Here is a 57,671-nt window from a genome sequence, read left to right on the forward strand (position 1 = left end):
AGGTCACCATCCGCATGGCCTACGGCTTCCACCACGTCACCAACCTCATCAGCCTCGTCATGCTCCGATGCGGCGGACTCAACATCCAACTACCAACACCAACAAACTAACCCACGAAAACAGCAGAAGCCTCAATAATTTCCGCTCACATCCGAATAAGCGCTTATTATTTGTGTGGGGCTTGCCCACTTATATCCGTTTAGCTCATATGCCTCCGCTGGGTGATTTATAGGTTGTAGAACCAGTAGACATATGACACATATGTATGAGACATACAGAATAATTTTTTTGCGTAGATGTAGATGACGTAGGGGAGACATTGTTAGACTTTCTGGTCAGTATGAGATTTAAGTAGTACGGACATCCGCATTACGTGGCGGAATTTGGGGGAGAAACTTGGTGTCCTCATTGACACATTTCTAGAATAACAGAATGAGCGAAATGGAAACGCCATTCTTGTTCGGATTGCGCTCGATAACGTGCGCTGCTACGCCCATGGCGAGCCGCTCGCCAACCGGCGCAGGTGAGGAGGGACATGACTGAGGTCAGTGACGTCATTCGTGTGCGTGCCGTGGTTACGGGTCTGGTGCAGGGCGTGGGATTTCGGTATTACACGGTCGAACAGGCGCGGAAGATCGGTGTGAGCGGCTGGGTGCGCAATCGGCTTGACGGGTCGGTCGAGGTCGAAGCGCAGGGCGAGCCGGCCGAGATCGCGCAGATGATCTCGTGGCTGAAGGTCGGACCGGATTGGGCGCGCGTCGCGCACGTGGCCGTGAACGAGATTCCGGTCGAAGCCGAGCGCGGCGCGTTCCGAGTTCGCAGCGATTGCTAAGCAGCGATAACTCACTTATCGGTTTTTGACCGGAGCCGTATATTACCGGACCTAAGCTGACGTGTTCTTTATTCTCGGCTCCCCCCCTGTCAGGGGGTGTCACGCAGTGACTGATGGATTCGACGCTCCCTCAGTCGGCTTTGCCGACAGCTCCCTCAACCGAGGGAACCAAGAATAAAAACATGCCAGTTCAGATCCGACAGAGCATTAGTACTTTACCGGACTTAAGCTGACGCGTGCTTACTCTCGGCTCCCTCGGCCGAGGGAGCTGTCCGCGAAGCGGACTGAGGGAGCGTCAAACCCATCGCATTAAACCCGATAAAGTACTAGTCGGACGGTCAATCAGCTCGCGAGAAACGCGGGGATGGCTTCGGCGGCGGCATAGCCGGCGCGGTACATGCGCTCCAGACCCTCGAACGACTTGCTCAGCGTCGACAGGCCGTACAGGCTTTCGGGCGCAAGGATGAGCACGCGGCCGTCCTGCTCGTACTCCTTCGCCAACGCCACCTCGTCGTTGTACGTCTTGTAGCGTTCCATCAGCCGCTCGGCCGCAGCCGGGTACGAGTGGCGCAGGATACGCGCCGGCGCGATGTCCTTCTTCTGCTCGCGCAGCACGTCCTTCAGTCGGGTCAGGATCAGCACCACGCGGTCGTAGCCGTCGTCGAGCGCCTTCTGGACCGGGACCGGATCGGCGATGCCGCCGTCGAAATACGGCACCCCGTCGATCACATACGGTTCGCATGCCACCGGCACCGCGCTCGACGCCTTCATGATGTCGAAATCGTCGTAATGCACGTCCGATTTATCGAAATACTTGGCCGAACCGTCGCGCGCGTCGCATGCGATCACCGTGAATCCGGTCGGATTCGCCTCGAACGCCGCGTAATCGACCGGATACTCGCCGTCGTGGTTGCTCAGCGTGCCGTACACGTAGTCGAGATTCGCGAAATTGTGGTTCTTCACGAACGAGTCGAAGCTCGCATACTCCTTGCGGAACGCGTACTCCGTGTAGAACTTGTGGTTGCGGCCGTGCTGGCCGGAGATGAACGAGACCATGTTCGCGCTGCCCGCCGAAACCCCGTAGCAGTGGTCGAACGCGATGCCGTCCTCAAGGCAGCGGTCCATCACGCCCGCGCCGAAGATCGCGCGGAATCCGCCGCCCACGTCGATCAGCGCCGTCTTGTGCCGCGTCTGATGCGTCTGCGTGTTGTCAGCCATGCCAATTCCCCTTCATGCTGTGCCGATATCGCGTCCGAGCTTACGTACCCAGCCGGGACAAACCGGCATATCGGTCCTCGGAATTATGCGGTTTCTACGAAAATGCGGCATATGCGGGGCGATTCGGTGATATCCGCCATGATCCGCCCCGCTACAAGTGACGTTCGCGGGGCGGATCACCGAAGTCATCCGTTATTTGCCCCGCTATCGACATATTTGGCGGGGTGGTCCTCGGAAATATCCGTGAGTTGCCCCACAACCGGTGCCGTCAGCGGGGCTGGCTCCGGGATCGTCATCGATTTGCCCCGCAGCCGCTATGCCCAGCGGGGCGTTTCCCAGAGAATCCCGTGACTCGCCCCGTCGACGGTGTCCGTAACGGGTCGGGTCCGGAAATCATCCGCGACATGCCCCGCTATTGAGACGCTTGGCGGGGTGATTCGCAGGAATATCAGTGAGTTGCCCCGGAATCGATGTCGTCAGTGGGGCGGGTTCCGGAGAATATCGGTGATCCGCCCCGCAAACACCACTCGTAGCGGGGCGGATCACCGAAACCGTGGCGGAATCGCCCCGCTTACGCGTCTAGCGGCCAAGCAGTTCGCGCGACAATGTCGCGATACGCTCGCCCGGGGCGGAATTGGCGAGTTCCACACCGCCGGCCGCATCATCCGGCGCGAGCTTGCCGAGCGATTCGAGCACGACACCCAAATGCCGCACCGTGCCCTCGTTGCCGTCGATGATCGCAGTCGAGGCCGGCAGCAGCTCGCGGAAATAATCACGGTAGAACACGAAATGCGTGCAGCCGAGCACCATCGAGTCGATCGCGGAGAGATCATACTGGTCGAAATAGCCGTGCAGCGTGCGCATCACCAGATCATGATCGCCGAGCTGCCCGTGCTCGACGATCTCCACCAGGCCCGGGCACGGTTCGGGGAAGATCGTGTTCTCGGACTTGAACCGGTCCATCAGCGCGGCGAACTTGTGCTCGCGCAACGTCAGCGGCGTCGCGGCCACGATCACCCGCTGCGGCGTGTGCATCACCGTCGCGCCATCGGTCGAGTCACCGGCCGAATCGCCATGCGCCGCAACGCTTGTCGCCGCGCGGTCGCCGCGGTCGCACGCCACCTTCAACGCCGGCTCCATGCCGATGATCGGCATATCATACCGTTCGCGCAGATCGTTCACCGCCGCCGACGTCGCCGTATTGCACGCGATCACCACGGCCTTGACACCCTGCCGCACGAATCGTTCCACAATCGCGAAGCTCAGTGCGCGCACCTGCTCCGGCGTTTTCGTGCCGTACGGCGCGTTCGCGGAATCGCCGAAATACAGCACGCGCTCATGCGGCATGTCGTGCATGATCTGCCGTGCCACCGAAATGCCGCCCAGTCCGGAATCGAATACGCCGATCGGTGCCGTCGAAGCCATGCCGCTGCCTCCTGCAAAAGATATGTGGACGTTCACTAGAGTACTCCGCGCATCCCACGCTAGAGTAAAGCCATGAGCATTCCGCAGGTTGTATACAAGGCCCATGCCACGGGCAACGATTTCGTCGTCTACGCCGATCCGAACGGCGAATACGAACCCACGCCGGACGAGGTGCGCTTCCTGTGCGACCGGCATTTCGGCATCGGCGGCGACGGTCTGATCCGTCTCGCACATCCGGCCGACGTGTCCGATCTGACCGCCGAACAGGTCGCCGAAGCTGCGGCCGGCGGTGCCGAGTGGTTCATGGACTACCGCAACGCGGACGGCAGTCTGGCCGAGATGTGCGGCAACGGCACGCGCGCGACCGCGTTGTTCGCGCAGCGGCAGGGCTATGCGGAGGCGGCCGGGGGAGCACCGTTCAGGCTCGGCACCCGCGCCGGCGTGAAGACGCTCACGGCGCTGGGTGAGGTGGCCGGATTCGGCAAGGACGTGTTCCAGGTGGACATGGGCGCGTGGAAGCGTGGCGAGACGGACGCGTTCACGGTGACGATCCCCGGTACGGCTGGTTCGGCGCGCGGCACGTTCGTGGACATGGGCAACCCGCATGTGGTGGCGGTGATCGAGGATTCGTTCGCGACGCTGCCCACGGTCGAGGAGCTTGATCTGGTGACCAAGCCGGAAGTCAGTCCGGTGCTCGAGTCCGATCAGAACGTCGAGTTCGTGCGTATCGATGATATGGACGAGACGAACGATGTCGGCGAGGCGACGATGCGCGTCAACGAGCGCGGCTGCGGGGAGACGCTCTCGTGCGGCACCGGACTGTGCGCGACCGCCGTGACGCTGCGTGCCAAGACCGGCATCGACCATTGGACGATCACCGTGCGCGGCGGCACGCTGCGCGTCGACGTGACCGACGAGGACGTGAAACTCACCGGCGCGGCGACGCTGGTCGGCCGCATCGAACTGCTGTAAGACGTGGTTTGGGATGCGGAGACGGCTTGGGAATGGGATCGCGCTTCGCGCGATGCTGGTTGCTGGCGGCGCGTTGCGCCGCAGTACCCCAACCCGTCAGCTTCGCTGACACCCTCCCCTAAGAGGGGAGGGAAAGGCCGGCCGCTTCCCGAAAGAGAGAGCGGCAAGACCTGCTGTCGCGTCCTTCCTGTGAGTTGTCTCCCTTAAGGGGGCTGGCAATGACGCGTTGGATTATTCGCCTTGAGTTGTCCCTCCCCTTTTTCAGGGGAGGGTGCTGTCCGGCGGCAGTCAATTATCGGAGGGCAAGGTTGTCCCTCCCCTTTTAGGGGAGGGTGTCAGCGAAGCTGACGGGTGGGGTACTTGCGGCGGGAGCCGCCGACAATACGGCATCGCGCAACGCGCGATCCCATACACCGTGCGCCACCTGGCCGCTCATGCAATCAGCGTTTGCCGGCGTAGATCTCGTGGTCGATCACATCCGCGAAGACGCGGTTGACGGCCGGGCGCACCACCTTCAACGACGGCGTCAGGCACTTGTTGTCCTGCGTGAACTGCTGGTCGAGCACCACGAACTTGCGCACCGATTCGGCGCGCGACACGGTCGCGTTCGCCTTGTCCACATAGCGCTGGATCTCGTCGTGCACGTCCGGCAGCTGGGCCGCGTCCGCGATCGGCAGATCGGCCGCGAACCCGTGCGCCGGCAGCCACGCGGCCAGCCCGTCCGGGTCGAGCGTCACGAGCGCGCCGATGAACGGCCGCTGGTCGCCCACCACCACCGCATGCTCGACGATCGGGCACTTGACGATCTCCTGCTCCATCGGGATCGGCGACACGTTCTTGCCGCCGGCGGTAATAATAATGTCCTTCTTGCGTCCGGTGATCGTCACGCGGCCCTCGTCGTCGATCGACGCCAAGTCGCCCGTACGCAGCCAGCCGTCCTCGGTGAACGTCTCCGCGGTCTTCTCCGGCAGGTTGTGGTAGCCGCGGAACACGTTCTCGCCGCGCACCTGCAGCTCGCCGTCGTCCGCGATGCGCACCGACGAACCGGGCGCGGGCTGGCCGACCGTGCCGATCACGTTGTCGGACACGCGCGTCACGGTGAACGGGGCGGCCGTTTCGGTCATGCCGTAGCCCTGGATCATCGGCAGACCGATGCCGTTGTAGAAGTGCGCGAGATCGGGGTCGAGCGGGGCGCCGCCGCACGCCACGTAGCGAATGCGAGGGCCGAGCGCGCCGCGGATCGTACGGTAGACAAGCGCCTCGTACGTCGCCCGCTCGGCGATCGCCTTCGCCGAATGTGGCACGCCGGCCTGCTCGTCGCGCGACCATGCACGCGCCGCGGCCACGGCCTTCGCGAACAGGCGACCCTTGAAGCCCATGCCGGCCTTCTGCGAGGCCGCGTTGTACACCTTCTCGAACACGCGCGGCACGCCGAGCAGATACGTCGGCTGGAACGAACGCAGATCGGGCAGCAGCGAACGCGTGTCCGGCAGGTAGCCGACCACGCCGTCGTCGGAGCCGATCGAGCAGTACTGGATGTAGCGTGCGAAGCAGTGCGCGAGTGGCAGGAACAGCAGCAGGCGCGGATGGTTGTCGCAGATCACCTTGGACAGGCATTCGTAGCCCGCGCGCACGATCGACAGGAAGTTGCGGTGCGTGAGTTCCGCGCCCTTCGGGGCGCCGGTCGAACCGGACGTGTAGACGATCGTCGCGAGGTCGTCGGCGCGCACCGAGGCGATGCGTTCGTCCAGCTCCTCATCGGAGACGGTGACGCCGAAGCCCTGCAATGCGCCGAGCGCGTTGCCGTCCATCATCAAAATCTGCTTCAAGGCCGGGCAGTGGTCCTTGACCGAGTCGAGACGGTCGAAGCGCTCGCGGTCGTCGGCGATGGCGAGCTTGACGGCGGAATCGTTGAGGATGCGTTCGGCCTGCGCGGCGGAGTCGGTGTCGTAGATCGGCACGTTCACCGCGCCGATCGCGGCGAGTGCGAAGTCGAGCACTCCCCACTCGTAGCGGGTGGCGGAGAACAGGGTGACCGCGTCGCCCTTGCCGATGCCGAACGCGATGAGGCCCTTGGCGGCGGCGAGGACGAGCTTGTGGAATTCGCCGGTGGTGATGTCGTCCCAGCGGCCCGGACCGAGCTTGCGCGAGGCGATGATCGTGTCTTCGCCGGTGCGCGCGATGCGGTCGGTGAGCAGTGAGTACAGGGTTTCGTCGTCGCGTACGACGATCGAGCCGGGGGTGGTGTATTCGGTGCGCATGATGTGCCGTGGTCCGTTTCCGCGACGGTTGGTCGCTTGATGATTGCGTGTGCGGTTGCCGGCGGCTGCCGGCTACGTAGTACTTTGTCGGACTTAAATTGACGCGTTTTTATTCTCGGCCCCCTCGGCTGAGGGGCTGTCGGCGAAGCCGACTGGGGGAGCGTCAAAGCCATCACATTAAGTCCGACAAAGTAGTAGGTTGATATTGACGATATGTTGACGTTTTCTTTGGTTCCGTCATATAACTTACGGCGGCGTAGGTTGCGGTGCGTTGTGCGGCGTCACGAATTTGCTCGGCGCGGTTTGTATGTGGATACAAAATGGGTGCGTGGATAAGGCGGAATGACGGAGGGCTCCGGGACGAGGTGTGGCCGGCCGTGCGATGATCGCCGATGACTGTTGCGATCGGCGGTGGTGATCGGCGGTGGTCGTACGGTGCTCGGACTCTGTGCCGATGGCGGCGGGGCGCGTGGTGACTTGCGCTTGCGTGTGATGGTATGTGCGATTGCGTCCTTATTTGTGACACGCGTGATTTGTGTTGTTCGCAAAATGTATTACTATTACGCTCTGATATTGATTGTGAGCGCTAACAAAAACATCGTTGTACGGCAATGACGACATAGCCCGAACAATCAACGGAAGAGAGACGCTCGCGGCATCCCCGCGGGCACAATAAGCAATAATGATGAGGTATTTGCCATGAGCAATTCCACTGATGCCGCCGTCGATCTCGGCGGCGACGAGCGCAACCAGCGCGGCTCCGGCCGCTACATCGTCGGCCTCGCGCTGAGCGCCGGCCTCGCCGGTCTGCTGTACGGCTACGACACCGTCTCCATCTCCGGTGCGATCGACTTCCTGCAGACCAAGTACTCCCTGAGCCCCGCGTTGCAGGGCATGGTCATCTCGTCCATCATGATCGGCGGCGTGATCGGAGCCGGCTTCTCCGGCTTCCTGTCCGACCGCTACGGCCGCCGCAAGCTGCTCATGTTCGGCGCCGCGTTCTTCTTCGTCGCCGCGCTGTGGTCCGCGTTCACGTTCAGCCCGGCCACGCTGATCCTCGCCCGCATCATCGGCGGCGTCGGCATCGGTCTGGCCGCCGCGCTCGCCGTCACCTACATCACCGAATCCGCGCCGACCAACATCCGCGGCGCACTGACCAGCGCGTACCAGCTACTGACGATTTCCGGCATCTTCCTGACCAACGTCATCAACTACTTCATCGCGTCCTCCGGCTCGCACGACTGGGGCGTGAACATCGGCTGGCGCTGGATGCTCGGTATCGGCGCGATCCCGGCCGCGATCTTCTTCGCCGCGCTGTGGTTCAGCCCCGAGTCACCGCGATTCCTCGTGCAGGCCGGCAAGGTCGAAGAGGGATTCAAGGTGCTCGAGCGCATCAACGGCACCGAGAAGGCGCGCCACGACGTCGAGGAGATCCAGAACCAGATCGCCGAGGAGAAGAAGGCCAACGCCCAGTTCTCCGACCTGTTCAAGCCGGGCCTGCGTAAGGCGCTGCTCATCGGCATCTTCCTCGCAATCTTCAACCAGGCCATCGGCATGAACGCCATCAGCTACTACGGCCCGGTCATGTTCAAGGACATGGGCTTCGGCGGCAACACCGAATTCCTCGCGTCCTCCTGCGTGGGCGGCATCGAGCTCGTGTTCACCGTCGTCGGCATGTACCTGATCGACACCGCCGGTCGCAAGAAGCTCATGGCCGTCGGCTCGGGCCTCATGGTCCTGTTCGCGCTCGGCATCAGCTTCGCGTACGCCAACAACTACCAGCTGCTCATGCTCATCTTCGTGATGTGCTTCACTTCCGCGTTCGCGTTCTCGATGGGCCCGATCCCGTGGATCATGATCCCGGAGCTGTTCCCGACCTACCTGCGCGGCCGCGCCACCGGCATCTGCACCGTGTTCCTGTGGGCCACGAACTGGGCGATCGGCCAGTTCACGCCGGTGCTGATCAGCTCGATCGGCGGCATGGGCACGTTCCTCGTGTTCGCCGGCACCAATCTGCTGTGCTTCCTCGGCGTGGTCACGTTCGTGCCCGAGACCAAGGACAAGACGCTCGAGGAGATCGCCGAGCTGTGGAAGCCGAAGTCCGAGCAGTCCAACGCGCAGCTTGAGGTGGTGCGCGCCACTGCCGACCTGCGCCAGGCCGAGGCCGACATCAGGGCCGCCGAGGCCGAGCTGGCCCGCGCCCGTCGTGCCAAGGAGCGCGCGATCGCCACGAAGGCCGCGGCCGAGGCGCTCGTCGCCGCGCAGAAGCAACGCTGAGATGATGGCTTTGGCTGCCTGACTGACGGCCGATCGCCGGCCGCTCGCTGTGTGTGATTGATTGTCGCCGTTTGCGAACGTGTGCTTGCGCATACGATTGCAGACGGCGGTTTCGTATATGTGTGGCACGGCCAGAAGACTTGGCGCTGGCCTGATGTGAGATACGCCGCGAAATTGCCTCTGGTGAAAACGGGCGACGGTTGTTAGGGTTGACCACGGACTTGATTGTGCGATGACGCGCACCGTGCGATGGGTGCGGTGCGGCGTGCTGTTGTGTGGAAGGCGGGAGATGATCGACAAGCGGTTGTTCCGGATGGCTCCGGGACTTGGGAAGCTCGTGGCCGGCAAAGTGGCGTGCATGTGGGTGTCGCTGCTGGCCAATATCGGATTCGTGCTGGCGTTGGTGTCGCTGCTCGGATCGCTGCTCCAGCAGTTCGGCCCGAAGTTCTGCTACGGCGGGATGGCGAAATGGGATGCGCCCTGCGTTTCGAACCCGTATGGGCTGACCGATGTGATGTTGTCGCCGCGATCGATCGCGATGTATGCGGCCGTATTCATCATCTGCGCGATCGTGCGCTACGCGATGACGCGCATCGCCGCGGGACTGGGCACCGAGGCGGCCGAACGCGTCAAACTGGGGCTGCGCGAGCAGCTGTATCGCAAGATGCTGCGACTGGGGCCATCGTATGCAACCCGCGTCAAAACCTCCGACATCGTGCAGTCGGCCGGTGAGGGCGTCGAACAGATCCAAAGCTTCTTCGAGCTGTTCTTGCCTCAGCTGTTCTATGCGATCCTCGCGCCCGTCACCCTGTTCGCCGTGCTCGCGCCCGTCAACATGCCCACGGCCGCGACGCTGCTCGTATGCGCTCCGCTCATCGTGCTTATCGTCGGGCTCGTGGCCATGAGCGCCGCCCGCATGTTCAAGAAATACTGGGGCAGCTACACCGACATGGGTGCCACGTTCCTCGACGACATGCAGGGGCTCGAAACGTTGAAGATCTTCGACGCCGACGAACGAGCCGCCCGTGAGATGGACGAGAAGGCCGAACGCTTCCGCGTCATGACCATGCGCGTTTTGCAGATCCAGCTGCGATCGTTGTCGTCGATGGATCTGGTCGCCTACGGCGGCACCGCGGCCGGCATCGGCGTCGCGCTGTGGCAGTACGCGCAGGGATTCGTGTTCGCCGGCGGCCGCGAGACGTCGCTGTCGCTGGCCGGCGTGCTGCTCGTCGTATTGCTGTCGGCCGATTTCTTCATCCCGCTGCGCCAGCTCGGCTCGTACTTCCACGTCGCGATGAACGGCATGACCTCCACCAAGCGCATCTTCCGACTGCTTGACGCGCCCGAACCCAAGCACGGCGATGTGACGCTTGCGAACGATCGCCGTTTCGCCCCGGTCGTCGCGTTCGACCACGCCGGCTTCTCCTACCACGGCGACGACGACCAGAGCGCCGAACGCGACGAGAAGGCACTCACCGACATCACGTTCATGGCCAATCCCGGCCACGTGACCGCGATCGTCGGCGTGTCCGGCTCCGGCAAGTCCACGGCCGCCGCGCTCTTGGCCGGCACGCTGACCGGATACACCGGCTCGATCGCCCTGCTCGACATGCGCGGCCGGCATGAGATCCGCGACATCGCGGCCGAATCGCTGACCGATACCGTCACGCTGGTCGGTGCGCGCAGCCACCTGTTCGCCGGCACGCTGCGCGACAATCTCGCGATGGCCTACCGCGGCCCGGCGGGGGAGAGCGCGGAACGCGCGATGTGGGATGCGTTGCGCCGCGCCCGCATCGACGATTTCGTGCGCGAACAGCAGAACGGATTGGACATGACGATCGAACCGGATGCGGCGAACCTGTCCGGCGGCCAGCGCCAGCGCATCGCGATCGCGCGCGCTCTGTTGCACGACAGCCCGGTCTATGTGTTCGACGAGGCGACCAGCAGCGTGGACGTCGAAAGCGAATCGTTGATCCTCGAGTCGATCCACGATCTTGCGAAGGTTGGCAAGACGGTCATCATGATCACGCATCGCATGGCGAACGCCGAGCATGCCGATGTGATCGTGGTGTTCAGCCACGGCGAGGTCGTGCAGAGCGGCATGCACCGCGGCCTGATTGGCATCGACGGTGAATACGCGCGTTTGCATCATGCGCAGCAGCAGATCGAACAGGTCAGCCGGCGCGATGGAGCCATGACTTCCAGCATTGCTCCCCCTGAAGGGAGTGTTGCCACGCAGGCCGAGTGGGATGAACGCACCCAGATGGTTGCTCCCCCTGAAGGGGGAGCTGGCCGGCGTAGCCGGACTGAGGGGGTGAAGGAGGTTCGCGCTGAAGGCGTTGGTACCCCCTCAGTCGGCTTCGCCGACAGCTCCCCCTCGAAGGGGGAGCAAACCGGTTTCGGCAACGACACCCCGGCCGAAGCGGACAGCTCCACCTCGAAGGGGGAGCAGGGGGCTGACGATTCTGCGGAGGACTCGCACATCGCTGCCTCTCAAGGCAAACTGAGCGGCGTCATCGCCCGTTTGCTGCGGATCGCCCGGCCGCTGACGCCGATCATGACCCTGGCCAGCGTGGCCGGAGCGATCGGCCATCTGGCGGCCACCTTCCTGCCGGTGTTCGGCATGCTCGCCGTGTTCTCCCTGCTCGCACGCGGCGGATGGCCGACGCTCGATATGGGCGTCGCCCCGGCCGTCACAGCGATGGTCATCTGCGCCATCCTGCGCGGCGTGATGCGCTACATCGAACAGTATTCCAACCACAACGTCGCCTTCCGGCTGCTCGCCCTGTTCCGTTCCAAGGCGTTCGCCGCGCTGCGTCGCCTCGCCCCGGCCAAGCTCGCCGGCAAGGGTAAGGGCGACCTGATCGCGCTGATCACCACCGACGTGGAACTGCTCGAGATTTTCTTCGCGCACACCATCTCGCCGGTCGTCATCGCCGTGGCCACCACCGTGATCTATACGATCGTGCTGCTCGCGCTTAGCCCGGCCATGGCGCTGCTGCTCGTCGTCTCGCATCTGATCATCGGCGTGGTCGTGCCGAAGTTCTTCGCCACGAACGTGCAAAGCCTCGGACCGGTCATCCGCCATCAGGCGTCCGACCTCGACAACGTGGTGCTCGACGACATGCGCGGCCTGCGCGAGATCATCGGCTTCGGCCGTGGCGAGGAACGCGCCGCGAACATCGTGGCGCGCACCAAGGCGCTGTGGAAGGAGCATGCGCGACTGAGCCGCGTCAACGGCGGGTTCGCCGGTATCGGCATGGTATTGGTGATGGCGTTGACCGTCGCTGCGGCCGCGCTCGCGGTCTGGCTCGGTCTCGGCACCCCGAAGGATGCTCCGGCGCTGACCATTGCGTTCGTGCTGTTCGCCAGTTCGTTCGGCCCGACGCTTGCGTTGAGCGCACTACCTGCCAACCTGACGCAAACGTTCGCGGCCGCGCGTCGCCTGTTCGCGCTGATGGACGAAACGCCGGCCGTGAGTGAGACCGGCACTGCAACCCCCGCATACGATGGCATGGCGCTTGAGCGCGTCGCCTTCGCCTATCCGACCGGGGATGAACACTCCGGGCGTGGCAGCCTCTTGACCCCCTCAGTCAGCTCCGCTGACAGCTCCCCCTATCAGGGGGAGCAGGAAAAAGAGGAGTCTCTCCGAGAAAAGCGTAAGCAGGAGGATGCGGGAAGCGGCGAAAGCTCTTCTGCTTCACCGCAGCAGGAAGTAACGTCGGCTGGAACTGGACCATCTGGTCGTGGTGGTCTTTCGACCCCCTCAGTCAGCTCTTCTGACAGCTCCCCCTATCAGGGGGAGTGGGGGAAGCCGGTGCTCGACGATGTTTCGCTGGCCATCCCGCACTCCGGCATCCTCGGCATCCAAGGGCCGTCCGGCCGCGGCAAGTCCACGTTGCTCAAACTGCTCATGCGCTACTGGGACCCGCAATCCGGCACTGTCACGTTCTCCGGCGAATCCCTGCCACAGATCGACGCGGCTTACCGTCGCCGCGTGCAGACCATGATGAGTCAGGAGACCGCGCTGTTCGACGGCACGATCCGCGACAACCTGCTCATCGCCCTGCCCGACGGCGTCCACGACGCCGGCAACAGCCGCGATGACAACGATGGCGACGGCAAGACCGCTACCGGCAAGACTGCCGCCGGCATGTCGATCGACGACCGTCTGCGCGACGCCTGCCGCGAGGCGTCCGTCCTCGACCTGATCGACTCGCTGCCCGCCGGACTGGACACGACCGTCGGCGAACTCGGCGACCGGCTGTCGGAAGGCGAACGCCAGCGTATCGGCCTGGCCCGCATCTTCCTGCGCGACGCCGACCTCGTGCTGTTCGATGAGCCGACCAGCCGTCTCGACGCGCTCAACGAGGCTGTGATCCTCCAGTCGATCAACGCGCTCGCCGCCGAGCGCGACGCCGCGATCGTGCTTGTCTCCCACCGCGAGTCCGCCATGCGCATCGCGGACGACGTCGTACGCTTCTGACCCTTCGGGCGGGGCGAATCCACGGTGCCGTCATCGGATTGCCTTGTTTCGGGGCTCTCAGATGGGGCGAATCCGAGGTGTTCTCATCGATTCGCCCCGCGCAAGGGCGCCTAGGCAGGGCGATTGCAAGATGTTTTCACCGATGTGCCCCGCTCAGGGGTTACTTGACAGGGTCGATGCGCGGAAAGCGGCCGGGGTCATGCCCGTCCGGCGTTTGAAAGCCGCGGTGAATGCGTTCGCAATGGGATATCCCACGGCGCGAGCCACCTCCCGAATCGGCATGGTCGTGGACGACAGTAGTCGTTTCGCCTCGTCCATTCGGCGTGACGCGAGATACTCGTGCGGCGTAACCCCGGTCAGTGCCTTGAATTTGCGCAGGTACTGACGTTCGCTCATCATCGCGCGCCGGCTCAGCATGGCAAGGGTGAGGGGATCGGCGAAATGACCGTCGATGAACCCGATGGTTTCGCGGATCGCCGGCAGATCGTCGTCGCCATGGTCCGTGGAACGAAGTGCCAGTTCGGTCAGCAGATCGGTGAGTATTCTGGCGCCAATGATGTCCGCCTGGGGACGATCCTGCGTATACGTGTCCAGCAGCAGGTCGATGGAGTTCTCCATGAACGCGGTGTTGCCGATGGGAAACACCGCGCCTGCAATGGCGGTGATGCGATCGTAGTAGATGCGGGCCGAAACGCCGTCGAAGTGGACCATGCTGGTTCTGGTAAGACTGTCCGTGCTTCCCTCGTGATGACGGTACGTGTCGAACAGGAAAACATCACCCGGATGCGCGTCATACCGTATCGTCTCCATCGTCTCCGTATCGTCCCAGATCGTCGCGTGGAGCGTCCCCTCCGTCACGACTCCCAACAGGAAGCTGTCGAACCGCTGCCGTTCGAGCCTGAATCCCGGCGCATAGGTGAATCGTCCCACGCGCAGCGGGTAGAGCAGTCCACGTTGCGCCTCGCCCGACGGCACGGTGATGAGCAACGTCGATTCCGCGGAGATGACGCCCTTCTCGACCGGATGGATGATGGTGGGAACCGTGTGCCGGTTGCGCTGTGCCGTGTGTTGCATGAGCGATGCCTTCCGAATGACGAGGTGTTCGCGCGATGGTGCGAGGCGTCTGGCCTTGCCTTCAGGTTACACCATTCATTGTCGGTTTTTATGTGGTTTTTGGCGATTTTTTACAATGCTGGTTTTGGTGAAAACATACCGTAAAACGTTGGAATATCAGTCTTTTGCGACTCTTTTCCGTTCTGTGGTGCAACTGTGTATCGTTTGGGGTGTTGGTACGGCGGTGTACCACAAGGTACGCACTCGAACAAGCCGCAAAGAACGGTCTTTGCGGACAACACAATAAGGAGACGCATCATGCGCAATACGAAGAAGTTCATTGCCTCGGCGGCCGCGATCGCCACGCTCATCGGACTCGCCGCGTGCGGCAACGGCGGCGAGTCGTCCGCCACGGTCGACACCGACACCGCGAACGCCAAGGGCGAGGTCGTGTTCTGGGGATGGGGCAACGGCATCAAGGAGACCATCGCCGCATTCGAGAAGGCGAACCCCGGCATCACGGTCAAGTACTCCAGCACCGGCACCGGTGCCGATACCGCCACCGCCCTGCAGAACGCCATCGCCGCCGGCAAGGGCGCTCCGGATGTGGTGATGCTCGAGGACGCCACCGTGCCGCAGTTCGTGGTCGACGGCAGCGTCGTGGAGCTGTCCCAGTTCGGCGCGGACAAGCTCAAGGACGATTTCGCCGCCGGTCCGTGGGCCAAGATGCTGCAGGAAGGCAAGCCGTACGCCCTGCCCATCGATTCCAGCCCCGAGGTCTTCTTCTACAACAAGGCCGTCTTCGACAAGGCCGGCGTGGACGGCGAGGCCATCAAGACCTGGGACGACTACTACGAGGCCGCCAAGAAGGTCCGTGCGCTCGGCGGCGACTACTACATCGCCAACAGCATCGACTACCAGCCGTTCCTCGCCCAGGTGTGGCAGGCCGGCTCCCAGCCGTTCAAGGTCGATGGCGAGAACATCACCATCGACATGAACGACGAAGGCATCCAGAAGTACATCGCCCTCCAGCAGAAGCTCATCGACGAGGATCTGATCAACCCCAAGATCACCAATTGGACCGATGACTGGTACCGTTCGCTCGGCGACGGCACCACCGCATCGCTGACCATCGGCGCCTGGATGCCCACGGATCTCGAGACCGGCGCGGCTGCGGGCAAGGGCAACTGGCGCGTCGCGCAGCTGCCGCAGTGGAACGAGGGCGATGAGGCGTCCTCCGAGGATGGTGGTTCGGCGCTGGCCATCACCTCGCAGTCCAAGAACACCGCGGCGGCTTACAAGTTCGCCGAGTTCCTGACCCACGGCGATGGCGCGAAGGTCATGGCCGACCACGGCACGTTCCCCGCGACGACGAAGCTGCTTGAAGACAAGGACTTCCAGTCCAAGAAGAACGAGTACTTCGGCGGCCAGCAGGTCAACAAGGTGCTCGTCGAAGCCGCAGAACGCAAGGTGAGCGCATTCCAGTACCTGCCGTACAACCCGTACGCCCAGTCCAAGTACGGCGATGACGTCGTCCCGGCGTTCCAGGGCAAGAAGACCCTGAAGGACGCGATCGCGGCATACGCCAAGACCCTGGCCGACTACGGCACCGATCAGGGCTACACGGTCACGGTCAAGTAATCCCGCGAGGATCTCGCCCAATCGCATAGCACAATAACGGCAAGGCGGGGATGCTCCCGGTGTCCCCGCCTCGTCATGTCCGGAACCATCATCCCGTTCATTCCTTGAAGGAAAGCAGTGATCATGTCTGATCAAACCATACACGCGCCGGCCGGGACCGCCCATTCGCCCGAGGCCCGCGTGAACAAGCACAAGGCCGACTGGCGTGGCTGGAAGTTCATGTGGCCGTTCGCCGTGGTCTTCGTATTCGTCTTCATCGTTCCGATCCTGTACGCGATCTATATCAGCTTCTTCCAGAAGAAGATGATCGGCGGCACGAAGTTCGTGGGCGTCGCCAACTACGTGCGGCTGTTCCATGACCCGAACTTCTGGTCGTCGGTCGGCCGCGTGGCCATGTTCACGGTCGTGCAGGTGCCGATTATGCTGTTCCTCGCCGCCGCGATGGCCCTCGCGCTCGACTCGATGAAGTTGCACGGCACGAGGTTCTTCCGCATCTCCACGTTCCTGCCGTACGCGGTGCCCGCCGTGGTCTCCACGATGATCTGGAGCTTCATGTACGGCGCGAAATACGGTCTGGTCGCCAGCATCAACGACCTGCTCGGCACGAACTTCGACGTGCTGGTGCCCTCGGTGCTGCTCGCCAGTATCGGCAACATCGTGACCTGGGAGTTCACCGGCTACAATATGCTGATCTTCTACAGCTCCCTGTCCACGATCCCGCACAGCCTGTACGAGGCCGCCAGCATCGACGGCGCAAGCGAATGGGATATCGTCAGGAAGATCAAGCTGCCCGAGCTCAAGGGCAGCCTTGCGATCACGGTGATCTTCTCGATCATCGGCTCGTTCCAGCTGTTCAACGAACCGTCGATCATGCAGGACATGGTCCCCGGCAACGCGATCACCACGTACTACACGCCGAACATGTACGCCTATAACCTGAGCTTCACCGGCAGCCAAAGCAACTACGCGGCCGCACTGGCGATCACGATGGCCGTGATCACGATGGTCATCGCGTACATCGTGCAGCTCAAGAGCATGAAGGAGCAGATGAAATGAGCAGCGCAACCACCGCATCCCTGTCGTACGAGGCACGAGAGAAAGCTGCGAAACGCGCCGAACGCGCGCGTCAGAGGCGCATCGCACGCGACGAGGCCGCCGAACGCAAACGCGCGGCGAAGTCCGGGTTCGCGAACGTCAACAATCCGCGCCGCTCGACGCTGCTGACCATCGTGAGCGCGATCTTCGCGGTATACTGCCTGTTCCCGTTCGTCTACCTGATCATCAACGCGACGAAGACGCAGGCCGACTTCACCTCCACGTTCGGCCTCGGCTTCGGCAAGACCTTCGCGCTGTGGGACAACATCGTGACCGTATTCACCTATCAGGACGGCATCTTCGGCCGCTGGCTCCTGAACACGCTGCTGTACGTGGTGGCCGGCGCCGGCGGCGCGACGCTGCTGGCGATCATGGGCGGCTACGCGCTCGCCAAATTCCGCTTCCCCGGCCGCAAGCTGGTGTTCGCCATCATCATCGGCGCGATTTCGGTGCCCGGCATCGCGCTGGCGGTGCCGCAGTTCCTGCTGTTCGCCAAGCTGAACCTCACCAACACGCCGTGGGCCATGATCGTCCCGTCGCTGATCAGCCCGTTCGGCCTGTACCTGATGTGGATCTTCTCCGAGCAGGCCGTGCCGCAGGAACTGCTGGAGGCCGCGCGCGTGGACGGCGCGTCGGAGCTGCGCACGTTCTGGCAGATCAGCCTGCCGCTGCTGGCGCCGGGCATCGTCACCACCGCGCTGTTCACGATCGTGGCGACATGGAACAACTACTTCCTGCCGTTGATCATGATCAAGGACGGGAATTGGTATCCGCTGACGGTCGGCCTGAACCAGTGGAAGGATCAGGCCAACACGGCCGGCGGCACCGCGATCAACAACTTGGTGATCACCGGTTCGCTGATCACGATCATCCCGCTGGTGATCGCGTTCCTGTGCCTGCAGAAGTACTGGCAGTCCGGTTTGGCGGCTGGCGCGGTCAAGGAATAAATAGTCAGCGCATGCCGTACGGCGCATCGCAAGGCCCGGTCCGGCTTATGTCAAGTCGAACCGGGCCGTATGATACCGAGCGACGACAGCTATGCAAGATCAACGTCAGATAATCGTAAGACAATCGTAGAAGGCAGCATCATGACTACTCGCAGACCGTTCCGCTGGCCGGCGCTGCTCACGCCGGACGGCCGTGGCATCGCCTACGGCGGCGACTACAACCCCGACCAATGGCCGGAAGACGTGTGGGACGATGACATCCGGCTCATGCGCGAGGCCGGCGTCAACACCGTCGCGCTGGGCATCTTCAGCTGGGCGCGCATCCAGCCGAGAGAGGACACATGGGATTTCGACTGGCTTGACCGCATCATCGGCAAGCTCGGGGCGGCCGGCATCGCCGTCGACCTCGCCTCGGCCACCGCGTCCGCGCCGATGTGGCTGTACGAAGCGCATCCGGAGGTCCTGCCGCGCGACAAGTACGGGCACGTCGTCCATCCCGGCTCGCGCCAGTCGTGGCGGCCGACCAGCCCGGTATTCCGTGACTACGCGCTCGAACTGTGCCGCCGGCTTGCACGCCGCTACGGCGACAACCCGACCGTGACCGCATGGCATATGGGCAACGAGTACGGCTGGAACAACCGGTACGACTACTCCGACGACGCGCTCGCCGCGTTCCGCCGCTGGTGTCAGGCCCGCTACGGCACGATCGACGCGCTCAACAAGGCGTGGGGGACCGCGTTCTGGTCACAGCACGTCAACTCGTTCGACGAGGTGCTGCTGCCGCGTCACATGGGCGGCGACGCGATGGTCAATCCCGCGCAGCAGCTCGACTATGAACGGTTCGGCAACGACATGCTGCTCGACTTCTATAAGGCCGAGCGCGACGCGATCGCCGCGATCTGCCCCGGCAAGCCGTTCACCACGAACTTCATGGTCTCCACCGACCAGTGCTGCATGGACTACGCGACATGGGCGGGCGAGGTCGACTTCGTGTCCAACGACCATTACTTCCACGAAGGCGAATCGCATCTCGACGAACTTGTCTGCTCGGACGCGCTCGTGAGCGCGCTCGCGCTCGGCAAACCGTGGTATCTCATGGAACATTCCACGTCGGCCGTGCAATGGAAGCCGGTCAACGCGCGCAAGCGCCACGGCGAGCTGGTGCGCGACGCGCTGGCGCATGTGGCGATGGGAGCGGACGCGATCAACTTCTTCCAGTGGCGGCAGTCCGAGGCCGGAGCTGAGGCGTTCCATTCGGCGATGGTGCCGCACGCGGGGGAGGATTCGAGGATCTTCCGCGAGGTGTGCGAACTGGGCACGACGCTGCATACGTTGGCCGACGCCGGACTGCAGGGCAGCGAGCTGGAACGCTCGAACACGGCGATCCTGTTCCATGCCGAATCCGAGTGGGCCACGCGTTCCGAGACGTTGCCGAGCATGAAACTTAATCACTGGCATGACGTGCGCGACTGGTACCGCGGACTGCTCGACGCGGGGGAGCGGGCCGACGTGGTGCCGCTCGCCTACGACTGGAGCGGCTACCGCACGATCGTGCTGCCGAGCGTGCTGGTGCTGTCCGACGAGGACACGAGGCGCATCGCTCGGTTCGTACATGGCGGCGGCCGCGTGGTCGTGGGCTATGCGACCGGACTGCTCGACGAACGGTTCCATACCTGGCTCGGCGGATACCCGGGAGCCGGCGACGGACTGCTGCGCGACCTGCTCGGCATACGCTCGCAGGAGTTCAACATCCTCGGCGCCAGTGTGGCCGGCGAGCCGGATGCGATCGCGTTGTCGAATGCCGCCGTGACCCGGTTGTGGCAGAACGACGTGACGTCGGTCGCGGCCGATACGCAGGTGCTGGCGACGTATGCGGGACGGGCGGCCGCGGAATGGGAGCTGGACGGCGTGCCGGCGGTCACCCGGCATCCGTACGGCGACGGCGAGGCATACTACGTCGGCTGTGACTTGGACCGCGCCGACATCGCACGACTGGCTCCGCAGTTGGGATTCGGCGCATCGTCGCATGACGGCGACCCGCGCATCATCCATACCGTGCGGCGCGACGACGGCATCCGGTTCGACTGCTATCTCAACCGTGCGAATGAACCGGTCCCGTGCGCGTACGATCCGTCCGGTTCCCCGGTCGTCGCGTACCGTTGCGAATCCAACGGGTCCGGCGCGGTGACGATCGACCGCAACGGGGTGCTCATCGTCTCCACGGTGCTATCGTCGCCTTGCGGACAATCGCGCCGTGGATGAGATGACGATGCATCGACTAAGGAGCCGGCATGACCAACAATGCTGAGAAACGGCGGGTGACGCTGCGTGACGTGGCGCAGGCGGCCGGCGTCTCGCTGAAGACCGCGTCGAACGTGATCAACGGGTCCGGGCGCATGTCCGAGGCCACGCGCCGGCGCGTCGAATCCGTCATCGAACGGCTCGGCTATCAGGTCAACGTGGCGGCGCGCAACATGAGCCGCGGGCGCACGGGATTCATCACGCTCGCCGTGCCTTCGCTCACCCCGCCGTACTTGGCCGAACTCGCCAACCGAACGATCGACGCGGCCCGCCAGCGCGGCTGCTCGGTCTACGTCACCACGTATGCGGAAGGGTCGGCGAAAGGCGCGCGCGACCTGTTGCGCCACTTCAACTCCACCGTGTCGGACGGCATGATCCTGTCCATGTCCGAGATCGAGGACATCGCGCCGGACGATCTGCGCGTCGATTTCCCGCTCGTCGTCGTCGGAGCGCGCACGACATGGGGCATCGTCGACCATGTCACGCCCGACGACGTGCACGCCGCGGCGCGGGCGGCGGCATACCTGTACGACCGCGGCTCCACACGGCTGGCCGTGGTCGGCATGCGCGGCGAATACGATGAGGCCGCATTGCGTGATGCGCGGGAGGGCAACTACCAGCTGCGTATGCGCGGCGTCATCGAGGAAAGCCGACGTCGTGGCATCGCGATCGATCCGCGGCTGATCGGACGGACCGAACAGGATTGGTCGATCGGTGCGGGCGCGCGGGCCACGCAGCGGCTGATCGACGCCGGCGTGCCGTTCGATGGCGTGGTCGCGCTCAACGACCAGTTGGCGATCGGCGCGATTGCTGCGTTGCGCGCGTCCGGAGTCGCGATTCCTGACGATGTGCAGGTGATCGGATTCGACAACATCGAAGAGGCGGCATACCTGCAGATCCCGCTCACCAGCATGGATTCGCGGCTCGACTGGACCGCCCCCACCGCGGTCGAGCGCATCCTCGGCCGCATCGACGGGCGTATCGCCGAGCCCGAACTGCTCACCACCGAATCTAGGGTGATCGCCCGCGCCTCCACGCGCTGAGTCCTGCACAATGTCACCGTACGATGGTGCAATGGTAGGCTGATAGATCAGGAGGTGCCATGAGCGCGGTTGAAACGGTGAACGAGGACTCCCTCGCCGAAGCGAAACGGATCATCGAGGCGGGCGGCCTGGTCGTCATCCCCACGGATACGGTCTACGGAGTCGCATGCGACCCGCGCAACAAGGCCGCCATCGCGCGCATCTACGAGGTCAAGCAGCGTCCGCGGTTCAAGGCCCTGCAGGTCCTGCTTGCCAGCATCGAACAGATCGACGGCCTCGGCCTCGACCTGCCCTCGCCGCTCAACCGACTCGCCGCACGCTTCCTGCCCGGCGCGTTCTCGCCGATCGCCGTCGCCCGCGACGACTGCGATCTGGCCACCATCAGCCCCACGCCGAACGGCACGCGCACGCAGGGCATCCGCATCCCCAACTCGGCCGTCACCTTGCGCATCCTTAACGCCACCGGCCCGCTCGCCGCATCCAGCGCGAACCGGTCCGGCGAGGAAAGCGCCCAGACCGTCGAGGAGGCGCACGCCGCGTTCGGCGACAGCGTCGACCTGTACCTCGACGGCGGCCCCACGCAAGGCCACGTCGCCAGCACAGTGGTCGCCGCGAACCCGCTGTCGCGCGACGGCATCGACATCCTGCGCGAAGGCATCATCCCGCAGACGGTCATCCGCAAGGCCATCCACATGAACGGCGGGGGACTGGGCGAGTGAGAGTCTACTTCTTCATCGCGGCGCTCGCCGGCGGCCTCACGTATCTCATCACCCCGCTCATCCGCCACCTCGCCATCCAGATCGGCGCGGTCGGCAAGGTCCGTGCGCGCGACGTGCACACCATCCCCACCCCGCGCATGGGCGGCCTCGGCATGCTGCTCGGCTTCCTCGGCGCGATGCTCATCGCCAGCCGCATGCCGTTCCTGAGCAGCCTGTTCGAATCCAGCCATCAGGCGTGGGTCGTCATGCTCGGCGCGATCTCGATCTGTCTGATCGGCATGGCCGACGACCTGTGGGACCTCGACTGGATGCTCAAGATGTCCGGTCAGCTGCTGACGGCCGTATTCGTCGCGTGGGGCGGTCTGCAGATCATCTCGCTGCCGCTCGGCTCGCTCGTGACCGCATCCCCGAGCATTTCGATCACGATCACCGCGTTTCTGATCGTCGCGTCGATCAACGCGGTCAACTTCGTCGACGGACTGGACGGACTCGCCTCCGGCATCGTCGCGATCGGCGGCATCGCGTTCGCCGTCTACTCGTACATCATCGCACGCTCCTCGCCGTCGTACGCGTCGATGGCGACGCTGATCGACGTGGCGATGATCGGCATCTGCGTCGGCTTCATCCTGCACAACTGGCATCCGGCGAAACTGTTCATGGGCGACTCCGGCTCCATGCTGCTCGGCTATCTGATCACCTGCGCGTCGATCATCATGACCGGCCGACTCGACCCGGCCTCGATCCACGCGAGCATCTACCTGCCGGTGTTCATGCCGATCCTGCTGCCGATCCTCGTGCTGTTCCTGCCGGTGCTCGACATGTGCATGGCGATCGTTCGACGGCTCGCGAAAGGCCAGTCGCCGATGCATCCCGACCGCATGCACCTGCATCACCGGATGCTTCGGATCGGTCACTCCGTGCAGGGTGCGGTACTCACGTTGTGGGGTTGGGCGGCGCTCATCGCGTTCGGGTCGCTGATGATCCTGTTCTTCCGCGCGCGCTACGTGGCGATCGGCATGGCCGTGGCGACCGTGGTGCTCACGATCGTCACGATGTACCCGTATTTGAAGCACCGCATCCCCGAGATCCGCGAGGAGAACGAGGAGATCGAACGGCGTGCCAAGCACATCCGCGAGAACTGACGGCCTCTGCGGCGCGTCACATACCACGGGCGCGTGTCACTCGTCAACACACGTTCATATAGTGGGTCTATGGCTTTAATTCCTAACACGAATGACAACAACTACGCCCCGCTCCCTCCGATCTTCGCCCAGCTGGGCCTCGCCTACGACGACGTCCTGCTGCTGCCGAACGAGACGGACGTGATCCCGTCCGAAGTGGACACCACCACCCACCTGACCCGTGAAATCACCATGAAGGTCCCGGCGATCTCCGCCGCCATGGACACCGTCACCGAATCCGAAATGGCCATCGCCATGGCCCGCAACGGCGGCATCGGCGTGCTCCACCGCAACCTGTCCATCGACGACCAGGCCGCCCAGGTCGACGTCGTCAAGCGCTCCGAGTCCGGCATGATCACCGACCCGCTGACCGCCAACCCGGACGTCACCCTCGCCGACCTCGACAAGCTGTGCGGCAAGTTCCACATCTCCGGCCTGCCGGTCGTCGACAAGGACAACAAGCTCGTCGGCATCATCACCAACCGCGACATGCGTTTCATCGCCTCCGAGGACTACGACCACCTCAAGGTGCGCGACGTGATGACCAAGGAGAACCTCATCACCGGCCCGTCCAACATCTCCAAGGAGGACGCGCACGACCTGCTCGCCAAGCACAAGGTCGAGAAGCTCCCGCTCGTCGACAGCGAGGGCCACCTGACCGGCCTGATCACCGTCAAGGACTTCGTCAAGACCGAGCAGTACCCGGACGCCACCAAGGACGCCCAGGGCCGTCTGCGCGTGGCCGCCGGCGTCGGCTTCCTCGGCGACGCGTGGCAGCGCGCCTCCGCCCTCATGGAGGCCGGCGTCGACGTGCTCGTCGTCGACACCGCGAACGGCGAGGCCCGCCTCGCGCTCGACATGATCCGCCGCATCAAGTCCGATCCGGCCTTCCGCGACGTGCAGGTCATCGGCGGCAACATCGCCACCCGCTCCGGCGCCCAGGCCATGATCGACGCGGGCGTCGACGCCGTCAAGGTCGGTGTCGGCCCCGGCTCCATCTGCACCACCCGCGTGGTCGCCGGCGTCGGCGTCCCGCAGCTCACCGCCGTGTACGAAGCCGCCCAGGCCTGCAAGGCCGCCGGCGTGCCGTGCATCGCCGACGGTGGCATCCACTACTCCGGCGACATCGCCAAGGCCCTCGTGGCCGGCGCGTCCTCGGTCATGCTCGGCGGCGCGCTCGCCGGCTGCGAGGAGGCCCCGGGCGAGAAGGTGCTCCTGCACGGCAAGCAGTACAAGCTGTACCGCGGCATGGGCTCGCTGGGTGCGATGGCCCCGCGCGGCAAGAAGTCCTACTCCAAGGACCGCTACTTCCAGGCCGATGTCACCTCCAACGACAAGGTCGTGCCGGAAGGCGTCGAGGGCGAAGTGCCGTACCGCGGACCGCTTAACGCCGTCCTCTACCAGATGATCGGCGGCCTGCACCAGTCGATGTTCTACATCGGCGCGCACAACATCAAGGAGATGAGCGAGAAGGGTCGCTTCATCCGTATCACCGACGCCGGCCTGCGCGAATCGCACCCGCACGACATCGTGATGACCGCCGAAGCCCCGAACTACTCCGGTTTCCACAACTGATCGGTCGGTTTCAGCTATCTCGGCTCCCTCTGATGAGGGAGCTGTCATCGTAGGTGACTGAGGGAGAGAACACGGGGCATGCCCGTGACAGTCTTCAGTCGTGCCACGCGTGTCAGCTCCGTCATCCGAGGGAGCTTTTTCGTATGTGCTGATTGATCGATAGCGGCTCTCCTGTCCGCGTACGGCAGGGGAGCCGTTTTTGTAGCGGCGGCGCGGTAGCCTGTACTGTTCGATACAGGACGAGACGCACAGCTAACGAAAGGTGGCACACGATGGTGGACAGCCATGATGCGGAAACGTACAGCGCGAAGGATTCGCGCCTGATCTGGATCGATTGCGAGATGACCGGACTCGACATCTTCGGCGGCGACGAGCTGGTCGAAGTCTCCGTCGTGCCGACCGACTTCGACCTCAACGTGCTCGACGAGGGCGTGGACTACGTCATCAAGCCTTCCGAGGCCGCCGTCGCGCACATGAACGACTTCGTGCGCAACATGCACACACGCTCCGGCCTCATCAACGAGTGGGAGCACGGCCTGTCGTTGGCCGAGGCCGAGCGGAAGGTCACCGAATACGTGCTGCGCTTCACCCCGGACGGCGTGCGCCCGCTGCTCGCCGGCAACACGATCGGAAGCGACAAGAAGTTCCTCGACCACTATATGCCGAACCTTATGAGCCACCTGCACTACCGCAGCGTCGACGTGAGCACTTTGAAGGAGCTCGCCCGCCGCTGGTACCCGGCCGTGTACGAGAACCGCCCGCCGAAGAACGGCGGCCACCGCGCGCTCGCCGACATCATCGAGTCGCTTGACGAGCTGCGCTACTACCGCGAGGCGTTCATGGCTCCGGCCCCCGGCCCGGACGAGGCGACCGCCAAGCGCATCGCCGCCGACGTCGTCGCCACCAGCATCCTCAACAAATGAATATCTCGGCTCCCTCGGCTGAGGGAGCTGTCGCGCGAAGCGTGACTGAGGGAGCGTACACCCATCGGCCCATAGAGTTTTTTAAAGGCTATAACGTGTACGCTCCCCCAGTCAGCTTCGCTGACAGCCCCCTCAGCCGAGGGGGCCAAGAAAAGAAAGCAAAAGGAAAACCGCATGACCGCAGCAGACTGGACCACGCTCACCGGTCCCGCAGACATCCGACTCGTCGTCGCCGACATGGACGGCACGTTGCTCGATGAACACAGCGAGATCCCATCCGGATTCTGGCCGATGCTCGAACGGCTGCAGTCGCGCGGCGTCGAATTCGTGCCCGCATCCGGCCGCCAGTACGCCACGCTGCGATCCATGTTCGCCGACCGCGTGCCGCGCGAACTGTCGTACATCGCGGAGAACGGCAACGTCGTCGTCGCGGACGGCGAACTGATCGAAGTCCACGGTGTGGACGTCGCCGTCTCGCGTACCGTCATCGACATGGTCGATACGGCCGTCGCGAACGGTACGCACGACGTCGGCCTCGTGCTGTGCGGACTGAACACGGCGTACGTGCAGCGCACCGATCCCGCGTTCGTGGACGAATGCCGCAAGTACTACCATGCGCTCGAGATCGTGCCCGATCTGCACGCCGTGCTGCCGAGCGTCGAGCGCGGCGACGAGACGATGCTGAAGCTCGCGATCTTCGACTTCGGCGATGCCGAGTCGATGGCCGCCGATCTGCTGGGCGACGTCGCGCGCGACTGGCAGGTGGTCGTCTCGGGCGCGCACTGGGTCGACATCATGAATCCGCAGACCGACAAGCGGCGCGGGGTCGAGGCGCTGCAGCGGCACCTCGGCGTGAGTCCGGCGCAGACCGCGGTGTTCGGCGACTATCTCAACGATCTTGAGATGCTCGCCGCCGGCGAGTACTCGTTCGCGATGGGCAATGCGCACCCCGATCTCAAGGCCGCCGCGCACTACATCGCGCCCACGAACGTCGACCACGGCGTGCTGCAGGTCGTCGACCGTCTGGTTGGCTGACGGTGTTGTCTCGGCTCCCCTTGTCAGGGGAGCTGTCAGCGCAGCTGACTGAGGGGTAGTCAAACGACAGATCGTTGAAATACGGGAGCAGTCCGATATGCAACAGTCCGAGGCGCTGGCGATTCTGCAAGCCGGTGCAAACGTATTCCTTACCGGTGCGCCGGGTGCGGGCAAGACGTATGTGTTGAACGAGTTCATCGCCGCCGCGCGCAAGGCCGGCGCGTCCGTGGCCGTCACCGCGTCGACCGGCATCGCGTCCACGCATATCGACGGCCAGACCATCCACTCGTGGAGCGGCGTCGGCGTGTCGACCTCGCTCACCGCGAACCTGCTCAAGCTCATCAAGACGCGACGCCGACGCAAGATCGAATCCACCGACATCCTCGTCATCGACGAAGTCTCGATGATGCACGCGTGGCTGTTCGACATGGTCGACCAGGTCTGCCGTGCGATCCGTCGCGATCCGCGCCCGTTCGGCGGCATCCAGGTCGTCCTGTCCGGCGACTTCTTCCAGCTGCCGCCGGTGAGCGTGTCCGGCCGCAATAACGATCTGATCGCGCCCACGCCCGAGTTCGTTGCCTCCCGCGAACGCTACGCGAAGGCCGGACTGAATCCGGAAGGATTCGTCACCGAATCGCTCGTATGGGCCGAACTTGACTCGGTCGTCTGCTATCTGACCGAACAGCACCGTCAGGACGACGGGCAGCTGCTCGGCGTGCTCACCGACATCCGCGACGGCTGCGTCGACCAGGACGACCGCGACGCGCTCGTCACGCGGCTCGGCGTCGTGCCGGATGCCGGGGAGGTGGCCGTGCACCTGTTCCCGGTCAACCGGCAGGCAGACGGGCTGAACGATCTGCGGCTCGCGCAGATCGGCTCGGCGGAGCACACGTTCTTCGCGGAGTCGGCTGGGCCGGTGAATCTGGTGGACCGGTTGAAGAAGAACATGCTCGCGCCGGAGAAACTGGTGCTCAAGACCGGAGCGGCGGTGATGGCGCTGCGCAACGATGCCGACCGGCAGTTCGTCAACGGGTCGCTCGGCACGGTGCGCGGGTTCGCGTCCGAGGCGAAGGGCGGCTGGCCGATCGTCGAGTTCGAGAACGGCAACGTGGTGACGATGAAGCCGGCCGCGTGGGAGATGATGGACGGCGAGACGGTGCTCGCGTCGATCAATCAGGTGCCGTTGCGCTGCGCGTGGGCGATCACGATTCACAAGTCGCAGGGCATGACGTTGGAGCGTGCGGTGATGGATTTGCGGCGAACGTTCGCACCGGGCATGGGATACGTGGCGCTCTCGCGCGTCGAATCGATGGACGGGCTGTTTCTGGAGGGCATCAACGAGCGGATGTTCTACGTGTCGCCCGACGCGGTGCGGCTCGACGGCGTGCTGCGCGAGCGTTCCGATGCGGCCGCCGATCTGCTTGCGCAGGACGGTGCCGAGGCGTTCGACCCGAGCATCCGTGCCCGTGCCTCCGGCGGTTCGTCCGATGACGAGTTCGAGCAGGGCGAACTGTTCTAGCGGCTTGTCTTGCTCGCGGGTGGAAACGTACTGGCGAAAACATCACGCTGAGGAGCCGACTTGCGTGATGTTGTGGCTAGCAGTGGTCCGTTACTGGCTGAAATATCACGCGAACGGGGCTGTTGGCGTGATATTTTGGCTAGCAAACGGATGATACTATCCCGGATATCACGCTAAGAAGTTGGTTTGCGTGATGTTTTGGCTAGTATCCGAGAACTGGCAGCAGAAATACCACGCCAGAGGAGCGGATCGCGCTGCCGGTGGTGAGATCGGCTGTCCAAAAACATGGAGTTTCGGTGAGACGGGCGGGGCTGGGACGGTTGCTAATGTATGCGGTTCTGGTACAGTGTCGTGGGTTTGCTCGGAAAGGAGCAGGAACAGTGGCAATCGAAGACAAGAAGGAGCTTGCCGTGGCCGGTGAAGGCGCACAGAAGAAGAACATCAAGGCTATCGTCATTGCCGCGATCGTCGCGGTCGTGGTCATCGTCGCGGCCGTCGTGGTCGGCGTGACCGTGTTCGGAGGTCCGGACGTGGCGACGCTCAAGGCCGATTGCGCGGCCGCGTCCGACGACCTGCGCATCGCCCAGAACGAATACAACGGACTCGTCAACGGCGACGCCGCCACCGCGTCCGCCTACACCAAGGACGACGTGAGCGACGCCAAGACCCTCGACGCGCTCACCAAGGAACTCGCCGTCGAAACCCCGGAACTCGCCTCCTGCAACGTCGACGCGGATTCCGAATACGAGACCGCGATCGAGAACATCAAGAAGAACACCACCTGGTACCAGGACCACACCAAGACCCTGCAGAAGGCCGTCGACGCCGTCACTGCCAGCCTCAAGCAGTGAGCCAATCTGGCTCCCGCGCCCATCCCTGACGGGGGTGTTTCGGCACACGCCGAAACACCCCCGTTTGCAATTCGTCGCCAATTCACCTGAAAACACTATCGAAGCCTCGGCTCCCTCGGTTGAGGGAGCTGTCAGCGAAGCTGACTGAGGGAGCGTCGCGGCACGCCAGTGCCGCTAACCAACACAGTATCGTGCGAAGTGCGATTCCACTACCAAGGCCATGCCGGCCTAATTGCCGGCGACGCGTCCCATCGCCACCTTGTCAATCTCCGCGCACACCGCGTCGAACATGCGGTCCACCTGATTGTTCGCGAACCGGATCACCAGCAGTCCCGGTACCGCGGTCTCCATCTCCCGCGTGCGCTCGAGATCGGCAGCCTGTTGCTCCGGCGTGTAATGCCCGCCGCCGTCCAGTTCGACCACGAGCCGCGCCTTTGCGCAGTAGAAGTCGGCGATGCGCTCGCCGATGGGTTTCTGGCGTTGCCAGCGCAGCGTGTGGGTTGTGAGGAAGCAATACCAGAGCTTGCGTTCCTGCAGGGTCATGGTTCGGCGTAGTCGTCTGGCGAGTGGCGTGTTGGCTTGGTTGTAGTCCCTCATGGGTCGATCGTAGCGGATGATGCGTGTGGTAATGGAATCGCGCGTTGCGCGATGCCGTCGGTTGGCGGCCTAGCGGCGCGACGCTCCCTCAGTCAGCCTGCGGCTGTCAGCTCCCTCAGCCGAGGGAGCCAAGGCTCCGCCAGCATCATATGCTGTGATTTGCCGGGGGAAACGAGGGTCTGCTGGTGGTGCGTGGGCCGGGATGTGAGATGGGCGACACGCTGGGGTTGGGACGGGTGGTATGGTGGTAAGCATGATGAATCTCTTGTGTTGTTGTTGCCGCTAAGCGCGCCGCCCGTATCGGGCATTGGCGAGCGGTTGACAACGCATAACTTGAGATAGGGTCATTCTTTTCGATCATCCACCTGTGTTTGTGCATGGCGGTTTCGTATCATCATCGGTTGCGGATCGTCTCATATCATCATCGATCTGCAATCACAGGCGATATCAGCTCAACTGATCACTCATTTCATCGAAAATCAACGATCCCGTTTCTCGTATCTGCAAAGTCGGCCGGTGAGCCAGAACCTCTCCACCATCCGTACCGCGAAAACCAGAACATCCCCGCAGAAGAAACGAGAAACGATCATGACCGTCCACAACTCCATCGCCGAAACCATCGGCAACACCCCGCTCGTCAAGCTCAACCACGTCGCCGACGACGTCAAGGCCACCATCGCCGTCAAAGTCGAATATCTGAACCCCGGCGGCTCCTCCAAGGACCGCATCGCCGAACGCATCATCGACGCGGCCGAACGCTCCGGGCAACTCAAGCCCGGCGGCGTGATCGTCGAACCGACATCCGGCAACACCGGCGTCGGCCTCGCGCTCGTCGCACAGCAGCGCGGCTACCGCACCATCTTCACCCTGCCCGACAAAGTCAGCGAATCCAAGCGCGCCGTACTGCGCGCGTACGGCGCGGAAGTCGTCGTCACCCCCACCGACGCCGGCCCCGACGACCCGCGCTCCTACTACCAGGTCGCCGAACGGCTCGCCAACACCATCCCCGGCGCGTTCCGCCCCAACCAGTACGACAACCCGAACGGCCCGGCCAGCCACTACGCCACCACCGGTCCGGAAATCTGGCAGGCCACCGATCACAAGGTCACGCATTTCGTGGCCGGCATCGGCACCGGCGGCACGATCTCCGGCACCGGCCGCTACCTCAAGGACGCGTCGAACGGCGCGGTCACGGTCGTCGGCGCGGACCCGGAAGGCTCGATCTACTCCGCGCCCAGCATGGACGACGTGCACCAGTACGACATCGAAGGCGTCGGCGAGGACTTCTACCCGAAGGCGTTCGACCGGACCATCACCGACGCCATCGTCAAGGTCAACGACCACGACGCGTTCCTCATGACGCGCCGGCTCGCGGGGGAGGAGGGGCTGCTCGTCGGCGGATCATCCGGCATGGCCGTGGCCGCAGCCGTGCGATACGCGCGCGAGCAGCAGCTCGACGAGAACCAGCTCGTCGTCGTGCTCATGCCCGACTCCGGCCGCAGCTATCTCGAGAAGATCTTCAACGACGATTGGATGCGCGACCACGGCTACGGCGACATCGTCGAGGCGACCCGTCGGCCGGCACTCGCCGCGCAATACCTGTGAGCGGACGCGCGCAGACCGTTCCGCGACGCAACCATAACGCGCTATCGGCAACGCCGATAGCCACGCCACCACAAAAAACGAACCACGCCACTACTCTCACAAGAGGAACATTTCGAAAGGAACCGACCATGACCATCTCCACCAACGCCGAAGCGCTCGCCGCATCCCAGCTCGCCACCCGTGCCATCCACGCCGGCCAGGAGCCCGACCCGACCACCGGCGCGGTCGTCACGCCGATCTACGCCACCTCCACGTTCAAGCAGGACGGCGTCGGCGGACTGCGCAACGGCTACGACTACAGCCGTTCCGTCAACCCGACCCGCAACAGCTTCGACGCGCAGCTCGCCTCCGTCGAAGGAGCGAAGTACGCGCTCTCGTTCTCCTCCGGCCTCGCCGCGATCGACGTGCTGCTGCGTTCGACCATCAAGCCCGGCGACAACATCCTGCTCGGCAACGACGTGTACGGCGGCACCTACCGACTGCTGTCGAAGGTGTTCGTGCCGTGGGGCGTGGAACTCGACGTGGTCGACATCACCGACCTGGACGCGGTGGCCGCGGCGTTCAAGACCAAGCCGTACGCGTACATCTGGGTGGAGACGCCGTCGAACCCGCTGCTCAACATCACCGACATCAAGGCCGTGGCGGCGCTTGCGCACGAGCATGGCGTCAAGGTCGCGGTCGACAACACGTTCGCCTCGCCGGCGCTGCAGCATCCGCTCGAGGAAGGCGCGGACGTGGTCGTGTATTCGACCACCAAGTACATCGGCGGCCACTCCGACGTGGTCGGCGGCGCGGTGGTCCTGAACGACGAGGAGACGCGCGACAAGGTGGCGTTCCTGCAGAACGCGGCCGGCGCGGTGCCGTCGCCGTTCGACTCCTGGCTGGACATCCGTGGACTCAAGACCCTCGATCTGCGCGTCAAGCAGCACAGCCGTAACGCGCTCAAGATCGCGCAGTGGCTTGAAGGCCATTCCGAGGTGGAACGCGTGTGGTACCCGGGCCTCGAATCGCACCCGGGCCATGAGATCGCGGCCCGTCAGATGCACGGCGGATTCGGCGGCATGATCTCCGTGCAGATCAAGGCCGGCTTCGAGGCGGCCAAGCGCTTCGCCGGCGCGACGCAGGTGTTCACGCTCGCCGAATCGCTCGGCGGCGTCGAATCGCTCATCGAGCACCCGGGCGCGATGACCCACGCCTCCGTGGCGGGCACCACGCTCGAGGTGCCGGCGAACCTGATCCGCTTGTCGGTCGGCATCGAGGATGCCGACGACCTGATCACCGACCTCGATCAGGCGTTCAAGGCGATCTGAGGCGACGGTTCGATAGCTGTTTGACGATCGAGAGGCTACAACGGGCTTGTGTCGAGGTCGGTTTGACGATCGAGAGGCAGGTGCCGACGGAGCCAACGCCCTCTTCGCGGTGTTGTACCGTGTCAAAGACGGGTTGCTTCGTCGGAGCCTATAAGGACCAGCCTCTCGATCGTCAAACAGACCTATGCGGCGATCAAAAAATGCCTCTCGATCGTCGAACCGTCTGGCCTTGATGCCGGTGAGCGGGGTCTTTTCCAAACCTTGAGGCGGATTCGGCATCGCGCAGGGGTCTTTTTTCGAACTGTGAGGCAGTGCCGGCCGGCGAACCCGTACGACATACCCTCGTATTGGGTGTAATGCGTGGTGGCTCGACTGGGTGGCTGCCTCAAGGTTTGCAGAAAGACTCGTACGGGCCGTGAAAACTGCCTCAAGGTTTGCGAAAAGCCCCCGCAACATGCCCGAAGCGCCATCCATCGCCTACACTGGGAAGGCATGACAGACAATGCGGCGGCGCTGGGGGCGCTCAAACAGTATTTCGGCTACGATTCGTTCCGCCCGGGCCAATCCGGCCTGGTTGAGGCGATCCTCGCCGGGCATGACGTGCTCGGCGTGATGCCCACGGGCGCGGGCAAATCCGTGTGCTATCAGATTCCCGCCACGCTTCTGCCCGGCATCACCGTGGTCATCTCGCCGCTGATCTCCCTCATGCGCGACCAGGTCGACGCCCTGACCGACGCCGGCATCTCCGCCGCGTTCATCAACACCACGCAAAGCCCCGACGAACAAGGCGTGGTGCTCGCCCAGGCGGCCCGCGGCGATGTGAAGCTCCTCTACGTGGCCCCCGAACGCCTCGACACCGACCGGTTCCGGGACTTCGCCGTCCGCACACCCATTAGTCTCATCGCCGTGGACGAGGCCCACTGCGTCTCCCAATGGGGTCAGGATTTCCGCTCCTCATACCTCGGCATCGGCGAATTCATCGCCAACCTGCCCGCCCGGCCGGTCGTCGCCGCGTTCACCGCCACCGCCACCGAGCGCGTGCGCCGCGACATCGTCGGCATGCTGGGGTTGCGCACCCCGCAGGTCACCGTCACCGGTTTCGACCGCGAGAACCTGTATTTCGACGTGATCCGCATGGACACCAAGCACAAGGCCGCATGGGTGGCATCCTACATCGCCTCGCACCCGGACGAGTCCGGCATCGTCTACTGCGCCACACGCAAGACGACCGAGGAGCTGGTCGCCGCGATCAACCGGGCCGTGCCGGCGTTGCGCGCGGCGGGCGGGGACGGTGCGGGGCCGACGGATGGTTCCGGTTCCGCCTCCGAAAACCTCGGTCCGGTCGCCGTCGCCTACCACGGCGGCATGCCGGCCGACGCGCGCAACCAGGCCCAGCGCGACTTCGTCACTGACCGCATCCCCGTGGTGGTGGCGACCAACGCGTTCGGCATGGGCATCGACAAGTCGAACGTGCGCTACGTGATCCACCACAACATGCCCGAATCGATCGAAGCCTATTATCAGGAGGCCGGCCGCGCGGGCCGCGACGGCGAGCCGAGCCGCTGCACGCTGCTGTGGAACGAGTCGGACATCGTCACGCGCCGCCGTCTGCTCGACAGCGATTATGAGAACGATCGCATGACACCCGAGGAGCAGGAGATCAACCGCGCCAACAAGCGCCGTCTGCTCGACGCCATGATCGGCTACTGCCGCACCACCGACTGCCTGCACACGTACATGACCCGCTATTTCGGCGAAACTGCGCCGGTTGGCGGCGGCGCGAACGGCGGCGGGCAGGCCGTGAAATGCAAGGGCGGCTGCACGAATTGCGACAGCACGTTCGAGACGCTGGACGTGACCGACATCGCGCGGGCGATCAGTCGGTGCGTGCATGACGTGATGTACGACTACGACGATCAGAACCGGCCGACACGCGCCCCGATGCGACAGGGACTTGGCTCGGGCAAGATCGTCGCCGTGTTGCGAGGTTCGCGCGCGCAGGACGTCCTCGCCCGCGGACTGGACCGATGCCCGAGTTACGGAAGACTGGAACAGACGCCCGAGGCTCGTGTGCGCGATGTGCTCAGCCAGATGACGACCGACGGGTTCCTGTTCGTATCCGAAGGCCGACTGCCGATCGTCGGATTCGGCAAGCGGGCCGCGGAGACGGTCGCGCCGGATTTCCATTATGAGATCAAACGCGTGGAACGGGCGAAGTCGAGCCGTTCCGGTGCTGCGGGCAGCGGTAGTCGTGGTCGTTTCGGCGGTGCGGCGGCCGGGCCCGCACTTGGTTCGTTCGAACCGGTCAGCGAGGCCGACGAGGCGCTGTTCCAGCGGCTGCGCGCCCTGCGTCGCGACATCGCGCAGGAGATCGGCAAGCCGCCGTATATCGTGTTCTCCGACAAGACCCTGCGCGACATGGCCCGTGTCAAGCCGACCACCGACGAGCAGTTCCTCGAGGTCAACGGCGTGGGGGAGAGCAAGCTCAGGCAGTACGGGGAGCGGTTCATGGAGGCGATCGCCGGGTTTGGGGCTGGCGAATGAGTGGGGCGGGGATGCTTGCTTAGGGCAAACTCCGGGTGACCCCCTCAGTCAGCTTCGCTGACAGCTCCCCCTATCAGGGGGGAGCAGAGGAAGTGGGTGCGTGCTGCTGTTGAATTGAACTGAGTGTCTTATTCCTTGGCTTTGCTGACAATTTCCCTATTGGGGTGCTGGAGGAGCCGACGTGTTCTTGTTTGCTTGGCTCCTCGGTCAGGATAGCTGTCGCGAAATGACTGAGAGCTAGTCAGAACCGCGGCATGGAACCGACGAAGTGCTGGGCACATGGAATGCGGAAAACAACCGCCTATAAGCAACGTCTATAAGCGATTTGCCCGATTCGTGCAGTACGGCAAGGCCGATGGTGGAACAATGGAAGGCGGACATGAATCCTCAACATAAGGAGTCTGAATATGGCGGACAAGCCAGTCGTCGAAAGCTTCCAACTCGATCATACCAAGGTCAAGGCCCCGTACGTGCGTTACATCGACACGCAGACCGGCCCGAACGGCGACGTGATCTCGAACTATGACCTGCGTCTCGTCCAGCCGAACGAGAACGCGATCCCGACCGCCGGCCTGCACACGATCGAGCACACGATCGCCGTGCTGCTGCGCGAGCGTATCCCCGGCTACATCGACTGCTCGCCGTTCGGCTGCCGCACCGGTTTCCACCTGCTGACCTGGGGCACGCACTCCACCGAGGACGTGGCGAAGGCGCTCAAGGAGTCGCTCGAGTTCATCGCCTATCAGGCCACGTGGGACGACGTGCCGGCCACGACGATCGAAAGCTGCGGCAACTACCGCGACCACAGTCTGTTCACCGCGAAGGAATGGGCGAAGGACATCCTCGCCAAGGGCATCAGCTCCGACCCGTTCGAGCGCAAGCTCGTCTGAGTGGGGTTCTGCTGATCGTGACTATGGGCATGGTGCTTCATGGTCATCGTGATGTCATTTCGACCGAGCGAAGCGAGCGGAGAAATCTTACAGTGATTACGCCGTAAGATTTCTCCGCTCGCTTCGCTCGATCGAAATGACATATGTACTCGGTACTCGGTCGGAGTGGCATACTCCTTAGTGCCTGACCGCAGCAGCACGCGCGCAAACGAATGATCGGCCGCGTTCACCGTCCGCCGAGTTGGGCGACCGCCGCGTCGGACTCGTCCACGATGTGCCGGACCGCAGCTTCCGCACCGGCCCCGTCGCCCTTGCGAATCAGCGCCGCCGTCTCGACGTGGAGATTCAAGGCGGTCTGATTGGCGACCTTCGGCATCAGCTCATGCTGCGTGCGCCCGCGCAGGGTCGAGGCAACCACGTCGCCGAGCCGCGCGAACATGTGGTTGCCGGACGCCTCCAGCAGCGTGCGGTGGAACAGCATGTCGGCCGCCAGATATTCCGCGCCGTCCGCCTGATTCGAATACGACACCATGTTGATGGCCGCCTCGGTCAGCGTCGCCCAATGCTCGGTGGTGGCGTTCGCGGCGGCGAGCCGCGCGGCGATCGGCTCGACCGCGGCGCGCAGCTGGAACAGCTCGTGCATGGCCTGTTGGCGGTGCGGGCCGTCGAGCCGCCAGCGGATGACCTGCGGGTCGAACATGTTCCACAGGTTGATCGGGTTGACGGTCGCGCCGATCTTGCGTTTGACGCTCACCAGTCCCATCGATTCGAGCACGCGCGTCGCCTCGCGCGTCACGGTGCGCGACGGGCTGGCCTCGCCGTTCATCGACGGTTCGGGCAGACGCTCGCCGACCGCGATGTCGCCGTTGACGATCGCCTTTCCCCACTCGTCGAGCAGTTGGTCGTGCAGCGGGCGGTCGGCGGTGCGTTCGCTCGCCGTCGCGGCGTCGGTGCCGGATGCGAGGTCGAACGCGGGAGTGGCCGAAGAATTATCGGCAAAATTCACAACAGACATAAGACAAGTATGGCATACGATTCGTGATATGGCATACATATTCCGAACTTTGGTGTCGTGTTGTGTTGCGTATTCCATTTCTATGTTGTATATTTAATTACGACATACGAAAGAGTTGTGTGACTGTGTAAAGTCATACGATTTGATATCGATAGAAGGAAACGCAGTATGAATAGCGACGAGGCGACGACTACGAACAAGACGAACGCGACGACCATTCCCGACATCATCTCCGCGAACACCGTGCCGGACGGCTATTTCAACGACTGCAAGCCGATCGCCATCATCATGGGCGTGTGCGGATGCGGCAAGACCACCGTCGCCGAGCATCTCGCCGCCGAGCTGGGCGTCAAGTACGCTGAAGCCGACGACTTCCACCCGAAGGCCAACATCGAGAAGATGGCCGCCGGCCACCCGCTGACCGACGAGGACCGCTGGCCGTGGCTCGACGCGCTCGCCGCATGGATCGACCAGCGCGTGGCCGCGGGCGAGCCGGCCGTCGTCACCTGCTCGGCCCTGAAGAAGATCTACCGCGACCGCCTGCGCCGCAAGGGCGTCGTGTTCGTGTACATGAAGGGCACGTACGACGAGGTGCTGGCGCGCATGTCCGGCCGCAAGGGCCACTTCATGAAGACCGACATGCTCCAGTCCCAGTTCGACATCCTCGAGGAGCCGGGCGCGGACGAAGTGCACATCGACGTCGAGATCGGCCACGGCACCAGCCCCGACCAGGAGGCCGCCGCGGTGGTCGCCGCGCTCGGACTGTAAGAGCGGGCCGCGAACCGGACCGCGTGGCCGTTCGTCAAGACTTACCCAACCAACATCAACCACACCAAACACACCAAGGAAGGTGCAACCATCATGCAAATGGGAATGATCGGCCTCGGCCGCATGGGCGGCAACATGGTCAAGCGGCTGCGCGAAGGCGGCCATGAGATCGTCGGCTTCGACATGAACCCCGACTCCGGCCGCGACGTCGACTCGCTCGAGGCGCTCGTCGGCGCGCTCAAGACCCCGCGCGTCGTGTGGGTCATGGTGCCGGCCGGCGTGCCCACCGAATCCACGATCGCCAAGCTCGGCGAGCTGCTCGAACCGGGTGACATCGTCGTGGACGGCGGCAACTCCAAGTACACCGAGGATCGCGAGCATGCGGCCACGCTCGCCCAGCGCGGCATCGGCTTCCTCGACTGCGGTGTTTCCGGCGGCGTGTGGGGAGCGGAACGCGGCTACGCGCTCATGGTCGGCGGTTCGGCCGAAGACTACGCCACCGTGCTGCCGATCTTCGAGACCCTGAAGCCGGAAGGCGAGTACGGCCTCGTGCACGCCGGCCCGGTCGGCGGCGGCCACTTCGCCAAGATGGTGCACAACGGCATCGAATACGGCATGATGCAGGCGTTCGGCGAAGGCTTCGCCACGATGATGCGCAGCGAATACGTGACCGACCCGGCCAAGACGATGGCCTCGTGGCGCTCCGGCTCGGTCGTCGCCAGCTGGCTGCTCGACCTGTTCGAGAACGCGACCAAGGATGATCCGACGCTGCACAACGTACCGCCGGTCGCCAACGAGTCCGGCGAAGCCAAGTGGATGGTCGAGGCGGCGCTCGAACTCGGCGTGCCCACGCCGACCACCGCCGCGGCCCTGTGGCAGCGTCAGGATTCGCGCGGCGCGGCCGACGACATCCTGCGCGTCGTGACGGCCCTGCGCGCCCAGTTCGGCGGACACGTCACCAAGGTCGACGAAATCGCCACCCACTGAGCCCGCCTTCGTGACCCGGAGCGTGACCGGGAGCGTTTTCCCCATGTTGCGAATACCGTGAAAGTGTTGAATTTTCAACGTTTTTGATGGTGTGCGTGACTGGGCGCGCCCGCTCCCAGTCACGCTCCGCGTGCGGTTTGACGGAGTGATGCGGGGACCGGTGTTTGCATATCGAACAGTGATGTCGTGAACGTCGCCGATTGTGCCGCAGACGTGGTAGCCTATCGGCTCAGTTACGTTCCGTTCGAGCATGAGGTGAGTTGTGGGTTCCGAAGCGTCATCCGTCACGTCGTCCCGGCGGTTCCGGCATGCGACCATGCATGATTTTCCGCAGATGCAGAAGATCTACGCCCACGCGCGCGAACTCATGGCCCGCAACGGCAACCCGACCCAGTGGGGCACCACGTTCCCGCGCGAGGAAGTCGTGCGCGACGACATCGCGCACGGACGCACCATGCTGTTCGTCGATACGGCGAACGGCCACGAACGCATCCTCGCGCAGTTCGCATTGTGCCCCGGCGAAGACCCGACCTACGCGCACATCGACGGCGCATGGCTCGACGACGACACCTACGTGACCATCCACCGCATCGCCTCGTCCGGCCTCGTCAAACACGCCGCCCGCGACTGCATCCGCTGGGCCCTGAAACACTACGGCAACGTGCGCGCCGACACCCACCCCAACAACAAGGCCATGCAGCACGTTTTGGAAACCAGCGGCTTCGCCCGCTGCGGCCTCATCCAGCTCCTCGACCGTCCCACCGACACCACCAGGATTGCCTACCAACGCCACGAATGGTAACGAACAACGCGATGATGGAGCGTATGCCGCCTTTCCTCGGCGCTCGACATGCGAAGCACGCCTTCGGCCTCGGACGGCGGCCTCCGCACGCATCATCGCGTTGTTCGATTCGGGGTGGCGGCGGTGTTGCTCCTCGGTCGACGCACTGGAGTGCGCCTTCCCTCGGTGCGCCTTGATACCGCACGCATCATCGTGCCGTTTTCGTTCCTAGGCGATGATGGAGCGTATGCCGCCTTTCCTCGGCGCTCGACGTGCGAAGCACGCCTTCGGCCTCGGACGGCGGCCTGCGCACGCATCATCGCGTTGTTCGGTTCGGGGTGGTGGTGTTGCTCCTCGGTCGACGCGCTGCAGTGCGTCTTCCCTCGGTGCGTCTTGATACCGCACGGCGTCAGGGCGTCGTTTCGTTGCTGGGCGGGGCGGCCGGTGGAATAGTGGGGTCGTACTTGCGTACGATGCTGTTTTTTAGCGGCGGCTAGTGCCGCCGCAAGTACCCCAGCCCGGCCGGCCTGCGCCGGCCACCCTCCCCTAAGAGGGGAGGGAAAGGTTAGTGTAGAACCGGTTTCTGATCCTAAAAAGACACCCTCCCCTGAAAGGGGAGGGAAAGGTGGTGGGTATGTCGGCCGCGATGCTGCCGTTGCCGCGTAGCAGACACCGTTCATCGTGATTTCCCTCCCCTTTCAGGGGAGGGTGGCCGGCACAGGCCGGCCGGGCTGGGGTACGCGGCCGACAGGCCGCTACCAACACAGCATCGCGCAACGCGCGATTCCGCCTTCCTGCACTCAGAAGATCGCCGCGCCGTCCTTGACCAAAATCAGCACGACGATCGCGATGATCCAGATCACGTCGACCATCAGATCATAGTTGAGCCGGTAATACGTGCGCAATCCGCGCGAACGCGCCGGCAATCCCTGCACGGTGACGGTCGCGTGGCTCAACGCCATGAACTGGATCGTCGTGGAGAACATGAGCGCCAGGCACCACGGGCACAGCGCGTTGATCACGAACAGCGACTGCGTGGTCAGCCAATACGAGTAGGCGATCGCGGCAAGCCCGCCCAGCCACGTGCAGGTCGCGAACCAGCGCGGCACCGCCACGCGCGTCAGACCGATCACCGCGATCGTGACGAACACGGATTCCGCCGCGATGCCGAAGAACGCGTTCGGATAGCTCAATCCGCCGAACTTGATGATCTCCGACTGCCACGACTGCGCGACGGTCGAGCAGGAAAGCACGCTGTTGATGTCGCAGTCGAGGATCTGGTTGGGATTGCGCGCGAGCTTGAGCGTTTCCGCCGACAGCACGAACGAGACGACCAGCGCGACCGCCGAGGCGATCAGCATGATCAGATACGTCCATGTCGCGGCGTGTCGCCAGCCGCGCGGCTGATCGGCGGCGTCCGCCGTTTCGCTGATCGTCGTGTCGCTGGCCTGTTCGGTTGTCATGTCAGGTTCCCCTTCCGCATACGTTCGGCATGTCATATGGCATGCCGATGACTGAGTTCAGATTACGATGGTCGTATGACTCGCATCGACATTCCTACCGAACCGCCGCGCACGGGCTGGGACATCCACTGCCATACGGTGTTTTCCGACGGCACGGAAACGCCGGCCACGCTGGTGACGCAAGCCAAGGAACTTGGACTGGCCGGCGTGGGCATTTCCGACCACGACACGACCGCGGGATGGCATGCGGCCGAGGACGCGTCGTCGCGCTGCGGGCTGCCGTTGCTGCGCGGCACGGAGATCACCGCCGACGACGAGGGAATCTCCGTGCACATGCTCGCGTTCCAGTACGATCCGCGCAGCCGGCATATCTGCGAACTGTTCGAGGCGACGCGGGCGGCGCGTCTTAAGCGCGTGCGTCGCATGGTCGAACTGCTGTCCGCGGATTATCCGATCACGTGGGGCAGCGTGCTCGAACAGGTGCGTGAGGGGGAGAAGACGACGATCGGCCGGCCGCATATCGCGGATGCGCTCGTGGCGGCCGGCGTGTATCCGACCCGTTCCGACGCGTTCGCGGACGTGGTCAGTTCGTCGAGCAAGTACTATATTCCGACGCCGTCGCCGACGACGCACGAGGTGGTACGTGCCGTGGGCGAGGCCGGCGGCGTGACGGTCATCGCGCATCCGGGCGATCTGAGCCGCAACCGGCGACTGCTGTCGGACGCGCAGATCGAACGGCTGGTCTCGGAGGGATTGGACGGGCTGGAAGTGTGGCACCGTGGCAATCCGCCCGAGCAGCGCGAACGGTTGCTGACGATTGCGCATCGGTATGGGCTGTTGGTGACGGGTGGTTCCGACTGGCACGGCAAAGGCAAGCCGAACACGCTGGGGGAGAACCTCACCGACGAGGCCACCGTGGCCGAAATCGTCCGCCGCGGCGCGATTCCGCTGTGGCGGTGAGGAGTTGGGGTGGGAGCCGCGTCGGCGCGGCTCCCACGTTGGAATCGCGCGTTGCGCGATGCTGTTTTGGTTGGCGGCACTGGCGTGCCGCGACGCTCCCTCAGCCGAGGGAGCCGAGGCTTTATATCTGTAACTTGCTGCGTTCGGCAATAGCCATTGCAACAATCTTAGAGCCGCGTTGTTGCAGCCTGACTCCCTTTTGCTAAGTCGAAAAGTAAAGAAACGTCAGAGGCATTTTTAGACGAGAAGCGAGCGGTAGCGAGCTAACAACACAGCCAGCCGAAGGCTGTTGACGCTGGCGGTAGCCTTGGCTCCCTCGGTTGAGGGAGCTGTCAGCGAAGCTGACTGAGGGAGCGTCTGCGGCCGTAGGCCGCCGATAGTACAGCATCGCGCAACGTGCGATTCCGCAACGTTGCGCGATATGCCCGATCCTCAGCGGATCACAGGGCGCCGAAGCCGACGGCGTGCTTGGTTTCCGAACCGATGATCGCGTAGCCGAGCGCGTCGGCGGGAACCACGATGTGGCGGCCCTTGTCGTCGGTCAGTTCGATGGTCTGATGCTCGCTGACGGCCTTGCCGATCACCGCGTTGACTTCCTCGGCGCTCTGCTCGGTGCTGAACGTGACGGTGCGCGCCACGTTGCGGATGCCCAGTTCGATATCCATGATTGCTCCTTATGGTTGGTGGATGTGCGCTGGCCGGCGGTGCGGCCATGTGCGGACGACCTATGATGCTTATTGTGCCAATCGGACGACCGCGCCGTGCGGGTTACGCTTTCGGCGTGGTCTCGCCGGTGTCGTCGTTATCGTCATTCGCCGCCGCGACGCCGGCTGTACCGTCGGAGTCATCGGTTGCGGAGACGGCAGGAGTCGCACCGGTACCGGTTGACGTCGTCGATGCCTGAGCCGTGCCGTGGGCCACGGCCTGCGTGATGCCGGTGCGCGAGGCCAGTCCGAGCTGCGCGTCACGCAACGCGCGCTCCTCCTGCTCGAGCAGCGGAATCAGCACGGTCTGCGCATCCTGATCCTGCGCCGCGGCGGCATGATCGGCGTGCAGCCGGTCCTGATACGGCTGGGAACGGTAGGCGTAAGGCTGCGCGTCCATCAGCTGGTCCTTGGGTTCGTCGTCCGCCACCGGTGCGGGCGACTCGACCGGCATTGCAGTTTCGGACGGTTGCGCGGATGCCGCGAACATCGCGTGGGCCTCGGTCGGGCTGATCGCCTGGGTCGGCGTGCTCGACGGCGACCATGACGTAGGTGCCTGGCTCGTATGCGCCTGATGCGCCTGCGGCGTCGAGGCCGGCGTGCTGTCCTCGGTCGAATCCGGGTCGGACTGCGCGGCGTACGAACCGACCGCGTTGACCGCATTGACGGACGCCGAACCGGTGCGGTCCATGTCACCGGTCGCGTCGGAATCGACAACGTTCGCACGATGCTGTTGTGCGGCCTGTTGCGCCGCCTGCTGAGCCTTGGCCTGCGCCGCGGCCTGTGCGAGTCGTCGTTCGCTTTCGTGCAGCAGCGTACCCACGGTGATCGTCGACGGCGACTGACTGTCGCCCATACTGTTCGACCGGCTCGCGTTCGATCCGTTCGCGCCGCCCAATCCGGCCGCTGCGGCCGTCGCGCTCATCGGCGCCGGCGTGACGGGAGCCGACTGGCTCTTCTGCGTCGCCAGACCCAACTGATGGGCCAGACGGTCCACCTGCGCCTTGAACTGCATGATCTTCACGTTGTCGGCCCGGTTCAACGCCTGAATGAAATCGCCCACCTGCTCCATCTGCAGCCACAGGTTGGCGCGCAGCATGATCAGATCATCCAACCGCGACCCCATCATGCGACCGTATGCAGCCAGCACCGCATTGCGATGCTCCTCATCCAACTTGGCGAAGATCCACGCCAAGTCACGCGCCGGATCATTCACCTGCATGCCCTGCCAGTTCGTGACCGCCGTGATCGTCGACCCCGAATACAGCACGTCGCCGTCCACGAAACCACCGTGCACGAAACAGGTGCCGAACGCCCACAGTCCTTCCGTGTCGATGATCCGCGCCCAACTCGACGTGATCTCCGGCGGAATATGGCCGGCCGAACGCAGCCGCTTGATCCAGCCGGTCAGCTGCGCGTGAATCTGCGCGGTGCCGAACACCGGATAGCCGCCCGGCTGCACCAAAGCCGCGGGAAGCCGGTGGATCGCGCCGATCGCCGTGCCCATCGCCGAACAGTCGTCCAACGTCAGCAGATCGAGATTGCGGGCCACGCCGTCCAGATGGTTGATGACCATCACCGCGGTCAGTCCCGTCGATCCCTTGCCGTCGGTGCCGTCCTGGAACGCGGCGACCTGATCGAGTCCGAACCCCAGTCCGCCCGGCTCACGCGACTCGGCCAGCGTACGGGCCGCGCGCACGCGCCCCTGCAACCGTTTGCGTCCCGCGTCGGTGCTGGATGCGAACACATCGTACTGTCGGCCGGTCGCGTCCAACACGATCGCCTGATCGATGCCCGCGGCCGAATCCGGCGTATTCGACGGACCCGCGTCGCGCACTCCGGCAACGGTGATGCTCGGCATGGCCGCACAGGCGAGGGCCGCCAACTGGAATTTGCTTCGTTCACTCACAGTTACACCCTAATACATACCGTGACGCACACGGCGTTTTGCCGCCATCCGTGACATATCTTCGTACGGTCCGCGTGAAACACATCGTGGAACATGCCGGAACACGCGCGGCGGAGTCCGCGGGCATCGCGGCTGCCACAATGGGACGCATGACATCGGCAGACGCAATCCTCGAAGGACTGGACGACGCGCAACGCACGGCGGCGACCACCGTGAACGGTCCGGTGCGCATCATCGCGGGCGCCGGAGCCGGCAAGACGCGCACGATCACGCGGCGCATCGCCTACGCGTGCGCCAGCGGCGAATGGAATCCGTCAGGCGCGCTCGCCGTCACGTTCTCGGTGAAGGCCGCCACGGAGATGCGCTCCCGATTGCGCCGGCTCGGCGTGGAGGAGGTCAGGGCGGCCACGTTCCATTCGGCTGCGTTGCAGCAGTTGCGCGGCGTGTGGGAGGACGTGTGCGACGGGCCGTTCCCGCATGTGGCGAACGATGGGGAGCCGGAGCGCATCGTCGCGACCGCGTTGCAGCGCGTGTGCGGTGCCGGGCTGGATGTCGACCGGCTCACGGTGCGCGACGTGCACGCGGAGATCAACTGGGCGAAGGTGTCGATGATCGCGCCCGGCGACTACCCGCGTGTGTGCGCGGCCGTGCACCGTCGCCCGCCGGCCGGGCTGGAATCGCAGCAGTTCGAGGATGTGTACGACTGCTACGAGCAGGAGAAGACCGCGCAAGGACTGATCGATTTCGATGACATTCTGCTCGTCGCCTGCCATGTGCTGGACGAGTTCGAGGATGCGGCCGCGACGATCCGCCGGTCGGTGCGCTGGCTGACCGTGGACGAATACCAGGATGTTTCCCCGTTGCAGCACCGGCTGATGATGCTGTGGCTCGGCATGGGTTCTCAGGGCGGCGGCCGGTCGTCCGGATCGGAGCCGGCCAACCGCAACGTGTGCGTGGTGGGGGACCCCGCGCAGACGATCTACTCGTTCGCCGGCGCGAGCAGCTACGACCTGCTGTCGTTCGCGGACCAGTTCGGGCCGCTCGCCGCCGACGTGAATCTGAATACCGATTATCGTTCCACGCCGCAGATCGTCGGCTATGCGAATCGCGTGCTTGCCAAGTCGCCGAACCGCGCGGATTATCTGCGATTGACGTCGGCCCGCGACGATGGTGCGCGCGTGACGCATACGGTGTACGGGTCGGATGAGGAGGAGGCCCGCGGCGTGGCGGCGCGGATCGCGCGGATGGTGTCGCGCGGCGTCGATCCTGCGGATTGCGCGGTGCTGACGCGCATCAACGCGCAGCAGCCGGTGTTCGGACGTGCGCTGTATGAGGCCGGATTACGGTATCGCGTGCGGCGGGATGCCGGATGGTCCGGTTCGGGGGAGTCCGGGGCTTCCGCCGTCGGCGGTGCGGACCCGGTCGCCCGGCAGGAGGCGCTGGAATCGCTGGGCGCGGACAGTGCGGCGCAGGCCGGCGCGGTGACGATCTCCACGATCCACGCGTCCAAGGGTCTGGAGTTCAAGCACGTGTTCGTGGTGGGATGTTCGGAGGGGTTGCTGCCGTTCGGCTCGCCCTCCGACGACGCGGCGTTGGAGGAGGAGCGGCGGCTGACCTATGTGGCCGTCACCCGTGCCGAGGACAGCCTGCACATGTCCTACGCCCGGGCCAAAGACCCGACCCTGCCGGGCCGGGCGCGCACGCCGAGCAGGTTTTTATCCTGATTCGGGAGGGGGAAGGGGGATCGCGCTTCGCGCGATACTGCGTTACTGGCGGCCTGACGGCCGCGGTACCCCAACCCGTCCGGCTTTCGCCGGCCACCCTCCCCTGAAAGGGGAGGGAATCGTTGGACGGGTCCGCGGTCTTCGCCACGTTAGGTCACCCTCCCCTAACAGGGGAGGGTGACCTAGGAAAGGCGGTCCAGGTCTCGCCGACGAGGCCTCTGAAAGGGAAGGAAAGCTGAGGAAAGCCGGCGCGGGGTGCCAACGAGACTACCACTCCTCTGAGATGGGAGGGAAAACTGAAAACTCTTAAAACGATCTGCAGTGTTTTCTTGCCCTTTCGTCCAAGGAGAGCGGCTGAATCTGTTGGATAAGGACAGACCCTAGTTTTCCCTCCCCTGTGTGGAAGGGAACTAGTCTGCGGGTCGATGAATATGCCTCCAGCCCTTTTCCCTCCCCTCTCAGGGGAGGGTGGCGCGTAGCGCCGGGTGGGGTACTGCGGCCGTCAGGCCGCCGATAACGCAGTATCACGCGAAGCGTGATGCCGTTATCTCGAACCAGTGGGTGTTTACCTACCATGAGGGGAGCGTGGCACGTGGATGTTTGCGGACCATTGAACCGTAAGTGGGTGTTTGCCTACCACGAAGGAGCGTGATAAGTGGGCGTTTACGGACGGACGAATCATAAGTGGGCGATCACCTACCACGAAGAAACCTCATAAGTGGGCGAATCCGTACCATGAACAAACAAGTGGGTGTTTGCCTACCACGAAAACCGCCAAATTAAGGTTTTCGTGGTAGGCAAACACCCACTTACCGATTATTGCGTCCGGGAACACCCACTTATTGCGCGTCATCCGGGGTGTCGCCGGCATCGCCGGACGGGTCATCACCGGAATCCTCGTCGAGGAGCTTGCTCAGCTCGGCATCCCAATCAATCGCATCGGAGCCATCGCCCGAACCGTTCGGTTGAGCGGACGCCCCCTCGCCATTGCTGCCGTCAGCGGCATCGGCGCCGCCGTTGGCCGGCTGGTCGCCCGGCAACGCCGGCAGCATATCCGGATGACCCCACTTCGCATCGCGGGCCTCGGGACCGTCCGTCGCACCGATCTGCTCCCAGAGAGCCGCCGCTTCGCGCATGCGCTTGGGACGCAGCTCCAATCCGAGCAGCGATTCGAACGTCCGCTCGGCCGGACCGCCGACCGCCCGCTCACGGCGAATCATCTCACGCAACTGCTCGATATGCGGAATATGCGCCATGCCGGCACGCCAGACCACGCAATCCACCCAGCCTTCGACCAGCGCGAGCAGCGTCTCCAGCGACGCCTTCGCCTCCTGCTGCTCGGGCGTGTCCGCAATGCCCACCTTCGTCAGGTTCACCGCGCCGGAGATCGCCTCCGGGTCCATCGAACTCGCCTCACGCAGCTGCTCCTCCATCGCGTCCAGATCGATGTCCACGCCACGCGCGTACTTGCCGATCAGCGCCTCGAACCGCGGCATCAGCCACGGCACCGACGAGAACAGGCGCGCATGCGCCATCTCGCGCAGCGCAAGGAACGACATGACCTCCCCAACCGGAATATCCAGCGACTTCGCATACTCCTCGACGTTCTGCACAATCAGGCCACCAGCGGGATTGGCCAGCAGCGCGATGCCCTGGTCGAAACTGCCATGCACCTCGTGAGACAGATCACCCGCCGCATGCCCCAGCTGCATCGCGAACGACGTGTTGCCCAGCAGCCGCATCAGCTGAGCCGGGTTCTTCATGCCGTCGGGAATCGGAATCGACACCGGGCCGGCGAACACGCCCGCGATCTCGCCGCCGTCGAACGCGTCGCCCAGGCGCTCCGAAATCACCGAGGCCAGCGCCTCGTTCATCGACTCGGCCACCGGCGCCGCGAACTTCGCCCACGCGTCGATCGTCTCCTCAACCCAGCCGGCACGGGTCATCACCTCGGGCTCGCCGGCCACCGGATTCATCTCGCACGCCGTGTCCAGCCACAGGTTCGCCTCGCTCATCGCACGACGCGCCGCGGCGCCCGCCTCCGCGCTCACCGTCGACAGCGAACCCTCGCCGTTCGCCTGCTGCAGCGCGATCGACTTCGCCAGCTTCACGTTGATCGGCCCCTCGGCCACCGTCTGCTGCATCTCGCTCGGCGTGTTCAGCCCGCCCGCAGTGAACGCCTGCATCAGCGCCTGCACCTCGCTCGGCTTGGGCAGCTTCGACGGGTCCTGGCTCATGAGCTGGTCCTTGATCGCGTCAGGCAGGTCATTGAGCTGCTTGAAGGCCATCTCGCCCTGGATCGGGCCGAAACATTCGATCAGCCACTGGTGGATTGCGTTCTCGTCCATAGTCCGTTCCCCGCTTCATGTGTTAACGTCGGTTGGTTCCATAGTATTGGAGGTATGCCGAACATGCACACGAAACGCCAGTCTCACGCCGAAGGCATATTCCCGGACGCCACGCAGGAAGCCGTGGAGGAGAACGCGACGCAGACCCGGCAGCCGGATGAGTCCGACCCGGAGTCCGAGTCCGCGTCCGGTTCCCGGCAGAGCACACGACGCGATCCGAAGCGACACGGGATTCGTCGTACGATCGCGCTCGTCAAGAACTATTACGGCATCGGCGTCTATGTGCCGGCCCGCCGCTATTGCGGCGCGCTCGCCGTGCTGCTGTCGGCCATCGTGCTGTGTCTGCCCAGCGCATACGCGGTCGAAGGCCCCGGCCCCACCGCCGACGTGCTCGGCAAGACCGGCGGCAAGACCATCATCACCGTCACCGGAGCCGACACGCACCAGGACACCGGCAAGCTGCTGCTCGTCACCGTCAACGCGTCCGGCGTGCCCGGCTATCCGGTCACCAACGCGCAAACCGTATGGGCGTGGCTCGACCCGCAGCAGACCGTCATGCCGCAGGAGGCCGTCGTGCCGGTCGGCCAGAGCGCGGAGGAATACCAGAAGGAAAGCGAGAAGGAGATGACCTCCTCGCAAGGATCGGCGACCGCGGCGGCGCTCGCGTACGCGAAGCAGACGCTCGGCATCGACACGAGCGGCGTGAAGGTCACCATGCATGTCGACGACATCGGCGGCCCGTCCGCGGGCATGATGTACTCGCTCGGTCTGATCGACAAGCTCACCGAAGCGGATGAGACCGGCGGCAAGACGATCGCCGGCACCGGCACGATGGCGAAGAACGGCAAGGTCGGCGCGATCGGCGGCATCCGGCTCAAGATGATCGGCGCGAAACGGGACGGCGCGACGTGGTTCCTCGCCCCGGAATCGAACTGCGACGAGGTCGTCGGCCATGTGCCGGACGGCCTGCGCGACGTGAAGGTCGCGACGCTCGACGAGGCGTATCAGGCGCTGGTCGCGATCGGTGACGGCAAGGGGGAGTCCCTGCCGCACTGCACCGCCTGATCATGTCGGTCAGATGGTGCCGATGACCGTCCGGGACGCGGTGCGATCGGATGCGTCCGGCCGCGTGTCGGGCCGCGTCGCATGACCGTTTGGTGAGACGCGCCGCGCGTGTTAACGTGGCTGTTCCCCGAGGTTTGCTAATGTATGTCCCGTGAATCAAACGGCATCTGATAACGCTGAAGAGTTCGGTTTCCACAAGGGCGACATTGTCCAGGAGTGGATGTGGGACGAGGACGTGGACGATTCGATCCGCGCCAAGATCGAAGACCTGACCGGTGAGGATCTGGTCGACGAGGATTACGATTCCGCCGTGGACGGCGTGATCATCTGGTGGCGCGACGGCGACGACGAAGACGAGCTGTCCGACACGATCGTGGATGCCTACGCGGTGCTCGGCGATGATGGCCCGCTGTGGGTGCTCACCCCCAAGCCGGGACGCCCGGGCGCGGCAAGCTCCAGCACCGTGCAGTCCGCGGCGAAGACCGCCGGCATGAACGCCGCCACGCCGCTGACCATCAGCAAGGACTGGAACGGCATCCATCTGCGCGCCTTCGGCAAGGGCCGCTGACAGACTTCGGACATCATGTGGAGACGACCGCAAGACCGTCTCCACTTCTTGTATGCGGCCGCATGAGCCTGTTGCGTGCCCAAGAAGTGCCCACAGTTCTGGGTTCCGTATGACGAAGGCCTCGGAAACTTCATGATTCCAAGGCCTTGCGAGTGTGGGCGATGAGGGGCTCGAACCCCCGACATCCACCGTGTAAAGGTGGCGCTCTAGCCGACTGAGCTAATCGCCCGCGTTGCACTACTGTATCATGCGGCTGGACCGCGCGACACGGCGTGGTCCAGCCGGGCGTCCGGCGCTGGGATGCAAGGCGTGTGGTGCGGCGTCTCAAGCGCAACGTACAGTTGCATGCAGAGCATGTTATCCGTGAGGAGGTTGATATCCGATGGCGCAGGAAGCTGAAGCGGAACGCGGTGGGTCGTCTATTGCCCGTGCCTCGAATCGTAAGTTGGGATACGACACCGGGCAGGTCGACGCGTTCCTGAACCGCGCCCATGCGCTGTACGAAAGCGACGAGCAGACGCTGACGCAGAAGGATATCCAAGACGTTTCCTTCGATCTGGCCAAGGGCGGCTACGATATCGCGCAGGTCGACGCCGCATTGTCGCGGCTCGAACGTGCCGTCGTGGACAAGCAGACCGCCGCGCAGATCTCCGATCAGGGCCGCGTCGCGTGGCGCGCGCAGACCGAACAGCTGTATCGTCAGATCGCCCAGCATGCGGATCGCGCCGAACGCGCGCGTTTTCAGGACGGCAAGAAGAAGCAGCCGTCATATGATCGCAAGCAGGTCGACCAGCTGATCGACGACATCATCGACAAGGCCGCGGCCGAGTTGGGTGTAGACGGTGCCGACAAGGCCGCGGCCGCCGAACTGGCGAACGTGACCGCGGCGTCGGTGAGCAACGCGATCTTCACGCAGCGCAAGGGCGCGCGCGGATACGACGAACGGCAGGTCGACTACTATCTGAACGCGTGCGTCCAGCTGCTCAGCCGACTCGAATCGTTCGATCGCGTGTCCGATCTGATGAACGGCGGCAACGCCGATTCGTCATCCGAACCGTCCGCCGCTGCGGCACAGCCGGCCGCCGCGGTCGCTCCGCTGTTCCCGGCCGCGAGCACGGCAGCGCCGGCGGCGGCCGCATCGTCGGCATCCGATGAACAGCCTTCGGAAGGCGCGTCATCCAGCGAATCCTTCGACGCGCTGCACAAGGCGGAGCAGGCGATCTTTGCCGCGCCGGTCGCCGCAGTCGCGGCACCCGCACCGCAGCCCGCGGTTCCCGCCGCTCCGGTCTCGCCGGCGGCATCGGCCGAGCCGTCCGAGAGCGCGACGCATGAGGCGGCCCCGGTCCCGGCTCCCGCAAGCCAGCCGGCGGACAATGGCACGAATGTGTCCGCCGACTTCCTGCGCAACGCCGATCCGTCGCTTGCCGAACTCGCCCATCTGGCCGAAAGCACGCAGGAGAAGGCCGATGCGCCAAGCATTTTCCAGCCGCACATGCCGAGCCTGACCACGCCGAGCGTGCCGGAAGTCACCGTCGGTGCAACCCATGCGGAACCGGAACCGGTCTCGCACAAGCCGGCCGCCGCCGCGCCCTCCCCGGCGGAACCGACCGGCGCATCGCAGCCCGCGCCGCAGCCGGCCGCCGCGCCGGCACCGTCGGACATGCCGGCGTCGTTCGCGCCCGCATCCAAGCCGGTGCATACCGCATCGCGCGGCCGCGTCAGCCAGTCGGCACCGCAGCAGGTCGAGCCGTTCCAGCCGGCTCCCGCAACGCCGACCGCCACGGCACCGGCACAGTCGTCCTCTCCTGCGGCCGATCAGACCGCCGCACACGCAGGTTCCGACGTGCCGCCATCGTTCGCTCCCGAACAGCCGGTCAGCCGCCATCACGCGCATGCCGCCACCCAGCCGGCTCCCGTCGCACCGGCGCAGTCCGAGCCCACTCCGGCAGCCGCACCGGCCAAGCAGCCGCCGGTCGTGCAGCCCGTGCAGCCGAAGGACACGAGCACCACGGTGTTCCCGTCGATCTTCCCGCAGACCGACACGGACATCCCCGACCTGTCGTTCCCGTCGCTGTACGGCGACGACGACAAGCAGTGACTGGCAGTAAGGCATCATCCACGACTTTCGCAACCCCTCACCAACCAACAGAGGAACGCACAGTGAAGCAACAGGTATCGGTCGTCATTCTCGGTTCCACCGGGTCCATCGGCACCCAAGGCTTGGACGTCATCTCCCGTCACCCGGAACGGTTCGCCGTCACCGGCCTCGCCGCGGGCGGCTCCCACGTGGAGCTGCTGGCACAGCAGGCCGCGACGTTCCATGTGCCGCAGGTCGCCGTATCCGACAAGAACGCGGCCAAGCCGCTGCGCGAGGCGCTGGACCGGCTCGGAGCCACCTACACGAGCGTGCAGGCCGGATTCGACGCGGTCATCGGACTCGCCGGATGCGGCGCGGGCGTGGTGCTCAACGGCATCACCGGCTCGATCGGCCTCGAACCGTCGATCGCGGCGCTCAAGGCCGGCTCGCAGCTCGCGCTGGCGAACAAGGAATCGGTCGTCGCCGGAGGCCATCTGCTGTTCAGCTCGCAGACGCGCGACAACCAGATCAACCCGGTCGATTCCGAACATTCCGCGATCTGGCAGTCGCTGCGCGCCGGCACGCACGGCGAGGTCAGCAAGCTCGTCGTCACCGCGTCAGGCGGCCCGTTCCGAGGCTGGAAACGCTCCGACATGACCGGCATCACGCCCGAACAGGCGCTCAACCACCCGACTTGGCACATGGGACCGGTCGTCACCATCAACTCGTCCACGCTGATGAACAAGGGCCTCGAGGTCATCGAGGCGAGCCGACTGTTCGACATCACGCCGGACCGCATCGACGTGACCGTGCATCCGCAGTCCATCGTGCATTCGATGGTCGAGTTCTGCGACGGCGCGACGATCTGCCAGGCGTCGCCGCCGGATATGCGTCTGCCGATCGCGCTCGGCCTGTCCGCGCCGGACCGTCTCGACAACGTCGCGGCCGCCTGCGACTGGACGAAGGCCGCCAGCTGGACGTTCGAGCCGCTGGACGACGAGGCGTTCCCGGCCGTCTCGCTGGCCCGCCACTGCCTCAAGGCGTCCGAAAAGCATACGGCGGTGCTCAACGCGGCCAACGAACAGGCCGTGCACGCGTTCCTCGAGCATCGGCTGCCGTACCTCGGCATCGTCGACACCGTCAAGGAGGTGCTCGACGAGATGGATGCCGAGCTGCGCGGCGCCCCGCTGTTCGAATCCGTGGAGGAAATGAGCCAACTCGAGCTGGAAGCCCGCCATCGTGCGGACGATCTGATAAACAAGCAGTAGTCGATATCGCGAATACGGGCCGTGCGGTTGCCGCCGGCCCGTAACTATGCCACGTAGGGAACAGACCAGAACATGAATCCTTCGAATACCGAAGCCGCAAGTCTTCAGCCGCCCGTCAGCAAGCCGTTCCGCAAAACCGGCGACCCGGTCGAGCTGACCAGCGAGTCGCCGCTGCACCCGCGCCGCAAGTCGCGTCGCATCATGGTCGGCCCCGTGCCGGTCGGCGGCGGCGCGCCCATCTCCGTGCAGTCGATGACCAACACGCTCACCGCGAACGTCGGCGCCACGCTCCAGCAGATCGCCGAACTGACCGCCGCCGGCTGCGACATCGTGCGCGTCGCCGTGCCCAGTCAGGACGATGCGGACGCGCTGCCCGAGATCGTGCGCAAGTCGCCGATCCCGGTCATCGCCGACATCCACTTCCAGTCCAAGTACGTGTTCCAGGCCATCGACGCGGGTTGCGCGGCCGTGCGCGTCAACCCGGGCAACATCCGCAAGTTCGACCAGGTCGGCCCCGACATCTGCAAGGCCGCGACCGACGCGGGCATCTCCCTGCGCATCGGCGTGAACGCCGGCTCGCTCGACAAGGACCTGTATGCCAAGTACGGCGGCCCCACCCCGGAGGCGCTCGTGGCGTCCGCGCTCAAGGAGGCGCGCATGTTCGAGGACGTCGGCTTCCACGATTTCAAGATCTCCGTCAAACACCACGACGTGATCACGATGGTCGAGACCTACCGTCTGCTCGCCTCGAAGGGCGATTGGCCGCTGCACCTGGGCGTCACCGAGGCCGGCCCGGCATGGCAGGGCACCATCAAGTCGTGTCTCGCATTCGGCGCGCTGCTGGCCGAAGGCATCGGCGACACGATCCGCGTGTCGCTGTCCGCGCCGCCGGTCGAAGAGGTGAAGGTCGGCTGCAAGCTGCTCGAATACATGGGACTGCGCCCGCGCAAGTTCGACATCATCTCCTGCCCGAGCTGCGGCCGCGCCCAGGTGGACGTGATCCAGCTCGCCTCCGCCGTGACCGAAGGTCTGAAGAACATCACCGCGCCGATCCGCGTGGCCGTCATGGGCTGCATCGTCAACGGCCCGGGCGAGGCGCGCGAGGCCGATCTCGGCGTGGCGTCCGGCAACGGCAAGGGACAGATCTTCATCAAGGGCAAGGTCGTCAAAACCGTGCCCGAGGACCAGATCGTCGAGACGCTGCTCTCCATCGCCAACGACATCGCCGCGCAGATGGAGGCCGACGGCAAGGTGCCGGCCGGCTCCACCGGTCCGGTCGTCGTGCCGATCCAGCATCCGAACCGCGCCGCATGACGACACCGGATCAGCAGGACGCCGTCGAATCGTCGCATGGGCCGTCGCCGCAGCAGTGGAGCCGCGGACGACGGCTCATGCTGCGTCTGCCGATCTTCATCATGCTGATCGGCATACTCGTCTACGTCTCGAACGCGACCACCGTCCCGTGGAGCAACGAGCCGACCGGCCAGAGGATCGCCTCGCTCGACGCCAGCACGGCCGTCACGTTCAGCAATCCGCGGCATGTCGCCCTGCATCAGGTCGGCGACTTCGACGTCACCGAACGCACCGTGTATTTCGACGCGACGCAGCCGTCCACCGGCGAGACGCAGCACATCCGCATGCTGATCCGCGAGCCGAACGTCACCGCCGACGATTCTGCCAGTGCGACCGCAGACACTGCGACCGGTTCCACCGCAACGCACGATCTGCCCGCCGTCGTCTTCATGCACGGTGCGGGTCACGGCGGCACGCCGGACGACTCGTTCGGCGACATCGCCACCGACATGGCCTCCGCCGGATTCGTCACCGCCGTCATCGACAAACCGGTCTGGTCGACCAACGACATCACGCGCGACTACCCGGCCTCCGCGGCCGCCTACGATCAGGCCATCGGCATTCTGCGCGACTTGCCGAACGTGGATGAGTCGAACGTCGGCATCTACGCGACCAGCGAATCGACGTGGATCTCCTCGTACCTGCTGCAACAGGACCGGGACATCGCGTTCCAGATCCTCTTGAGCCCGATGGTGTTCACGCCGCGCCAGTCGCTCGGATTCCTCGCCGCACAGGACTTCACGCTCGTCGGCGCGAACGCCGGCTACCAGTCGATCGTGCACCGCGTGTTCAGTTTCGACACGGCCCTGCTCGGCCTGACCAACTTCGACCTCGCGGACATCCCGAACCCGGCGGCCTATGCGATACCGACGTTCGTCGCGTACGGGTCGAAGGACGTGATGACCGCGCAGGTCAGCGGCACCGAGACGATCCTCGATCTCGCGCGGGCCGCCGGCAACGCGGACGTGACGGTGCGCACGTACCCGATCGCCAACCATGTGATGCGGTTGGGCAGCGACGAAGAGGCCGGCACGCCGTTCGCCGACGCGTACACGCGCGACGTCGTCGACTGGGCGGCCGGAACCGTGGCCGGGCTCACGCAGACCAGCGAGCGGGTCGCCGGCGATTCGCTGTACCAGTCGATCGCCGTGCCCGACGATCCGGTCGCGCGGCGCGGACTGACCGTGTACGGACTGCTGTTGCACGCTTCGATGGCCGTGACGCTGCTGGTCGCGATGGTCGTGTCCGTGGTCGCGGCGGGATATTCGATTCGCGGACGGCTGCGGGGGCGACGTAACGTGCTGGGATTCGCGCACGGATTCGGTCACGCGCTGCTGACGCTCACGCTGACCACCGTGGCGACGCTGCTGCTGTTCGCGGCCGGACTGGGACAGGTGATCATGGGCGTGGTGCGGCTCGCATGGGGCAGTGCGCCGGGCGACGATCCGGGCATCATGCGCTGGAGCTGGCCGGTCATCCAGATCGTGTGCACGCTCGTGGTGTGGGCGTGGAGCGGCGTGTTCGCGCGGCTCATCGAGGTCGCGGCGTCGCGCGGCATCCTGCAATGGCCGCCGCGGTCCGGCTCCATCCGCGCGGTGGTGACCGGACGCGAACCGGTGCTCGCCTCCACCAGGCTCGGGCGCGTGCTGTTCTGGGCCACCGTCTCGGCGATGCTGCATATACTGTTGTTCTTCGCGTTCTGGGGTTTGTTCGTGTACTAGTGCTTTGACGGACCAATGGTATTCTTGGCTCCCTCGGTCGAGGGTCGAGCCGTGAAGCAAACGCCGGAGGCGTTTGTAGGCGAGGTGCGAGCGACAGCGAGCCAGCAGAGCGCGGCCGTAGGCCGTCCGCAATTGCAGGACGCTGTCAGCCACAGGCTGACTGAGAGAGCGTCAACCACATCACGTTAAGCTTGACAAAGTCACTAGTGCTTGTTTGGACTTGACGGGTTGAGCATGTCACCCCCTCAGTCAGCTTCGCTGACAGCTCCCCCTTCAGGGGGAGCAAACCCAACCGGGCGGACACGATTACGGCACTGGGGTGGCAGCTCCTTCAGGGGAGCATAATAAAAACGGTCACACTACGATTGGCACAGTACCGGGCCGCGTATCGAGAAGCGCAGAAAGGAGCCGTTCACATGCCGCTGTACCGCGACGAGGCCGTCGTGCTGCGCACCGCCAAACTTGGCGAGGCCGACCGCATCATCACCATGCTCACGCGCGGCCACGGCAAGATCCGTGCCGTCGCCAAAGGCGTGCGCAAGGTCAAAAACCGCTTCGGCAGCCGACTCGAACCGTTCATGCGCGTCGACGTGCTCATCGCCACCGGCCGTTCCCTCGACGTCGTCTCCCAGGCCGATTCCATCGCCGCCTACGCCGCGC

At 64.5% G+C, this 57,671-nt stretch carries 41 protein-coding genes, 1 tRNA gene and 1 pseudogene (1 of these 43 running past the window's edge); 32 read left to right on the plus strand and 11 right to left on the minus strand.

Features of this window, described 5'->3' with window-relative positions:
- Nucleotides 1-535: 535 nt before the first annotated feature.
- A complete protein-coding gene (locus tag AC1A0G_RS00005) occupies nucleotides 536-832 on the plus strand; it encodes an acylphosphatase (RefSeq protein WP_476526612.1) in 297 nt (98 codons plus the stop codon).
- Nucleotides 833-1,174: 342 nt separating this feature from the next.
- Here AC1A0G_RS00005 and AC1A0G_RS00010 read toward each other — a convergent pair whose 3' ends face one another.
- Together AC1A0G_RS00010 and AC1A0G_RS00015 are read right to left on the minus strand one after the other, a co-directional pair.
- On the minus strand, nucleotides 1,175-2,050 hold the full coding sequence (locus AC1A0G_RS00010) for a patatin-like phospholipase family protein (RefSeq protein WP_476526613.1): 876 nt from the start codon (nucleotides 2,048-2,050) through the stop codon (nucleotides 1,175-1,177).
- Between the two features lie 579 nt (nucleotides 2,051-2,629).
- Nucleotides 2,630-3,475: a glutamate racemase gene (locus tag AC1A0G_RS00015; RefSeq protein ID WP_476526614.1), complete on the minus strand. Its 846-nt coding sequence runs from the start codon at nucleotides 3,473-3,475 to the stop codon at nucleotides 2,630-2,632.
- 72 nt (nucleotides 3,476-3,547) lie between these two features.
- Between AC1A0G_RS00015 and dapF the strand changes: the two genes are divergently transcribed.
- Nucleotides 3,548-4,447 (plus strand): diaminopimelate epimerase, encoded by a 900-nt coding sequence (dapF, locus tag AC1A0G_RS00020; RefSeq protein ID WP_476526615.1) that lies wholly within the window; start codon nucleotides 3,548-3,550, stop codon nucleotides 4,445-4,447.
- Between the two features lie 440 nt (nucleotides 4,448-4,887).
- On the opposite strand, the gene AC1A0G_RS00025 is transcribed toward dapF, so the two are convergent.
- Nucleotides 4,888-6,708, minus strand: coding sequence for an AMP-dependent synthetase/ligase (locus AC1A0G_RS00025; protein ID WP_476526616.1), 1,821 nt, complete (start codon nucleotides 6,706-6,708; stop codon nucleotides 4,888-4,890).
- Nucleotides 6,709-7,407: 699 nt separating this feature from the next.
- Here AC1A0G_RS00025 and AC1A0G_RS00030 point away from each other — a divergent pair.
- On the plus strand, nucleotides 7,408-8,985 hold the full coding sequence (locus AC1A0G_RS00030) for a sugar porter family MFS transporter (RefSeq protein WP_476526617.1): 1,578 nt from the start codon (nucleotides 7,408-7,410) through the stop codon (nucleotides 8,983-8,985).
- A 313-nt stretch (nucleotides 8,986-9,298) separates the two neighbouring features.
- A complete protein-coding gene (locus AC1A0G_RS00035) occupies nucleotides 9,299-13,471 on the plus strand; it encodes a thiol reductant ABC exporter subunit CydD/CydC (RefSeq protein WP_476526819.1) in 4,173 nt (1,390 codons plus the stop codon).
- Nucleotides 13,472-13,624: 153 nt separating this feature from the next.
- Here AC1A0G_RS00035 and AC1A0G_RS00040 read toward each other — a convergent pair whose 3' ends face one another.
- Nucleotides 13,625-14,545 carry a helix-turn-helix domain-containing protein gene (locus AC1A0G_RS00040; RefSeq protein WP_476526618.1) on the minus strand — a complete coding sequence of 307 codons (921 nt, stop codon included), beginning with the start codon at nucleotides 14,543-14,545 and terminating at the stop codon, nucleotides 13,625-13,627.
- Nucleotides 14,546-14,842: 297 nt separating this feature from the next.
- On the opposite strand from AC1A0G_RS00040, the gene AC1A0G_RS00045 reads away from it, so the two are divergent.
- The 12 genes from AC1A0G_RS00045 to AC1A0G_RS00100 all read left to right on the plus strand — a co-directional run bounded on the left by AC1A0G_RS00045 (nucleotide 14,843) and on the right by AC1A0G_RS00100 (nucleotide 29,354).
- Nucleotides 14,843-16,165, plus strand: coding sequence for an ABC transporter substrate-binding protein (locus tag AC1A0G_RS00045; RefSeq protein ID WP_476526619.1), 1,323 nt, complete (start codon nucleotides 14,843-14,845; stop codon nucleotides 16,163-16,165).
- Nucleotides 16,166-16,288: 123 nt separating this feature from the next.
- Nucleotides 16,289-17,221, plus strand: a complete 933-nt coding sequence (locus AC1A0G_RS00050) for a carbohydrate ABC transporter permease (protein ID WP_476526620.1) — start codon at nucleotides 16,289-16,291, stop codon at nucleotides 17,219-17,221.
- Entirely contained in the window at nucleotides 17,218-18,207 is a 990-nt protein-coding gene (locus AC1A0G_RS00055) for a carbohydrate ABC transporter permease (protein WP_476526621.1), read from the plus strand. Before AC1A0G_RS00050 ends, AC1A0G_RS00055 begins: the two co-directional genes overlap by 4 nt.
- A gap of 141 nt (nucleotides 18,208-18,348) precedes the next feature.
- Nucleotides 18,349-20,469, plus strand: coding sequence for a beta-galactosidase (locus AC1A0G_RS00060; RefSeq protein WP_476526622.1), 2,121 nt, complete (start codon nucleotides 18,349-18,351; stop codon nucleotides 20,467-20,469).
- A 29-nt stretch (nucleotides 20,470-20,498) separates the two neighbouring features.
- Nucleotides 20,499-21,551 carry a LacI family DNA-binding transcriptional regulator gene (locus tag AC1A0G_RS00065; RefSeq protein ID WP_476526623.1) on the plus strand — a complete coding sequence of 351 codons (1,053 nt, stop codon included), beginning with the start codon at nucleotides 20,499-20,501 and terminating at the stop codon, nucleotides 21,549-21,551.
- 59 nt (nucleotides 21,552-21,610) lie between these two features.
- On the plus strand, nucleotides 21,611-22,270 hold the full coding sequence (locus AC1A0G_RS00070; protein WP_476526624.1) for an L-threonylcarbamoyladenylate synthase: 660 nt from the start codon (nucleotides 21,611-21,613) through the stop codon (nucleotides 22,268-22,270).
- On the plus strand, nucleotides 22,267-23,412 hold the full coding sequence (locus AC1A0G_RS00075; protein ID WP_476526625.1) for an MraY family glycosyltransferase: 1,146 nt from the start codon (nucleotides 22,267-22,269) through the stop codon (nucleotides 23,410-23,412). The genes AC1A0G_RS00070 and AC1A0G_RS00075 overlap by 4 nt, the downstream gene beginning before the upstream one ends.
- A 69-nt stretch (nucleotides 23,413-23,481) precedes the next feature.
- Nucleotides 23,482-25,026: an IMP dehydrogenase gene (guaB, locus tag AC1A0G_RS00080; protein WP_476526626.1), complete on the plus strand. Its 1,545-nt coding sequence runs from the start codon at nucleotides 23,482-23,484 to the stop codon at nucleotides 25,024-25,026.
- A gap of 272 nt (nucleotides 25,027-25,298) precedes the next feature.
- Entirely contained in the window at nucleotides 25,299-25,949 is a 651-nt protein-coding gene (gene orn, locus AC1A0G_RS00085; RefSeq protein WP_476526627.1) for an oligoribonuclease, read from the plus strand.
- A 174-nt stretch (nucleotides 25,950-26,123) separates the two neighbouring features.
- Nucleotides 26,124-26,984: a Cof-type HAD-IIB family hydrolase gene (locus AC1A0G_RS00090; protein ID WP_476526628.1), complete on the plus strand. Its 861-nt coding sequence runs from the start codon at nucleotides 26,124-26,126 to the stop codon at nucleotides 26,982-26,984.
- A 97-nt stretch (nucleotides 26,985-27,081) separates the two neighbouring features.
- The gene (locus AC1A0G_RS00095; RefSeq protein WP_476526629.1) at nucleotides 27,082-28,503 is read left to right on the plus strand and encodes a PIF1 family DEAD/DEAH box helicase; all 1,422 of its coding nucleotides are present in this window, start codon (nucleotides 27,082-27,084) and stop codon (nucleotides 28,501-28,503) included.
- Nucleotides 28,504-28,883: 380 nt separating this feature from the next.
- A complete protein-coding gene (locus tag AC1A0G_RS00100; RefSeq protein WP_476526630.1) occupies nucleotides 28,884-29,354 on the plus strand; it encodes a hypothetical protein in 471 nt (156 codons plus the stop codon).
- 228 nt (nucleotides 29,355-29,582) lie between these two features.
- Here the strand turns inward: AC1A0G_RS00100 and AC1A0G_RS00105 are convergent, their stop codons facing one another.
- A complete protein-coding gene (locus tag AC1A0G_RS00105) occupies nucleotides 29,583-29,951 on the minus strand; it encodes an endonuclease domain-containing protein (RefSeq protein ID WP_476526631.1) in 369 nt (122 codons plus the stop codon).
- Nucleotides 29,952-30,539: 588 nt separating this feature from the next.
- Between AC1A0G_RS00105 and AC1A0G_RS00110 the strand changes: the two genes are divergently transcribed.
- The 4 genes from AC1A0G_RS00110 to AC1A0G_RS00125 all read left to right on the plus strand — a co-directional run bounded on the left by AC1A0G_RS00110 (nucleotide 30,540) and on the right by AC1A0G_RS00125 (nucleotide 36,300).
- The gene (locus AC1A0G_RS00110) at nucleotides 30,540-31,556 is read left to right on the plus strand and encodes a pyridoxal-phosphate dependent enzyme (RefSeq protein WP_476526632.1); all 1,017 of its coding nucleotides are present in this window, start codon (nucleotides 30,540-30,542) and stop codon (nucleotides 31,554-31,556) included.
- A gap of 128 nt (nucleotides 31,557-31,684) precedes the next feature.
- Nucleotides 31,685-32,866, plus strand: coding sequence for a cystathionine gamma-synthase (locus tag AC1A0G_RS00115; protein ID WP_476526633.1), 1,182 nt, complete (start codon nucleotides 31,685-31,687; stop codon nucleotides 32,864-32,866).
- A 492-nt stretch (nucleotides 32,867-33,358) separates the two neighbouring features.
- A complete protein-coding gene (locus AC1A0G_RS00120) occupies nucleotides 33,359-35,410 on the plus strand; it encodes a RecQ family ATP-dependent DNA helicase (RefSeq protein ID WP_476526634.1) in 2,052 nt (683 codons plus the stop codon).
- A 407-nt stretch (nucleotides 35,411-35,817) separates the two neighbouring features.
- A complete protein-coding gene (locus tag AC1A0G_RS00125) occupies nucleotides 35,818-36,300 on the plus strand; it encodes an S-ribosylhomocysteine lyase (RefSeq protein WP_476526635.1) in 483 nt (160 codons plus the stop codon).
- 226 nt (nucleotides 36,301-36,526) lie between these two features.
- Here AC1A0G_RS00125 and AC1A0G_RS00130 read toward each other — a convergent pair whose 3' ends face one another.
- Nucleotides 36,527-37,315, minus strand: a complete 789-nt coding sequence (locus AC1A0G_RS00130) for a FadR/GntR family transcriptional regulator (protein WP_476526636.1) — start codon at nucleotides 37,313-37,315, stop codon at nucleotides 36,527-36,529.
- A gap of 168 nt (nucleotides 37,316-37,483) precedes the next feature.
- On the opposite strand from AC1A0G_RS00130, the gene AC1A0G_RS00135 reads away from it, so the two are divergent.
- The 3 genes from AC1A0G_RS00135 (at nucleotide 37,484) to AC1A0G_RS00145 (ending at nucleotide 39,872) form a co-directional block, all read left to right on the plus strand.
- Complete coding sequence (locus tag AC1A0G_RS00135; protein ID WP_476526637.1) at nucleotides 37,484-38,083, plus strand: gluconokinase; 600 nt, start codon at nucleotides 37,484-37,486, stop codon at nucleotides 38,081-38,083.
- Between the two features lie 93 nt (nucleotides 38,084-38,176).
- Complete coding sequence (gnd, locus tag AC1A0G_RS00140; protein WP_476526638.1) at nucleotides 38,177-39,070, plus strand: phosphogluconate dehydrogenase (NAD(+)-dependent, decarboxylating); 894 nt, start codon at nucleotides 38,177-38,179, stop codon at nucleotides 39,068-39,070.
- Between the two features lie 316 nt (nucleotides 39,071-39,386).
- Nucleotides 39,387-39,872, plus strand: a complete 486-nt coding sequence (locus AC1A0G_RS00145) for an N-acetyltransferase (protein WP_476526821.1) — start codon at nucleotides 39,387-39,389, stop codon at nucleotides 39,870-39,872.
- Between the two features lie 779 nt (nucleotides 39,873-40,651).
- On the opposite strand, the gene AC1A0G_RS00150 is transcribed toward AC1A0G_RS00145, so the two are convergent.
- Nucleotides 40,652-41,314, minus strand: a complete 663-nt coding sequence (locus tag AC1A0G_RS00150) for a vitamin K epoxide reductase family protein (RefSeq protein WP_476526639.1) — start codon at nucleotides 41,312-41,314, stop codon at nucleotides 40,652-40,654.
- Between the two features lie 75 nt (nucleotides 41,315-41,389).
- On the opposite strand from AC1A0G_RS00150, the gene AC1A0G_RS00155 reads away from it, so the two are divergent.
- On the plus strand, nucleotides 41,390-42,274 hold the full coding sequence (locus AC1A0G_RS00155; RefSeq protein ID WP_476526640.1) for a PHP domain-containing protein: 885 nt from the start codon (nucleotides 41,390-41,392) through the stop codon (nucleotides 42,272-42,274).
- A gap of 440 nt (nucleotides 42,275-42,714) precedes the next feature.
- On the opposite strand, the gene AC1A0G_RS00160 is transcribed toward AC1A0G_RS00155, so the two are convergent.
- Both AC1A0G_RS00160 and AC1A0G_RS00165 read right to left on the minus strand, forming a co-directional pair.
- Complete coding sequence (locus AC1A0G_RS00160; RefSeq protein ID WP_476526641.1) at nucleotides 42,715-42,939, minus strand: DUF3107 domain-containing protein; 225 nt, start codon at nucleotides 42,937-42,939, stop codon at nucleotides 42,715-42,717.
- Nucleotides 42,940-43,042: 103 nt separating this feature from the next.
- A complete protein-coding gene (locus tag AC1A0G_RS00165) occupies nucleotides 43,043-44,839 on the minus strand; it encodes a phosphotransferase (RefSeq protein WP_476526822.1) in 1,797 nt (598 codons plus the stop codon).
- A gap of 197 nt (nucleotides 44,840-45,036) precedes the next feature.
- Between AC1A0G_RS00165 and AC1A0G_RS00170 the strand changes: the two genes are divergently transcribed.
- A complete protein-coding gene (locus AC1A0G_RS00170; RefSeq protein ID WP_476526642.1) occupies nucleotides 45,037-46,611 on the plus strand; it encodes an ATP-dependent helicase in 1,575 nt (524 codons plus the stop codon).
- 839 nt (nucleotides 46,612-47,450) lie between these two features.
- Here the strand turns inward: AC1A0G_RS00170 and AC1A0G_RS00175 are convergent.
- Nucleotides 47,451-48,959 (minus strand): zinc-dependent metalloprotease, encoded by a 1,509-nt coding sequence (locus AC1A0G_RS00175; protein ID WP_476526643.1) that lies wholly within the window; start codon nucleotides 48,957-48,959, stop codon nucleotides 47,451-47,453.
- Between the two features lie 54 nt (nucleotides 48,960-49,013).
- Here AC1A0G_RS00175 and AC1A0G_RS00180 point away from each other — a divergent pair, with 54 nt between their 5' ends.
- Nucleotides 49,014-50,024 (plus strand): YlbL family protein, encoded by a 1,011-nt coding sequence (locus AC1A0G_RS00180; RefSeq protein ID WP_476526644.1) that lies wholly within the window; start codon nucleotides 49,014-49,016, stop codon nucleotides 50,022-50,024.
- A gap of 151 nt (nucleotides 50,025-50,175) precedes the next feature.
- Nucleotides 50,176-50,592: a DUF3052 domain-containing protein gene (locus AC1A0G_RS00185; RefSeq protein WP_214373303.1), complete on the plus strand. Its 417-nt coding sequence runs from the start codon at nucleotides 50,176-50,178 to the stop codon at nucleotides 50,590-50,592.
- Nucleotides 50,593-50,747: 155 nt separating this feature from the next.
- On the opposite strand, the gene AC1A0G_RS00190 is transcribed toward AC1A0G_RS00185, so the two are convergent.
- Nucleotides 50,748-50,821, minus strand: a tRNA-Val gene (locus AC1A0G_RS00190).
- Nucleotides 50,822-50,974: 153 nt separating this feature from the next.
- Between AC1A0G_RS00190 and AC1A0G_RS00195 the strand changes: the two genes are divergently transcribed.
- From AC1A0G_RS00195 to recO, 5 genes and pseudogenes are all read left to right on the plus strand, one after another.
- A complete protein-coding gene (locus tag AC1A0G_RS00195; protein ID WP_476526645.1) occupies nucleotides 50,975-52,690 on the plus strand; it encodes a DivIVA domain-containing protein in 1,716 nt (571 codons plus the stop codon).
- A 62-nt stretch (nucleotides 52,691-52,752) separates the two neighbouring features.
- Nucleotides 52,753-53,937, plus strand: a complete 1,185-nt coding sequence (dxr, locus tag AC1A0G_RS00200; RefSeq protein ID WP_476526646.1) for a 1-deoxy-D-xylulose-5-phosphate reductoisomerase — start codon at nucleotides 52,753-52,755, stop codon at nucleotides 53,935-53,937.
- 72 nt (nucleotides 53,938-54,009) lie between these two features.
- Complete coding sequence (ispG, locus tag AC1A0G_RS00205) at nucleotides 54,010-55,251, plus strand: flavodoxin-dependent (E)-4-hydroxy-3-methylbut-2-enyl-diphosphate synthase (protein WP_476526647.1); 1,242 nt, start codon at nucleotides 54,010-54,012, stop codon at nucleotides 55,249-55,251.
- Nucleotides 55,252-55,328: 77 nt separating this feature from the next.
- A complete protein-coding gene (locus tag AC1A0G_RS00210) occupies nucleotides 55,329-57,011 on the plus strand; it encodes an alpha/beta hydrolase family protein (RefSeq protein ID WP_476526824.1) in 1,683 nt (560 codons plus the stop codon).
- A 416-nt stretch (nucleotides 57,012-57,427) separates the two neighbouring features.
- Nucleotides 57,428-57,671: pseudogene (gene recO, locus AC1A0G_RS00215) on the plus strand (DNA repair protein RecO); its annotated part runs 386 nt beyond the window's last position; the annotation flags it as partial.

It is taken from the genome of Bifidobacterium sp. LH_230 (genome assembly GCF_056357555.1).

What these genes read in the sequence shown, in the direction of transcription:
- AC1A0G_RS00145 (WP_476526821.1), top strand. Translation starts at nt 39,387, where the DNA reads ATGCATGATTTTCCGCAGATGCAGAAGATCTACGCCCACGCGCGCGAA.
- AC1A0G_RS00160 (WP_476526641.1), bottom strand. Translation starts at nt 42,939, where the DNA reads ATGGATATCGAACTGGGCATCCGCAACGTGGCGCGCACCGTCACGTTC.
- AC1A0G_RS00125 (WP_476526635.1), top strand. Translation starts at nt 35,818, where the DNA reads ATGGCGGACAAGCCAGTCGTCGAAAGCTTCCAACTCGATCATACCAAG.
- AC1A0G_RS00105 (WP_476526631.1), bottom strand. Translation starts at nt 29,951, where the DNA reads ATGAGGGACTACAACCAAGCCAACACGCCACTCGCCAGACGACTACGC.
- AC1A0G_RS00175 (WP_476526643.1), bottom strand. Translation starts at nt 48,959, where the DNA reads ATGGACGAGAACGCAATCCACCAGTGGCTGATCGAATGTTTCGGCCCG.
- guaB (WP_476526626.1), top strand. Translation starts at nt 23,482, where the DNA reads ATGGCTTTAATTCCTAACACGAATGACAACAACTACGCCCCGCTCCCT.
- AC1A0G_RS00030 (WP_476526617.1), top strand. Translation starts at nt 7,408, where the DNA reads ATGAGCAATTCCACTGATGCCGCCGTCGATCTCGGCGGCGACGAGCGC.
- AC1A0G_RS00155 (WP_476526640.1), top strand. Translation starts at nt 41,390, where the DNA reads ATGACTCGCATCGACATTCCTACCGAACCGCCGCGCACGGGCTGGGAC.
- AC1A0G_RS00165 (WP_476526822.1), bottom strand. Translation starts at nt 44,839, where the DNA reads ATGCCGAGCATCACCGTTGCCGGAGTGCGCGACGCGGGTCCGTCGAAT.
- gnd (WP_476526638.1), top strand. Translation starts at nt 38,177, where the DNA reads ATGCAAATGGGAATGATCGGCCTCGGCCGCATGGGCGGCAACATGGTC.
- AC1A0G_RS00050 (WP_476526620.1), top strand. Translation starts at nt 16,289, where the DNA reads ATGTCTGATCAAACCATACACGCGCCGGCCGGGACCGCCCATTCGCCC.
- AC1A0G_RS00110 (WP_476526632.1), top strand. Translation starts at nt 30,540, where the DNA reads ATGACCGTCCACAACTCCATCGCCGAAACCATCGGCAACACCCCGCTC.
- AC1A0G_RS00090 (WP_476526628.1), top strand. Translation starts at nt 26,124, where the DNA reads ATGACCGCAGCAGACTGGACCACGCTCACCGGTCCCGCAGACATCCGA.
- AC1A0G_RS00170 (WP_476526642.1), top strand. Translation starts at nt 45,037, where the DNA reads ATGACATCGGCAGACGCAATCCTCGAAGGACTGGACGACGCGCAACGC.
- AC1A0G_RS00055 (WP_476526621.1), top strand. Translation starts at nt 17,218, where the DNA reads ATGAGCAGCGCAACCACCGCATCCCTGTCGTACGAGGCACGAGAGAAA.
- AC1A0G_RS00060 (WP_476526622.1), top strand. Translation starts at nt 18,349, where the DNA reads ATGACTACTCGCAGACCGTTCCGCTGGCCGGCGCTGCTCACGCCGGAC.
- AC1A0G_RS00015 (WP_476526614.1), bottom strand. Translation starts at nt 3,475, where the DNA reads ATGGCTTCGACGGCACCGATCGGCGTATTCGATTCCGGACTGGGCGGC.
- AC1A0G_RS00040 (WP_476526618.1), bottom strand. Translation starts at nt 14,545, where the DNA reads ATGCAACACACGGCACAGCGCAACCGGCACACGGTTCCCACCATCATC.
- AC1A0G_RS00065 (WP_476526623.1), top strand. Translation starts at nt 20,499, where the DNA reads ATGACCAACAATGCTGAGAAACGGCGGGTGACGCTGCGTGACGTGGCG.
- orn (WP_476526627.1), top strand. Translation starts at nt 25,299, where the DNA reads ATGGTGGACAGCCATGATGCGGAAACGTACAGCGCGAAGGATTCGCGC.
- AC1A0G_RS00195 (WP_476526645.1), top strand. Translation starts at nt 50,975, where the DNA reads ATGGCGCAGGAAGCTGAAGCGGAACGCGGTGGGTCGTCTATTGCCCGT.
- AC1A0G_RS00130 (WP_476526636.1), bottom strand. Translation starts at nt 37,315, where the DNA reads ATGTCTGTTGTGAATTTTGCCGATAATTCTTCGGCCACTCCCGCGTTC.
- AC1A0G_RS00150 (WP_476526639.1), bottom strand. Translation starts at nt 41,314, where the DNA reads ATGACAACCGAACAGGCCAGCGACACGACGATCAGCGAAACGGCGGAC.
- ispG (WP_476526647.1), top strand. Translation starts at nt 54,010, where the DNA reads ATGAATCCTTCGAATACCGAAGCCGCAAGTCTTCAGCCGCCCGTCAGC.
- AC1A0G_RS00005 (WP_476526612.1), top strand. Translation starts at nt 536, where the DNA reads ATGACTGAGGTCAGTGACGTCATTCGTGTGCGTGCCGTGGTTACGGGT.
- AC1A0G_RS00210 (WP_476526824.1), top strand. Translation starts at nt 55,329, where the DNA reads ATGCTGCGTCTGCCGATCTTCATCATGCTGATCGGCATACTCGTCTAC.
- AC1A0G_RS00025 (WP_476526616.1), bottom strand. Translation starts at nt 6,708, where the DNA reads ATGCGCACCGAATACACCACCCCCGGCTCGATCGTCGTACGCGACGAC.
- AC1A0G_RS00095 (WP_476526629.1), top strand. Translation starts at nt 27,082, where the DNA reads ATGCAACAGTCCGAGGCGCTGGCGATTCTGCAAGCCGGTGCAAACGTA.
- AC1A0G_RS00180 (WP_476526644.1), top strand. Translation starts at nt 49,014, where the DNA reads ATGCCGAACATGCACACGAAACGCCAGTCTCACGCCGAAGGCATATTC.
- dapF (WP_476526615.1), top strand. Translation starts at nt 3,548, where the DNA reads ATGAGCATTCCGCAGGTTGTATACAAGGCCCATGCCACGGGCAACGAT.
- AC1A0G_RS00035 (WP_476526819.1), top strand. Translation starts at nt 9,299, where the DNA reads ATGGCTCCGGGACTTGGGAAGCTCGTGGCCGGCAAAGTGGCGTGCATG.
- AC1A0G_RS00120 (WP_476526634.1), top strand. Translation starts at nt 33,359, where the DNA reads ATGACAGACAATGCGGCGGCGCTGGGGGCGCTCAAACAGTATTTCGGC.
- AC1A0G_RS00115 (WP_476526633.1), top strand. Translation starts at nt 31,685, where the DNA reads ATGACCATCTCCACCAACGCCGAAGCGCTCGCCGCATCCCAGCTCGCC.
- AC1A0G_RS00045 (WP_476526619.1), top strand. Translation starts at nt 14,843, where the DNA reads ATGCGCAATACGAAGAAGTTCATTGCCTCGGCGGCCGCGATCGCCACG.
- AC1A0G_RS00070 (WP_476526624.1), top strand. Translation starts at nt 21,611, where the DNA reads ATGAGCGCGGTTGAAACGGTGAACGAGGACTCCCTCGCCGAAGCGAAA.
- AC1A0G_RS00135 (WP_476526637.1), top strand. Translation starts at nt 37,484, where the DNA reads ATGAATAGCGACGAGGCGACGACTACGAACAAGACGAACGCGACGACC.
- AC1A0G_RS00010 (WP_476526613.1), bottom strand. Translation starts at nt 2,050, where the DNA reads ATGGCTGACAACACGCAGACGCATCAGACGCGGCACAAGACGGCGCTG.